The sequence below is a fragment of the uncultured Marinobacter sp. genome (assembly GCF_913055835.1).
In the GTDB taxonomy this organism is placed as follows: Bacteria; Pseudomonadota; Gammaproteobacteria; order Pseudomonadales; family Oleiphilaceae; genus Marinobacter.
The window spans coordinates 112,907-166,901 of the sequence record NZ_CAJXKQ010000005.1; the positions used below are offsets into that span (position 1 = coordinate 112,907).

The window sequence follows — 53,995 nt, forward strand, 5'->3', positions numbered from 1 at the left end:
CACGTTCGCGTCTACGCACCCAACGGCCTTTTCCAGAGCGCCCTGAACGCCCTGGGCCTTGAGAACGCCTGGCCGCACCCCGGGAACTACTGGGGATTCTCGGTCGTCGGGCTTGAAGCCCTTGCGCCCTATCAGGACAGCCGAATCGTTGTCATTTCTCCGACCCTGCCCGGGTTGTCTGACACCCTGGCCAGCAGCCCTTTCTGGACCTACCTGCCGCCGGTTCAGCGTGATCAGGTGTACCAGATTGATCCGGTCTGGCCGTTTGGCGGGGTTTTCCCAGTCAAGCGACTGGCAACGTTACTCGCTGAGGGTCTGCTGGCCGGAGGTTCAGACAATGTACGCTGAAGCGGCAAATAGCCGGATCGGTCGGCCAACCCGGCCAGCAAGGTTGCCGGTGGCGGCCGCCCTGATCTGGTGTGGTGCATTTCTCGCGAGCGCGGCGCCCTGGTTTGGTCAGCTGGACCCGGGCGCACTCATCGCCGCCTTCTGGACGTTCGAAGGCACCGACTACGCCTCGGTACTGGCCCACCACAGCTGGGCACCCCGTGTTGCCATGGCGGTTCTGATTGGCTTTGGTCTTGGCCTTGCCGGCGCGGTAACCCAACAGATTCTGGGCAACCCCCTTGCCTCACCAACAACCCTGGGCGTGGAGGCCGGCGGCCAGTTCGGGATAACGGTCGCGACCCTGTTCTTTCCAGGGCTGCGCGCGTTCAGTCCGGACCTGGTGGCGGTTGCCGGCGGCCTGCTGGCGATCGGTCTGGTGATCGCGCTCACCTGGCGCCTGGGTTTTTCACCGGTCACCGTGATATTGGCCGGCCTGGTGGTCACGTTTTTCCTGGGCGCCGTGAACATGGCGTTCCTGTTACTCAAGGGCGAGTGGCTGGGGAACCTGTTTATCTGGGGCGCGGGCTCCCTGGTCCAGAATAACTGGCAGCCGTTTATGGAACTCTGGCCCCGGGTATTATTGCTGGCCATATTCATGATCCTGCTTATGCGCCCGCTCCAGGTCATGCAACTGGGACAGACCTCTGCCCGATCCCTGGGCGCCCAGGTCGGTCTGATCCGGGTACTGGCCCTGTTCCTGGTGGTTCTGATGAGTGCCACGGTCGTCAGCCGGGTTGGTGTCGTGGCTTTTATCGGCCTTGCCGCGCCGGTGCTGGCACGATTGCTGGGTGCCCGTACACTGTCGGAGCGGCTGATCTGGAGCAGCCTACTGGGTGCGGGTCTGCTGTTACTGGCCGATACCCTCGCCCATTGGGCCTCCACCTGGGGCGACGGATCTCTGGTGCCAACCGGCACGACCACCGCCCTGATTGGCGGGCCGATTATCCTTCTGGCCCTGCAGGGCTTGAAGAATACCCATCATATGCCCGGGCAGGATGACAACCCAGCCGGTTTCCTGCCCAAAAGACGTTCCACCTTTGTGATTGGCGGAGTCATAGCCGCCCTACTTCTGGGCACCATCGCTATCTCCATGGGTTGGTCCCCGGGGCTGGACGAATGGAGCTGGACTCCGATCGCCCAGTGGCACGAGGCGTGGGTCTGGCGCGGCCCCAGATTGCTAGCGGCCATTCTTGCGGGCGTGGCCCTCGGCCTGGCAGGAACACTGATCCAGCGCATGACAGGCAACCCCATGGCCAGCCCGGAGATGCTCGGCATCAGCGGCGGCGCGGCGGTGGTTATGGTCCTGATAGTGCTGTTCGGTGCCGAAATTGGCCGGGCAGGACAGCTGGGAGCGGCTACCCTGGGTGCTGCAGCCGCTTTGGGATTGCTGATTTTGCTGGCCCGCAAGCACCGGTTTGCCGGCAACCAGCTCCTGCTTGGCGGGCTCGCCTTGTATGTCTTTATGGACGCGGGGCTTCGTCTGGTCATGGCGTCCGGTGGTACCGTCGCCTCGCAGCTTCTTAACTGGATGTACGGCTCCACCTGGCTGGTCTCGGAGGCCGAAGCTCTCGGGCTGTTGGCGCTCATCGTGCTGATTTCAGCTGGCCTGTTGGTGATTATCCGCCCACTGAGTATTCTTCCCCTGGGAGACACATCGGCCAGCTCACTGGGCTTACCGGTTACGAAAGTGCGTCTGCTTTTGCTTCTTTGGGCGGCACTGCTGACCGCTTCGGCGACGGTCGTGATCGGTCCGCTGAGTTTTGTGGGTCTGATCGCTCCTCACCTCGCCCGCGTTCTTGGCCAGCAGACCGTTGGCCGGCAGCTCCTTGTGGCTGCCCTTTCCGGGGGCCTGTTATTGGGGGTGGCCGACTACCTGTCCAGAATTGTTGTATACCCCAACCAGCTTCCGGCGGGGCTTCTGGCCGCCCTGGTCGGTGGCCTGTATTTCCTTTGGGGGCTGAGTCGCCATGGCAGAGCCTGATCGCAACCCTGTGATCGGCCGTTGGGCCAGGGAATACAGCCATCTCCTGGACCAGTCCGGGCTGGAGAGGGAATCGGTTTTGAACGAGGCGCTGCAAGCTTCTGGCGGCGTACGAACTGGTCTCTTCTCCCTGGCCCAATGCCTGGAGCAACCGTCCCTGCTACTGAATCAGATTGGTGTCGACTACCCGAATAACACCGGTCCAAGGACCGTGCGCGCGCTTGCTTCTGTGCTGCAGCAGGATCTGGCGCTCAGCGTCATTGCGCCTCTGACCCTCAGGCTCTTTCGCGACGGCCAGGCGCCTGCACCGGATGCCCACCGTATATTTCTGGGCCCGGCGGACCAGCAGACACAGGCAGCATCCCGCTGGTTTCAGGTGCCCGGTGGGGAGCAGGTTGGCGAGGAAATGTTTGTGCGGTCGACAGGGGCTCTGACAGCAAAATGGTACCCGGTTTTCCGTCGCCAGCTGGGGGTCAGTCCCGGCGCTTACTGGAGCAGTATCGGGCTGGGACTGGGAGCTCCGTTTTCAGCCGTGTGGAACCGGGTCGAACCGCAAGCGCTTTGCCAGTTGGCGCAAGGCTGGCTGGAGCAATTTCAGAACGATGCAAACCAGTTCATCGACTGGATTCCGGCGGTGTTCGGTGAGCAAACCACGGCAATCCCACAACGCAGGGGGTGTTGCCTGAAATACCTGCTGCCGGAGGGCGGCTACTGCGGCACCTGTGGCGTGCATCGCAAGGAACGACTCGCTGCACTCACGCCCCAAGAGCCGCCGACAACGCCAGGCCAATGGCAGCCAGGCCAATAAGCACACCGGCGCCTGCTGCAATTTTCAAACCTTCGATCATTTCCTGTTCGGGTGCCATTCCCTTTCCTCCCGTTTGACTAACCCACCAGGCCTCACTTTAATGCGAATAATTATTATTTGCAACGCTCGGTCACTGATCCGTAATACGGAAGGAGCCCTATACTCCTTGAAGCGGTATCGGCGCTCGGCGGAGCCCGCTTCAACTGCTACTCTGAATATTCTGATGGCACCGGTAAGAACGGAGGATCCAATGGGTATCTTCAAACAACTCGCCCTGACTTGCAGCTTATTACTGGTTGCGGTTCCCATCATGGCAAGCCAGACCTATTCCTCCGATAAAGCGGATTTCCGACTGGAAACCGTGGCGCAGGGTCTGGAACACCCCTGGAGCCTGGCGTTTCTGCCGGACGGATCCATGCTGGTGACAGAACGGGAAGGACGGCTGCGAATGATTCGGAACGGGGCCTTACTGAATGACCCCATCAGCGGAGTTCCCGAGCTTGTTGTATCCGGCCAGGGCGGGCTGCTGGATGTTCTTCTGCACCCGGACTTTCAGCAGAATCAGGTACTGTTTCTGAGCTACGCCCACCGAAACCGGGAGGGCATGACAACCCGTGTTGCTCGCGCTCGGCTGGAGAATGATCGCCTTACCGATGTTGAAGTCATCTTTGAAGCCCTGCCCCGCTCCAACACAAGTCGGCACTTTGCAGGTCGTATGGAATTCGACCAGGGCGGCAATCTCTACATCGCGGTGGGGGACCGTGGAGAAATGGACCGCGCCCAGGACAATGCTGACGATGCGGGAGGCGTTCACCGAATCACAACCGACGGTGCCCCCGCACCGGGCAACCCGTTCCTGGACACCAGCGGTGTCAACGATACCTTTTACACAACCGGCAATCGCAATATCCAGGGCATGACCATCCATCCGGAAACGGGCGAGATCTGGAGTCACGAACACGGCCCGCGGGGTGGCGACGAAATCAACATCATCCGGGCCGGAACCGATTACGGATGGCCGACAATAACCTACGGCATCGACTATTCTGGCCTGCCCATTACTGACAAAACCAAGAAGGAAGGCATGGCCCAGCCACTGCACTACTGGGACCCGTCCATTGCTCCCTCGGGCATGGCGTTTTATACCGGCGATCTGTTTCCGGAATGGCGGGGGGATCTGTTTGTCGGTGCGCTCAAGATGCGCAAACTGGTTCGCCTGCGCATCCAGGACGGGGAAGTGACGGAAGAGGAAGATCTGCTGACTGATCTCGGCGAACGGATCCGCGACGTGCGGATGGGTCCCGACGGCGCCCTTTGGTTGCTGACGGATTCGCCGAGGGGCAAGGTTTACCGGATGGTGCCGGTTCAGTGAGGATCGTTGGTTCTTTCGGTCTTTTCGAACTGTGGCAGTTCATCGGTAATGTCGAACCAGTCGGACTTTGAACCGACGAAAACATGTTGAGCCGGCCCCTTGCCCAGGGGTTCGTTGATGCAACCGACTCTGAGACGGAGAATCCCGGGAATCGCATCGACACGGCTGTAGAGCTGGCTGCCGCAACGGCTGCAGAAACCCCGGTACTTGCCGGGGCGTGATTCGAACTCGGCAATCCTGTCTTCGCCGGATACGAAACGGAACCGAACCTTTTGCACCGGCGCGCTGGCCGAAAACGCGCTGCCGTGGGCTCGCCGGCACTGGCTACAATGGCACAGGGCCACCGGGCCCAGCGGGCCATCGTATTCGAAACTGATATCGCCACACAGGCAACGACCGGTGTACATGATCCGGGCCTCACTGCTTCGGTTCACTGGTTAATTCACGCCGGATGATACCCGTGGGCTACTTGAAGAACCAGTGTGCCGGCACCACTTTAAGAACACACGATTCGCTAAGGAGGACACTATGTCATTCAGCGCACTTCCGAAAATCGGCATGGGAACGTTCCGGCTTAAGGGCAATGATGCCCGCGACGCCGTCAAGAGCGCCCTATCCCTGGGCTACCGCCATATTGATACCGCCCAGATGTACGAGAATGAAGCGGAAGTTGGCGATGGCATTACCTCCAGCGGTATTCCGCGCCGTGAGATTTTTCTGACCACCAAGATCTGGTTTGACCAGCTGCACGCCAGTGACCTGATCAACAGCCTGCACGACAGCCTCGCACGCCTGAAAACCGACCATGTGGATCTGGCGCTGATTCACTGGCCATCGCCCGGCGATGAAGTGCCCATGAAAGAATATCTTGGCGCCCTCAGAGATGCCCAACGTGAAGGCCTGGCCGAACACATAGGCATTTCCAACTTCACCTGCGCCCAGATGGATGAGGCCAAAGAGATACTGGGTGACACCCCCATTTTCACCAACCAGGTAGAAGTGCATCCGTTCCTGGCCAACCGAAAGGTTGTGGAACATGCCCAGAAACTTGGCATCACCGTGACCGGCTACATGCCCCTGGCGGTCGGCAAGGTGATGGAGAACGAGACACTGCAACGCATTGCAGGTGAGCGAAACCTGACCCCGGCCCAGGTAGCCATTGCCTGGGTTGCCTCGAGAGGCGTGGTACCTATTCCCTCCTCGACACGTCCGGCACACCAGAAGGCCAACCTGGAGGCGCTGAAAGTTCAATTGAGCGAGGAAGAAATTCGCGCCATTGATGAGCTGGACCGAAACGAGCGCATAGCTAATCCGGACTTCGCGCCGGCCTGGGACTGAGCCAGAGGCCGGCACCAGCCAGCAATAGCGTAGCTATAGGGGTGACCAGCAACCACCAGGTTTGCAGCACCCACGATATGGCTGCGCAGAACAGACTCCACAACACCAGCAGCGGCAGGTAAAACCAACGCCAGGGCCCGGGTATCAGCGCAACCACCAGCGCACCCGCCGCTGCGGTGGTGCCTGGCGCGATGCCAAACAGCGCGACTGCCTCCCACTGGCCGGAATCAGCCATTGCCAGCCAGGGCAATCCAGACACGGCAAGCAGCCAGAGAACGGCAAACTTACCAACCGGCAGCCTGCTTCCGGGAACGCGTCCTGAAAGTGCGGCGACTGCAAGCAACGCGCCCTGGGCGACAAAGGCCCAACCAAACCATGTCGCCGGCCAGTTAATAGGACCGAAATAGCCCACCAGAAACCCGTAACCACTGGTTGCCCAGGCAAGCGCCATCAGTCCGACCGCCAAACGACGGGCCCTCTCTCCCTGACTGAGAAACAGCGCAGGAATACCGAAGGCAGCAACTACCGCCAGCAACTGCCACGGCCAGAGATCCTGATTAATCCGGACAAACAGCCGCAGAAAAACCTGCGGCCCGAACATCACGAAATCCTGTAGCGAGTAGCTTAGCCAGTCTGCGCCACTCACAGAGACCTCACGTAATCGGCCATCTGCTTTCGCTGAGCTGCATCCGGGAGCCGTCCATAGAGCGCGCCCATATTCTCCTTCATGTGCTCGACCTTGCTCGTTGCCGGAATGGCACAGGTCACCGCCGGATGGGAAATGATGTACTTGAGGAAAAACTCCGCCCAGTTACTGACGCCGACATCCCCGGCCCAATCCGGCAGCGGCTCCGACTGGAAGCGGCGAAACAGCGAACCACCCTGGAACGGCCGGTTAACGATTACCCCGATGCCCCGCTCCCGGGCCAGTGGCAGCAACCGATCCTCAACCTCGCGATCCAGAACGTTATAGGTCAGTTGCACAAAATCCAGCGGCTCCCGCTCCATGATCTGTGCGAATTCCCGATGCCGGCGGCCGTGGGACGTGGTAATGCCGATATACCGAACCTCACCGTTGGCCTTCATTTCCTTCAGGGTTTCAAGATGCCCCTGCCAGCCCAGCAGATTGTGCACTTGCAACAGATCGAGCCGCTCAACACCCCAGCGCCTGCTCGAACGCGCCGCCTCCTGCCGGGTTTCTGATTCATCGCCGGTCCAGATCTTGGTGGCGGCAAAAATCCGATCGTGGGCGTTCAGAGAATTCAGCGCCTCACCCATCACGTCCGCCGCACTTCCGTACATCGGCGAACCATCCACAACCGTTCCGCCCAGATCAAAGAAGGTTTTCAAAACCCTGGTGCGCTGTTGAACCAGCTGCGTGTCGCCACCCACGTTAAAGGTGATCCATGTGCCCATACCGATTGCTGGGATGGATTCGTCCGTGCCGGGAATCCGGCGCATGATGGGTGATGAAGAGGATGCTCCCGGCGTGCTTGCAAAAAGCACCGGGGATTTAAGAGCAATCCCAGCCAGGCCGGAACTGATGAGAAACTTCCTTCGCGTGATCCGATTCGCCATATGGGCTCCCCCACTGACATAAATTTCAGTGCGAATAGCACAATGCCTAAACAGCGCGGGTGGGTCATCCCTTCGCCAGACCGTGGAGGGCCATGGATGGCCCGACCGAGCCTACATGGAAGTATTTACGGCGTGTCTGGCGAAGGGATGACCCACCCGGGCGGCAGCTACATGGCTGACAGTCTTACCAACACATCAGTTCCCGTAATGAGCATCGAGATATTTCAGAATACGGGCAGACTCGAACAGCCCTTCCCCGGTATTGGGGTCTTCAAGATAGGGCACCTGAACCCGCTTGTGCACCTGGAAAAACGCATCCCGCTTGCCACCGGGAATCGGCGTATAGGGCCCCGGCTTGATGCGCTGCTTCGCCGGCCCGATCTCACTCCAGTGCTCCTTGCCCAGGTTGTGCAAGGTATAGGGAATCTCCAGCTCACACAGCCGCTCACGCACCAAACGTGAAAACGGACTGCCCTCGAAACTCCACAGGTGCAATGGCTGCTCCGGACGCTTGCCAGGGCTCACCCGCAGCCCCCGCATGGCACTGGTTACAGAAGCCACCGAACCCAAGACCGGCTGCCAGACCCGGCCGCGATAGTAGGATGGCACCGACCGGCCGGCATACTGCCGGAACAGATACTCGATGATTTCCTCGGATTCGTACATCACCGTGCCCGTGTTCTGGTCCGCCAGCAACGGGAACTGTTGCCGACCTCCCAGTGCCTCCGCCTGGGCCCGGAAAACCGAACCACCTTTCGGGCAGGGCCGGATTTCCACATCCAGATTCAGGGCCGTCAGGGCTTCACGAACACGGCGGCAGTACGGACAGCCTTCCATATCGTAGAGCACAATGGGCTTTTCCGGCTGGGGTACGTTATTGACGACCAGGCAACCGCGCCAGGCCGTGAGCGACGACGTAGCGACCGAACCCAGCACGTGAACATTGTGAGACAGCATATTCGACATAAACAAACCTTCTGTTGGAGACCGCTCCATTATCACGCAATCTGGCGATTTTCCATTGGCTCCCGGGTGCCCATGATGTGATCAAACCAGGGCCTGGTTACGCACCAGTTGGCATTAGGGTTCGGTCCCATGTGGTGATCATAGTGCCAGGGCAGGTTTTCCCTTGCCCAATCCGGATCCAGATGTGAGCGCTTATGTACCCGGTAGTAATTCCAGGCACTGTAATAGAGCGTGCCAACAAAGAATGGTGCCACAGGCAGCAACGGAGTGACTGCTGCTGCCCCCGCAACCAGGGCAGCCACTTCCTTGGTCTGGGCGTTCCAGGTCAGGGGCGGATGACGATAATCGTGATCAAGGAAGCCATTTCGGCGCACATTGCGGTGATGATCGTGCCAGTGAAACGACCAGAAACTCGCCCGGTTTCGGCCCAGCTCATGAAGAACGTGTTTATGGAATACCCATTCCACGGCATTGGCGGTCAAAAGACCCAATGGAATACCGATCATGGTGCCCTCCTTTTGTTATTTTCGGAACACTTGGTTACACGTTATCTAGGAAACGCTCTTTTCGGTCCCGATTCCATGACCCTGATGCCGAAAAAAGCGCCCGAAAATCTGATCACAGGGTCATTGACAACCAGAAGGTTAATTTTTGCCCACCTAACTCCATGATTCACAAGGGCACTTACATCGCGTCACAAAAATTCAATACAAACAACGACACTACTGCCATTTTTTAACGTCATGTAGAGCTTTTCTGCATAGTACAAATGGCCAGGATGGGCTATTGTGGAAGTATAAGAATCCACTGGATGGTGACCATGTTAATCCCGGGTATGCGACGCTCAGGCTCTGTAAGAGCCGAAACAATGTATCCTCGACTCAGGCGGTCGGTACTGGCATCGCTTGTGGCCCTGTCTTTCACGGCTGGCCCATCCGTTGTCGCCGCAGACGACAAAGACTCGGGATTCTCCGGCACTCGCCTCTGGTCCAACCAGTTGAAGGATTACGCGCTTCAGTCTCTCCATAATGAGGATGCCATGAGCATGGCGGCCATTCCGTTGAATGGCCCCGGCATCAACCAGTACATCAATGCCGATGCCCTGATGAGCCCCGGTTCCATCATGAAACTGGTGACAACCTTTGCAGCACTGGAGGTGCTCGGCCCCAATCACCACTGGGACACCGACTTCCTGACCGACGGTGTTATGGCTGGCGACACCCTCAAAGGTAATCTCTACGTCCGCTTTGGCGGCGACCCGAAGCTCACCATCGAACGACTCTGGACAACGCTGAGTGAGCTTCGCAGCATGGGGATTACCAGAATCGAGGGCGACCTGATCCTTGATGGTTCCTACTTTCAGGTGGACGGTGGTTTTCCTGCGTTTGAAGACAACGGCGACAATCCCCACGCGCCCTTTCTGGTGGAGCCTTCCGCGTATCTGACCAACCTGAACCTGATGCACTTCCAGGTGCGCGCCGATGAGCGCGGCACCCAGGCCTGGAGCACACCCTCCCTGGGCGAAGTTGTTATCGACAATCGCGTGGTTGCCACTGCCGAAGGCCCTTGCCCTTCGCGCAGAAACTTTGAATGGGAACCTATAATTCATGAGGACCATCGGGTGACCGTTCGGGTAACCGGTGAACTTCCTCAGGGCTGCAGAAGCACCACCTACCTCTCGCTATTGCCCCATGAGCAGTACAGCGCTTCTTTGATCCGTTCATTGCTGGCTGACCTCGGAGTGGTTGTTTCCGGCGGAGACCTCAACGGCGTGACACCGGAAGATGCACGGCTGGTAATGAAAACCACCTCACCGGATCTGGTTACCATGGTGAGGGATATCAACAAGTGGAGCAGCAACGTGATGGCTCGCCAACTGCTGCTCACCATCGGTGCCGAGAACCGCCTGGATGATGAGAACGATGACCGGGTTGCCGGCATTCGGGTGATCTATGAATGGCTCGAAGACAAGGGTATTAACACCGCCGGCATGGTAATCGACAACGGTGCCGGCCTTACGAGGCACGGCCGTATTACTGCCCGCCAAGGCGCACAGATTCTTCAACACGCCTGGAACAGCGCTTACTCGGCCGATCTCATGGCTTCCATGCCCATCATCGCCATGGATGGAACCATGGCCCGCCGTCTGCGCAACACCGGGATGGATGGCGAGGGTCGCATCAAGACGGGTTATCTGGAAAATGTGAGGTCGATCGCCGGGTTCACCCGGGATTCCAATAACACCACCTGGGCCGTCGTAGGTATGGTCAATAACGATCCGGCCTGGAATGGCCAGGCTGTCTTGGACCGGATACTTTATTCGCTGCATTTCCGGCCGCCGACAGGTACGGCTATTTCGCATGCCGCTTCCGGGACTTCTGAGACCAGTATTCAATAAAAAGCCCCGGCCTTGGCCGGGGCTCATTCAAAGCTGTAACAACATGCTTTACTGAGGCTGCCCTACGAAGTCATCGAACAGAATAAGCCCCAACGCTTGTAACGCCGGATCTGCATTATCAGGATCCGCATCCCTCGCAACCACTGTGTACACGCCACCTGCATTCAGCTCAACACCTTCGGCGGTGATCGCCGGTGTGCCTGTACCTGTTGGCGCAATGTAGACGTTATAGGTGCCATCCGCGATCGGCAGATAATCTGTTACGGCTTTGAAGGGCACGTCTGCCAGAGCAGGATCAGCGTTACCGATACCGTCCTGAGTGCCCGGCACCAGATAGATATCGACATTGCCGGCCGCAGTAGACGCGTGAACGATTCTCAAAGAGGCCTGTGTCGCGATGCTGCGAACAGTATCCTCTGCAACCAGCGCTTCGATGTTCTCCAACTGACCAACCGCAAGAACGCTATAGCCTTGGCCGTTGACGAGTGGCAGTGTCTCGTCAATGACAACCTGCCCACCACTGAGAGTGGTTCCAGCGGCAGCGACCCGAACTCGGGTATCGCCGGCCGGAAGAGCAGCATAGCCGTCAAGGAAGGCGAACGGAGAAACACTGCCGAACGGGATGTCAGAGAGTGCCGCCGGACCTGTTTCGCCAACAAAGACATCCACGTTGGGTGCATTGGAAGAGGCATGCACAACGCGCACGCCAGCGTCCTGGCCCACGTCGAAGATTTCGGCAACATCGCTACCGTTCAGCACGACTAAGCTGATCGGGCTTGCATCGCCATTGGCGCCAGTATTGTCAACGGCGCCGACCAGAAGATCAGAACCTGCTGGCAAGCCGATTTGGCCACTGTCATAGACAACAGTATCGGAGCCTGCCGGGGTAACTCGAATCTGATAATCATCTGAGGCAGGAAGCTCCAAGGGCCCTACACTTTCCTTGAAGGAAAAACTAAAGGTAGCTTCGGCAGGAAGCGGATCACCAGAGGCGGTAACGTACACATCCACTGGACCAGCGGCAGCTGTCTGGGCCTCAGGCGACAAATGAACAACCCTCAGGCGCGCGCTGTTGGCATCATCACGGGCGCCATCATCAGTCAGAATCAGAGGTTCAATGGTCTCATCACCAACTTTGCCGACTGCAATCACGTCGTAGCTGGTATCGGAACGCAGCGAAACCCCATCGGCAGAAATCACTGTCACCGTCTCACCGCCCGGCAGCAAGCCATCGACAGCAATATCAGCAAGACCGGCACTGGGTGCCAGAACTGCTGCCTGTTTGTAATCCGCTCCCGGAACGACGACATTACCATTAACCCGTACATTCACCGCAGGTGCATCCGAAGAGGCATGCAGGACTCGGACACTGGTGGTTGCTGGATCATCATCGTCATCCAGCCAACACCCGGACAGCATGACACTGCCCGCCAAAACCATCGGTAAAGCGTATTTTGTATTCATTGTTACAAGTCCCCACTAATGAAGGTTGTTTACCAGGATTTAAGTGGTTCGAACCTGCACAAATTCAGTCCCTGAATCATGCGTGAAATCATTTACGGGGAGGTGGAAAGAACGGATTTGCAGTTTTTTGCATTTAAGCTTACAGGCGTACGCTTTATTCAAATCGACGCATGGTAAACGCCGTCATCCTGCCGGCGAGGGGCGCGATGAAGGTTACCAGAGGGAAGGCAACGGCCCAGGCAACCAGGAAAGCTGGCCCCCAGCGGAAATGAAATTCGCCGTCGATGCCCGTGTTGATAAAGGTGATTACCCCTGACATCAATAAAGACATAATCCCGGACATGTAAAAGCCGAAAATAAGCTGTCGTAGACGTGAAAGTCTCATTTTGCTCATGACTTCTCCTGAAAATGCTCCAGCGCTCCTCGGAGCAGCATCTGAAAGGCGCGATATGTCGTACACTGGTTTTACGTGAAGTTTAAATAGTAATGAGCTTGCAACCTTTTTTCGATAGGGCTTTTTACCAAGACAGGTGAGCCATGGATACTGCCCGATACAGGACACCCGGCTTTCTCAAACCCCTTGTTCTTATTCTGGTCCTGGCGTCTACTCTGGCGGGCTGCAGTTCGACCAAGCTGGCTTATCGATACGCAGATTGGGGCATTGTCTGGTGGGTAGAGGATTACGTGACACTCACGGCCGACCAGAAACAACAGCTCAACCAAGATATCGAGCAACTGCGGCAATGGCATTGCAGCGCCGAGCTGCCCCGCTATCAGGTCTGGCTGGATGAACTCGAGTCTGACGTATCCGACAACCCGCCCGATCAGGCTACCGTCGAATACCATCAGCAGCAGCTTTTCAGCTTCTTCCCCAGTCTTCTGGAACGGGCAACTCCGGTCGCAACAAACCTTCTCTCCAGCCTGAGCGACGAGCAGGTCCGGGAGTTGGCGGACAACATGGCCCAAAGCCAGCGGGAAATGGAGGAAGAGTTTTCGGCCGATTCCCCGGAAGCGACAGCCGAAGCTCGCGCCGAAAGAACCGCAGAGCGGGTCGAGCGTTGGCTGGGGGAGCTGAACAGCAAGCAACGTGACATCGTGCAGCAATGGTCAGCCAATCGTGGCGCCCAGACTGAAATCTGGCTCCAGGGACGCAGGAACTGGCAGCTCGCATTGCTGGAGGTATTGGAAAGAAGAAACGAACCGACATTTGAGTCGGAGCTTGAATACCTGATCATGAATTCAGATCAGGTGCGCGGCGAGGCCTATGAAGCCATGATGGCGGAGAGTCGCGTTGCCATGTCCTCCCTGATGCACGATTTGATCCTGGCGGGTGATGATACAACACTGGCCCATCTCCGGAATCGGGCCGTGGAGCTCAACAGTGACTTTGAAGCACTGACCTGTTCGCCGGCCTGAAAGCCGGAATTCATCAAAAAAGGGGTCAGATGAAGGCTTTCATCTGACCCCTGCCTACCCTCAGATTACCCTCAGACCGTCAGGTAACCACCATCGGCGTTGATGCAAGCACCAGTGGTATAACTGGAAGCATCGGACACCAGGTACAGCACGGTACCCGCCATTTCGCTCGGATCCGCCACCCGCTTCATGGGAATATGGGCCATGGCCTGCTTCTTGATGGCCTCGTTGGTGGTCAGGGCGCTGGCAAATTTGGTATCGGTCAGCCCTGGCAACAGCGCGTTCACGCGAATTTTCTGCTGGCCCAGTTCCATGGCAAAGGATTTGGTCATGGAAATCACGGCGGCCTTGGTGACCGAGTAGATACCCTGGTAGTGGCCCGGGTTCACGCCGTTCACCGACGCCACGTTCACAATGGAACCGCCGCCGCTCTTCTTCATCATTTTCGCGCCTTCGGCACACATGAAGAAATAGCCCCGGATATTCACATCTACGGTTTTGTTGAAGGCGCCCAGGTCCGTCTCTTCAACCGGGCCGAAGTAGGGATTGGCGGCAGCATTATTTACCAGGATGTCCAGCTTGCCGTGGGTCTGCTCAATGTGAGCCCAGATGCTTTCAATCTGATCCATTTCACCGATGTGGCAGGCATAGGCTTCGGCACTGCCGCCGGCATCCCGGATGCTGCTGGCCACAGCCTCGCAGCCGTCAATCTTGCGGCTGCTCACAATCACGTGGGCGCCGTACTCGGCCAGGGTCCGGGCGATGCTCTCGCCGATGCCACGGCTGGCGCCGGTAATCAGGGCAACCTTGCCAGTCAGATCAAACAGGTTGTTGCTGCTCATTCTTTCACCTCAACTCACTATCGGAATGTCACCAGGGCGGGGTCATCCGCTTCCAGGTGGCTGTAGTTATTAAAAACGGCCAGGCTGCGCCGCGGGCCGGAATACAGGACCCGCGAGACGCTGGTGTTGGCAATCACTTCATTCAGGCCTAATGCCCGTGCGTCATCCAGGCCAAGCAGATGCTGGGCAATCACGGAAATCGGTCCGCCGGAGGTCGCCACCAGCACGTCGCCACCATCGGCGTACTCGATCATCTCCTCGAAAGCCGCGAGAACACGAGCTTTGAAGTCGGGCCAGCTTTCCTCGTACTCATGGTCGTACTCGCCCGAAGCCCAGCGATGTACGGCATGCACAAAGGCCTCCTGAAACGCCTTGGCTGGCTTGGGGAATGCTTTAAGATCCCGCGCCATCACGGCGCGGTCACTCCACTCCGGACGATACCGGGCCACCACGGTTGTGTGGTCAAACTCGTTGAAGCCGGGAACCACCTGCATATCGGGCAGCTTGGATCCGTAGCCGGTAGCGATGGCTTCAACGGTTTCGCGGTGGCGCTCGAGATCGCCCCCGAAAATAGCCGCCGGCTCAACCTTGCCGGCCAGCCAGCGGCCAAGCACCCGACCCTGCTCCCAGCCGGTGGCGGAGAGTTGATCATAGTTCTCCTTGCCGAAACTGGCCTGGCCGTGACGAACCAGATAAACCGTCGCCATTACAGGGAGCTCTCCGCAATCAGTCGCTGGCAGCGCTTCTCAAGGTAATTGGCGGCGTGACCAAAGGCGGCGAAACGCTTGTCTTTGGTCTGGCCGTGGTAGTAGCGGTAATAGATCTGCTGAATAATCACCGCCAGCCGGAACAGACCGTAGATCTCGTAAAAGTCGAAGTTGTCGACCTTGAAGCCGGACTGCTCCATATAATATTCGACCACCTCCTTGCGGGTGAGCATGCCCGGCCGATGTGTAGGCTGTCGGCGCAGCATCTGGAACGGGCCTTCATCGTCGGCTTGTATCCAGTAAGCCAGACTGTTACCCAGATCCATCAACGGGTCACCGATGGTGGCCATCTCCCAGTCCAGCACGCCGATGACCTCAAACGGGTTGTCCGGGTTCAGCACCACGTTGTCGAAGCGGAAATCGTTGTGGATCACCACCTGGGCAATGTCGTCCGGCATCTTGTCGTTGAGCCAGCTCATGACTTGCTCAAAGTCACCCACATCGTCGGTGCGGGCCTTGCGGAAACGATCACTCCAGCCACCAATCTGGCGCTGAACGTAGCCCTCGCCCTTGCCCAGCTTATCCAGGCCCGCGGCTTTGGCATCCACACGGTGAAGATCGACCAGCTTGTCGATCACGTTCAGGCAAAGCTTGCGGGTATCCGCTTCACTGAGTTCAAAGTCCTTCGGAAAATCCTGGCGCAGGATGATGCCCTTTAGCCGTTCCATCACATAGAAATCACAGCCCAGAACGTCGTGGTCATCGCAGATGGCAATGATGTTGGGCACATAGGGATAGACCGGCTTGAGCGCCCGCATAACCTTCGCCTCGCGCAGCATGTCGTGGGCTGACTTGGCGATCTTGCCGAACGGCGGCCGGCGCAGAACATAAGAGCGATCACCGTAATCCACCTGGTAGGTCAGGTTGGAGGCGCCACCCGGATATTGACGAATCTCCGGCTCGCCTTGCAGATCCGGGATTGCCTGTTTCATGAACCGGTCAACGGCACCGGTGTCCAGCTCTTCACCTTCCCGGATGTCCACGGCCTGGTCTATCTGGGTCATTCAGGACTCTCCTTTTGAATCTTCAGTTTCAGACAGTTCGAGACAACGCCGTCAGGCTTTACTGCCACCCATCTTGCTCATCCAGCGCTTGCTTTCCTGATGCATCAGCCAGTCAAAGGCCTTGGGCGCATGGCGTTTGAGCATCCACATGCGGCGTTCCTTGGCGTGCGGCAGTACCCAGAAGCTCTTGTTGTTCACCGACCGGAAAATATCCTCGGCCACATCCTCGGCGGTTACCGTGGAGCGCTTCATCAGCTTGTTCACGTTCTGCTGAATGCCGGGAATGTCTGAACGCATGCTGCTGGTCAGATTGGTCTGGAAAAACGCCGGGCACACGCAGCTCACATGAATACCGGCATCCCGAAGCTCCTGGCTCAGGGTCTCGGACAGGGCGATCACGCCAGCCTTGGTAACATTGTAGCTATCCATCAACGGCGCCAGCATCAACCCGGCCATGGAAGCCACGTTTACAAACGCCCCGGAGCCCTGCTGCTTGAACTGTGGCGTGAACGCCTTGCAGCCGCGAACCACACCCAGCACGTTTATATCGAGAATCCACTCCCAATCCGCCATGGTGGTATCTTCAATGGAACCGGCAGAGGCAACGCCGGCGTTGTTCACCACCACATCAACGCCACCCCATTTCTTCACCAGATCATCGCGGACCTTTTCGAAATCGGTCAGGCGTCGAACATCGCACTCGACGTAATAGCCTTCGCCTCCGGCCGCATTAATCTCTTTCTCAACACCAACGCCCTGCTCCGGATTGATGTCGCCGATGCAGACCTTGGCGCCTTCTTTGGCGTACCGTAATGCAATCGCCCGGCCGAGACCGCTAGCTCCGCCGGTTATGAATACTCTCTGTGTCATGGTGATTCCCGTTCTGTCGTATTTTTTATCAGCGTAACTCACACGTATACGTGAGTGGGCGGGGCTGGCCTTCTGAAACTGTGCGGAGCCATGGATGGCGTAGCCAAGCGTACATGGACGTATTCACAGCGTGTTTCAGAAGGGCAGCCCCGCCCGCTCCGCCACCGAGCTATCAGTTCTTGTACTTTCGCAATTCAAGACGAGCCACCATAGCCCGATGCACCTCATCAGGCCCATCGGCCAGACGCAAGACACGAGCATAGGCGAACAATTGCGTCAGCGGGAAGTCGTCATCACTGACCCCGGCACCACCGTGAATCTGAATGGCCTGATCCACAATTGTCTGCAGCATGGACGGAATCACCGCCTTGATCATCGAGACCTCCTGAAGCGCCCCCATGATGCCCTTGGTATCCAGCGCCCAGGCGCATTTCAGAGTCAACAGCCGCGCCTGCTCAATGGCCATCCGTGCGTTGGCAATGATGTCCGGATTGCCGCCAAGCTTGGCGATCGGCTTGCCGAAGGCCTCACGGGTGGTGGCACGCTTGATCAGAATCTCCAGGGTGCGCTCCGCTGCGCCAATCGCCCGCATGCAGTGGTGCACGCGCCCCGGCCCCAGTCGGCCCTGGGCAATTTCGAACCCGCGGCCCGGGCCGGCGATGAATGCGCTATTGGGCAGCCGGACGTTGTCGAACAGCACTTCGCCATGGCCATAAGGCTCATCGTATTCGCCGAATACCGGCAGCATGCGCTCGATCTTGACGCCCGGGGTGTCCAGCGGGACCAGCACCATGGAATGACGGCGATGCTTGTGGGCGTCCGGGTCGGTCAGCCCCATGAAGATGGCAACCCTGCAATCGGGGTGCCCGATACCCGTGCTCCACCACTTGCGGCCGTTCAGAACCACTTCGTCGCCTTCGACTACGGCGGTGGCTTCCATGTTGGTGGCATCGGAAGAGGCAACCGCCGGCTCGGTCATGCAGAACGCCGAGCGGATCTCACCACTGAGCAGCCGAGGTAGCCACTCGGCTTTCTGCTCTTCCGAACCGTAGTGGATCAGCACCTCCATGTTGCCCGTATCTGGAGCGTTGCAGTTGAAGATCTCCGGCGCGATAAAGCTGCGGCCGGTTTCCTCGGCAATCAGGGCGTAATCGGAGTTGAGCAGGCCACAGCCGTATTTGTCGTCCGGAAAGAACATGTTCCAGAGGCCCTGGGCTTTCGCTTTTTCCTTCAACTCACGGATGATCGGCAGCACAACCCATCGGTTGTCCAGGGAGGCAAGCTCCTTGTGGTACTGCTCTTCAATGGGAAAAATCTCATCCTTCATGAACTGCTTCACGCGGTTGAGATAATCCTGCCCTTTCTCGGAAATATTGAAATCCATCGCCGTATCCTCGCAGACGGGTGCACGATCGCATGCACGGAATAATCACGTTGGAACCAGTTTAGGGATCACTTAACTATTACGCGACTGAATTATTCTTATCGTTTATTATTAGCCAAACTTATTCCAAACTCCTGAAGAATGGATCCCGCTCATGGCCCTCAATCGACTGGACTTGAACCTGCTGCACGTCTTCGACACCATCTACCGGGAGGGGAGCCTGACCCGTGCAGCCAGGGCACTGCACCTGACCCAGCCGGCCGTCAGTCATTCACTGTCCAGGCTGAGGGATCATTTTGATGACCCGCTGTTTACCCGCCAGGGCAATCAGATGGTGCCAACCCCCCTGGCACGGCGGTTCCTGGAATCCATGCGGCCAGGCCTTACACAGATCCAGGGGGCCGTAAACCAGTTCCATGCCTTTGATCCAGCGACTCAGCGCAAAACCTATTCGCTCGGATTACGCGACATCCTGGAATCCACTTTCCTGCCCCGCCTGATGAAACGCCTGGATGCCTATCCGGAACTGGAGATTGTCAGCCAGCGGATCGCACGGCGGGACATGGAGACGCAACTGGCAGCAGGCAAACTGGATTTTGCAGTGGATGTGCTGTTGCCGGTCAGCAACCAGACCTCCCATGAACTACTGCGGCGTGACCGCCTGGTGGTGTTGGCCCGAAAGGATCACCGGCTGACAGAGGCGGCTCTGGACATGGAAGGATACCTGTCCGCAAAGCACGTACTGGTGTCGTCACGGAGCGAAGGTCCCGGAATCGAGGATTTTGAGCTATCAAGGCTGGGAGTACAGCGCAACATCCGGCTAAGGTGCCAGCATTACTACGCCGCTTGCCGAGTGGTGGAGGAAACCGATCTTCTACTGACCATGCCGGAGGCCTATGCCCGCATTATTGCCGAGCGGGCCAACATCCGGATCATGGACCCGCCGGCGGACCTGCCTTCCATAGACGTGCACCTTTATTGGCACAAGGCCTATGAGAGAGAGCCGGCACTGATCTGGTTCCGTCAGCAATTGAAGGCGATCAGTTGAGGGTCAGTAAGCCCCAACAAGCATCAGAAAACCGAAAAACCCGATAGCCGTAAGGCCCAGGGAGGCCAAAACAATGCCGAGCCCCCACCAGACGGCGGCGCCATCGGATATGTCCACACCATGGCCCCGGAGGGTTCGGTAGAAGGCCCAGGGGCCCAGGACAAACGCACCGACTACCGCGAAAACCAGCCCGACGCTGATACCGGCGAAGGTCCAGGTAGCCAGAACCATGGCGCGGTCTTTGACCTGATCGGTCACGCCATGGTGCTCGAGAAATTTCTTACAGAAAAACCAGATCAGGGCGAACAGGATGATGACAAAAACCAGCCCGCCCACAATGGTAATCATTCGGTATAGCAAGATGTCGTTCCTGTCAGTTCAAAGGCGGTTTATGCCGGGAACTCTGGCTCCGGAAGGCATTCAAAGCCCGGTTTGGCAAACAGGTAGCCCTGGTAAAAATTGATTCCCTGGGAGCGCAACCAGAAGTACTCCTCTTTGGTTTCAACGCCCTCCGCGATGATGTCGCCGCCAAGTTGCTTCATCATGGTGATGATCCCCGCCACCACTGCCTGCTTGTTTGGTTCTTCATGTACATTACGAACCAGCGCCATATCCAGTTTAAGCAGATTTGGCGGACTCGCCATCATGATGTTATAGCGCGAAAAGCCAGCGCCAAAGTCATCAATGGCGGTGCTGAACCCCATCTCCTTGTACGCCTCGATAATGGACACAAGATGATCGACAGAGGTGGAATTCAGCGCCTCATCTTCGGTCAGCTCGAAGATGATCTTGCGGGTATCGAATTCGTAGGTCTTGGCCGCCGCAAGGGTGGTACGAATACAGTACTCCGCCCGGTAAACAGCATTGGGCATGAAGTTGATGCTAAGCATGGACTCCATTTTCAGTCGAGCGGCAAGCTTGACAGCCTTGACCCTGCAAACCTGATCGAATGCATAGCGATTCCGCTCATTCACCTTAGAGAGAACACTCATTGCTCCCTCGCCCCCGGTGCCCCTTACCAGCGCTTCGTAGGCGAAAACGGATTTGTTAAGAACGTCGACAATGGGCTGGAATGCAAAGGTAAAGGAGAAATCCAACCCTTCGCCACAAGCACACTGCTCACAATGGGACTCATCAAACAATACTGCGGGTTGGCTCACTTCAACTCCTGACTGCACTACTGGCGGTGTTGCTTTGTTTATAAGACATATTTTTTATCCAATATAGCTGCGAACCCCTCCCTGGTAAAACCACTTTATAGTTAAAGCATGTCAAACGGTGGCATCCCCGGTTTACATGACTAAACTGGAGTTTGTCGTTTATACGTGTCTGTCCACAAAAGGAGTTTTCCTGATGGCCCAATCTACCCGTATCGCTGTAACCCCGGGCGACGGCATAGGCCCCGAAGTGGTGGCCGAAGCTGTGCGCTGCCTGGAAACCCTGCGCGCCAAACACGGCCTGGACCTTGAGTGGACACGATTCCCCTGGCCCTCCCACGCCTGGCATGAGGAGCATGGAGAATCCATGCCGGCGGATGCCCTGGCGCAATTACAGAAATACGATGCCATTCTGTTGGGCGCCCTGGGCGACCCGGGCCCCATGGACGATCCGGACCGCTATCTGCTGCCAGACAGCATTTCGTTGGCGCCACTGTTGGACATGCGCAAGGGGTTCGACCAGTGGGTCTGCGAGCGTCCGGCCCGGCTACTCCCTGGTGCCCGCCAGTACCTGGCCGATGAGCGCGCGAAAGACATCGACATGCTGGTGATTCGGGAAAATTCCGAGGGTGAGTACGTCAGCCAGGGCGGTCGGTTGCGCAAGGGCACGCCGGACGAAGTCGCCACCCAGATGGAGGTGTTCACTCGCAAGGCCACCGACCGGATCATCCGTTACGGGTTTGAGCAAGCCAGACACCGCGCGGCAGACCGGGTAAAGGAAGGCCGGACGCGGACATTCCGGACACTGGATGGCCGGACCTGCGAAAGCCAGGTTTGCCTGGTCACCAAGCGCAATGCCTTGCGCTACTGGGGCGACATGTACACCGAGGCTTTTGAAGAGATCAGCAAGGAGTACCCGGATGTGGCCACGCACCATGAGTTGGTGGACGCGGCCTGCATGAAGTTCGTGCAGAGCCCCTGGGCCTTTGATGTGGTGGTAGCCAGCAACCTGCAAGGCGACATTCTGACGGACCTGGCCGCCGTGCTGTCAGGGGGCATGGGGGTTGCGCCTTCCTGCAACCTGAACCCCACCGACCCGGACATGCCGTCCATGTTCGAACCCACCCACGGCAGCGCTCCGGATATTGCCGGACAGGGCCTGGCGGACCCCACAGCCATGCTCTTCACCGCGGCCCGCATGCTCGAATGGCTGGGGCGCAAAGACCCTGCGATTGCTGCCGCCGGCAAGGAACTGTTTGATGCAGTGGCTGCAGATCTTGCCGAAAATTCCGGTAGCCGGCGAGGCACCCACGAAATCGGCTCTGCGATCTGCAGGAGGCTGTCTCAATAAATCCGGGTTACTGGTCGGCCATGACGAACTCAAGCCGGCCAGGCGCCACCCTCACATCCACGGGCATCATGCCGAACATACGCTGGGCGAAGTCGGTTTCGTCCAGCCGGTAAACCGGCATGGTCTCCAGCATCTGGGCCACAAGCCGCATCACCGTATCGGTTACCGGCTTGAGATCCCCTTTCAAGAAGGGGGAATCAATACTGCTTTCCAGAAGCTGCAACCGTCTTATAAAAATGGCCTTCTCTGAGCTGTCGTATACCGGAGCTCCCTCGACCTTCAATGCGATATCCACGGGCAGCTTAGCCATTAATGCATTCAGGGCCACCTGGCCCCGCACGTCAATCACTGCCACGTCCCGGCCATCAGGCCCCAGGGTAATGTCAGCGTCGTCGAGACTCAGGCTCAGCGGTGAACCGCTATTCAACTGGTTACGATCAAATTCACTCACTACATCCTGAAGGTGCCTCTCCAGCTCACCTTCGGAAATCGAATAGGGTGACAGGCTGGCACAGCCGCTGGCGAGCACCAGCATCAGGACCATGAGCACCCGGAAGATGTACAGCGGCGCTTTATTCATTTTCAGCCCGGGCCTCTACTTGAGGCGTCAGATTGTCGTCAAAAACCACATGTAACAGGATGGGCCTGCAGCAAACCTGGCAATCCTCGACATACTCCTGTTCCCGCACTGACGGGTCGACGCTGATATCCAGCGTCTCCCAGCAGTACGGGCACTGAATCAATACCGAGTCCAGGGCTGACATGGCATCACCTCAGAACTGTTGTTTGGCCATCCACGGGATAACGCGATCAAACGCCTCTTCGAGCTTCTCGCAGGTGGTGGAAAAACTGATCCTGACGGCATTGGTACAGCCTTCGCCGAAGGCATCACCGGGCACCATGCAGACGCCCGTTTCTTTCAGCATCCGCAGGGCCAGATCCGAGCCATCCACATGAGGCGGAAGGTCTGGAAACGCAAAAAACGCACCGCCCGGCTTATAGCCGGTCATGTAGGGGGTCTGGTCAACCAGCTCGACCACCTTGTCGCGACGTTCGCGATATATATCAACCATATCGCGAACGCATTGCTGATCGCCCGTGAGCGCGGCCACACCGGCAAACTGGGACGGCGTGTTGGCCACCGACGTGGTGAACATGTGGTAGCGCCGCAGCGATTTGATAGCCGCCTGACTGGAGATCACCCAGCCTACCCGCAGCCCTGCCATGCTGTAGGTTTTGGAAAAGCTGCTGATGCACATGATGTTGTCCAGGTCCATCGAGCAGTTCAGTACGCTGGCAAAGTCGTCATCATCGAAGATCAGGTGATCGTAGACTTCGTCCGCATACACCTGGATGCCCCGGTAGGCGCACTCCTCAAGGATGGTTTCAACGGTGCTGCGCGGGTAAACCGCCCCGGTCGGGTTGTTGGGGTTGTTCAGGATCAGCGCAAAGGTGCGAGGCCCCATGGCCCGGATCACTTCATCCGGATCCAGCTGGTGATTGTTTTCCGCCCGGGTCTGGACGAATTTCACCTCACCGCCATTCATTCGGATCAGGGGCGCATAGAGCAGGAACGACGGATCCGTCACGATAAACTGCCGACCCGGTGCAGAGGTGGCGGAAATCGCCAGGTACATAGCCTCTGTGGCGCCACTGGTAATCAAGATGTTGTCGCGGGTCAGTTTCCGGTTGTACCGCTTGCCGTAGTAATCGCGCAGGGCCACCAGCAATTCCGGCAGCCCGGCATCCATGGTGTAGCCGGTCTGCCCGGCGTTGAGCGCATCAATGTAGGCATCAATCACGTGCTTGGGAGTCGGCAGATCCGGCTGACCGATGGAAAGATGAATAACATCCTTCATGGTGGCCGCCATATTCACCATGCGCCGGATGCCAGGCACCGGGATGGCCTGCATGGCAGGGTTCCAACTGGCCTTGGTCTTGCGGTACTTCACACGACGCGGTTTGGTCTGGCCAGTCTCTTTGTTGGCGGCTTCTGCCATAAACACCTCCTGCAAACGGGGCAAATAGAATCCACTCCTGCAGGTTAGTCAGTATGTAAGGCCTCTACAAGACAAAACGTGATAAAGATGATGTAGGTGAAAGTACCGCCATCACCGCCGTCAGAGCAAAATCTCTTGCCCGGCAAGTTGACCCGACAGTACCTGCCTACCAGACTGTAAATACCCGCATGGGCGATCATCAGTTACACACTCATTCATCAAAGAAGGCGGAGGCTCAATGACTCAGCACAGCAAACCTGTTGTTACCGTTCTCACCGCACCGGGCGAGCAGGAACCGCCGGGAATGGACGCAGTCAGGGCCCGCGCCGACGTGCGCTTCGCCTGTGACGAGCCGACCCTTCGCGACACCCTGCCCGGCACCGACATCATGATGGTGACGGACTTTCGCACGGAGGCCCTGGCGGCCGCCTGGCACACGGCAGACAAGCTGAAATGGATCCACGCCACCAGTGCCGGCGTGGATGCGCTGATGTTCCCCGATCTGATCAAGGACGATGTCACCGTCACCAATGCCCGCGGCATTTTCGACCGCACCATTGCCGAGTACGTGCTCTGCACCATCCTGATGTTCGCCAAGGATTTCCCGAACTCCATCCGGTTGCAGATGAGGCACCAGTGGAAACATCGGGATACCGAGCGGGCTGAGGGCAAGCAGGTGCTGGTTGTCGGAGCCGGCTCCATCGGCCGCCAGATTGGTCGCCTGGTGGGCGCTGCGGGATTGAAGGCACATGGCATTGCCCGCAAACCGAGAAAAGAGGATCCGGATTTCGTCGCCGTGCACGGCAATGACGACCTTTACGAGCAGCTGGGGCATGCCGACTTCGTGGTAATTGCAGCACCCCTGACACCCCAGACCGAGGGCCTGTTTGACGAGAAAGCCTTCAAGGCCATGAAAAAGTCCGCCCGACTGATCAACATTGGCCGCGGCCCGATCGTCAAAACCGATGATCTGATAACAGCCCTGAAAAGTGGCGAAATCGCCGGCGCCGGCCTCGATGTCTTCGAAGAGGAACCCCTGGCAGAAGATCATCCGCTGTGGGACATGGAGAACGTCACCATGACCGCCCATATGGCCGGCGACTTCATCGGCTGGAAACGGGCCCTGACCGACCAGTTCCTGGAGAACTTCGACCGCTGGCACAAAGGCGAGGAACTGTTCAACCTGGTGGACAAGGAACTGGGGTACGCCGGGAGCAAGTAAGAGCGCTCATTCGAGCTCCGGAGCGAGCGTCGGGACGGGTTTCCAAAACGCGCTGTGAATACCTCCCTGTACGCTCGGCTCCGCCCCTGCCTCCTCCGGGATAACGTCAACCGTAGGTCGGATTAGCCAAAGGCGTAATCCGACAACGCTTCTCTAAACACGACCACTGGCAGAAAACCGCCTCTGCAAAGGCAACAAATCGAACACCCTTTCCGGGTTATTCGGGTCCACCAGCTCCGTCGGTGACTTGTAAACCCGAGGCGTACTGTACAGCAACTTCAGAGCAGTACCATGCGGCATGGCCACATACCGCTCGCCATAATTTTCCTCCAGCCACTCCCGCACCCGCGGCGCCATGTTGTGCCCCATTTTAGGAAAGAAATGGTGCTCCACGTGATGACTGAACCGGAAATGCAGTCGGTCCAGCAGCGGGTGGCTGCGCAGGCTCATGGAGTTATCCAGCGGGTTGTTGGTCGCCGTCTGCGGCCGCAGGAAATGATTGGTGAGGATATAACCCTGCCCCAGAGCGTTGGCGGCCATAAATGGAATTAACACCGTAAACACCGCCAGCGGTCCCGACACGACTGCCAGCACCGTCCACGCCGCCACACAGGCGAAAGATTGGCGAATGGCCTTGCGTCGATCAAACCCTTTGAACTGCTTTCGCCGCTTGGCCTGGAACCAGAGCACCAACTGGGCGTGAAAAGTGAAGGAATAAGTCAGAAACAGGTAGCTGTACCAGCTCCCTGAACCGGGCGCCAGCTTGGTGAACTTCTTCTGCTTCGGGTCCGCCTTGTAGCGACGAAGGGTTCCAAAACTGTCCGGGTCCACATCGCCAGCATTGGTATTGCCGTGATGAACCACATTATGCCAACGGCGCCAGAACTCAGGCGGCACGATCAAAGGCCCAAACCCCAGCCAACCAAAAAAGTTCTGCCAACGCCGGCTCATCCCCAGCGCCCCATGCAACACCTCATGGGCCAACAACGCCTGGCACCCGATAGTATGCCCCACCAGCAGACCAAGCCCCAGATTGGCATACCAGGGCAGCCCCGCCAGCAGAATGGCGGCAATGCCTCCCCAGATAATCAACTGCAACGGCAGAAACCAGACGACCCTCCAGGTTTGCGGCCTGAAAGTATCCGCCGGCAGTTCCTTTTTCATTCTATCCCTGAGCTCCCGCTCGTCTGGCTTGCCAAAACCGGTCTGGCCCAGAGAGTCGGGGTGTACGGCAGCGTTCATTTTTCACCTTTGGTTAATCAATTAAATCCAGTCAGGAAAATATATCTCAGAGTACAACTGTGCGCTGAATTTAACTGACAAAAACTACTATGGCAATGCCTGCAATAGGAAACATAGAGAGAGATGACAAAAACTGGAACACTCGTACCGCGTTTATCAAGGAGGCAAGTCGTTCTGAGAATTTGGAGTGCCGGATGGATAGGGCCTCCACAGGATGTCTTTGGCCATGGATGGCCAAAGCCAAGCGCACAGGGATGTGCTCGTAGCGGTCCTGTGGAGGCCCTATCCATTCGGCACCGCGCCCAAGGAAGAAGACTGGGAAACCAACAGAAATACCAGAAACAAAAACGGGAGCCCGAAGGCTCCCGCTAACTATTCACTAAAACCAGTAAAACCAGATCAACTACCAGACAACGACTGATCCGAAGGATCGATCTCCATCTGCTGAATCGCAATCACCGCCTGGGTCCGATTCCGAACCCCAAGCTTCCGGAACACCGCCGTAATATGCGCTTTGATGGTCGCCTCGGAAACATCCAGATCATACGCGATCTGCTTGTTCAGAAGCCCCTCGGCCAACATACCCAGCACCCGGAACTGTTGCGGAGTCAGCGACGCCAGCTTTTCAGAGAAATCGGTGGCATCTGAATGCATGCGCTCGATCTTGTCCGCCACACCCTCGGGCAACCAGACATCCCCTTCCAGGACAGCCTGAATCGCCTCGGTAATGGTCGGCAACGGCGCCGACTTCGGAATGAAGCCTGACGCGCCGTAGTCGATCGAGCGACGCATCACCTGCAATTCCTCGGATCCTGACACAACCACCACCGGCAGCCCCGGGTACTGCCCGCGCATAAACACGAGCCCCGAGAAGCCGTGGGCACCCGGCATATTGAGATCCAGCAGAACCAGATCCGCATCCGGGTGCGACTCTACCGCCGCCTGCAGCGCCTTGATGCTGTCGACTTCCACCGTCTCGGCATCGGGCACCGCCTGACTGACCGCCTGCTTCAATGCTGCGCGAAACAGCGGGTGATCATCAGCGACGATAATTGTTTGTGCCATTCAACAGATTCCTTACAGGTACGTGGCCTGGTAACACACAGGCGTTACTGGTTCGCACGACCGCTGATCAGGTCATCGACTACACCAGGATCTGCCAGCGTAGACGTATCACCCAACTGGTCGTGCTCGTTAGAGGCAATCTTACGCAAAATCCGGCGCATAATCTTGCCAGAACGGGTTTTGGGCAGTCCAGGCGCCCACTGGATCACATCCGGGGAGGCAATCGGACCGATCTCCTTGCGCACCCACTGCACCAGTTCCTTCTTCAGCTCGTCAGAGGGCTCCTCGCCATGAACCAGGGTAACGTAGACATAGATGCCCTGCCCCTTGATTTCATGGGGATAGCCAACAACAGCCGCTTCGGCGACTTTATCATGGGCAACGAGCGCGCTCTCCACTTCCGCGGTACCCAGACGGTGACCGGACACGTTCAGGACGTCATCCACGCGGCCGGTGATCCAATAGTAGCCGTCCTCATCACGACGGGCGCCGTCACCGGTGAAGTACATGCCTTTGTAAGTGCTGAAATAGGTCTGGGCGAAGCGCTCATGATCACCATAGATTGTGCGCATCTGGCCAGGCCAGCTATCCAGGATAACCAGGTTACCCTCAGTCTTGCCTTCGAGGATATTGCCGTCGTTATCCACCAGTGCCGGCTGGACACCAAAGAACGGAACGGTTGCGGAGCCCGGCTTCAGATCAATAGCGCCCGGCAGCGGAGAGATGAGGATGCCGCCGGTCTCGGTCTGCCACCAGGTGTCCACGATGGGGCACTTGCTGTTGCCGATAACCCGGTGGTACCACTCCCAGGCTTCCGGGTTGATGGGTTCGCCCACGGAGCCCAGCAGCTTCAGGCTTTCACGGGTGGTGCCGTTCATGCAGGACTCGCCTTCCGCCATCAGGGCACGGATTGCGGTCGGAGCGGTGTACAGGATATTCACCTTGTGCTTGTCGACCACCTGCCCCATGCGGGAGCTGTCCGGGTAGTTCGGCACGCCCTCGAACAGAACGGTTACGGCACCGTTGGCGAGCGGACCATACAGGATGTAACTGTGGCCGGTGACCCAGCCAAAGTCCGCAGTACACCAGTAAACATCGCCATCGTGGTAATCAAAGACGTACTCGTGGGTCATGGACGTATAGACCATGTAACCGCCGGTAGTGTGGAGAACCCCTTTCGGCGCGCCGGTGGAACCAGAGGTATACAGCATGAACAGCGGATCCTCCGCATTCATGGGCTCCGGCGGACAGTCTGAAGACGCCGACTTCATCAGGTCCTCATAACGCTCGTCACGGGCATCATTCCAGGGCACCTCGGAATTGCCGGTGCGGGTAACAACCACGACTTTCTCGACATGGGCAGCGTCTTCGTTTTTCAGCGCTGCATCCACGTTCTTTTTCAACGGAATCTTGCGGCCACCACGGACACCTTCATCCGCGGTGACCACAAAGCGGGACTTGCCGTTCACAATCCGCGCACCCAGGGCTTCCGGAGAGAAACCACCGAAAACAACAGAGTGAATCGCGCCGATACGGGCACAGGCCAGCATGGCGACGGCGGTCTCTACAATCATCGGCATGTAGATAGTAACAACATCACCCTTTTTAACGCCCAGCCCTTTCAGGACGTTGGCGAACTTGCTGGTCTCCTCGTGCAGTTCGCGATAGGTCACATTGCGTGAATCGGCAGGATCATCACCTTCAAAGATAATGGCTGTCTGGTCGCCGCGCTTTTCCAGATGACGGTCCAGGCAGTTGGCAGAGGCGTTCAGCTGGCCATCTTCGAACCACTTGATGGACAGGTTGTTGTAATCGTAGCTCGTGTTTTTCACCTTGGTGTAGGGCTTGATCCACTCAAGGCGCTTGCCGTGCTCACCCCAGAAGGTATCCGGGTCTTCAACTGACTGACGATACATTTTTTCATACTGTTCCCGGTTCAGAAGGGCCTGTTTGGCCACTTCCGGGCTTACCGGATATACCTGTTTATCAGTCATTGTGCTCCCCCTTTAGTCAGAGTCTGTTGTCATTGTCGGTTTTGGAATTCAGACGTTGAGGCCTCTCCGGCCCTGTAGACGGATAGTGGTAGTTCACCATGCTAGCCACTACACAATGAATTAGACTAACGTCCTAATCCGCCTGAACTTTTAGCCCAAAAAGGTCGATAACCCGCAAGAAAACAACGGTAAATTGCGTCGAACGAGAAGCTTTCTAAAGGATAGTTGGATTGGAGCCGATGGCAAACCGGGAAAGGAAACGGTCGGGCAGGAAGAAGCCCGGTCGTTGCGACCGGGCTCCGGGTTCATGCTGCCTTTTTGCGGGCCTTGGCTGAGCGCAAGCTGTAAACCTTACGCTCCTTGAGCGCATAACGGTTGAGCCCCGCCAGGTGGATCTTGCAAAGGTAGACGGACCAGTCAATCTGGCGTGCATCCACCGGGAACAGAACCTTGTCCAGCTCGCCCATTCTCGCCGCCAGGGCAAGCAGGTCGTCGTTCCGGAAGATGTAGTCAGGCGCGGTGTAGAAACCAAAGATGGTGGCCAACGAACGCGTAGTGTCCAGATTACGGAGCACTTTTAATTCCCGGTTTTGGCCCAGCATGCGCAGAACCTTGCCGGTGATGCTCAGGGGAATGCGCACACCGCCCACAACAGCATCGAACAGCCGGCGATTGACTGCAATAAAGGGTTTGGTCGGCTGCCGATAGAAAAGCTGATCATATTCAGCGAAGTTGGCTTTGGATTCCGCCATCAGGTGATCAATGAACTGACCCAGGGAAACCGGGTTTGAACTGCCGCTGCAGCACTGGTAAATCCGGTGACGGGGAGCATCGGCAACGGCTTCGGCAGCCGCCAGGATGATGGCGTTGGCCACCAGATCCACGGGGATAACGTCGATAACACCCGCGCGCTTGCCCGGGAATAGCGTGACTTTCTCACGGGCGTAGGCAAGGATGATGGCGTCTGCCACCTTTACACCCTCAATCCAACCGGGCGCCGGTTCCTCGAGTGCACTTTCAATGATCGATGGGCGCACGATTGTAAGAGCGCGTCCGGACAGAGCCTTGAGCAAAAGTTGCTCACCCAGCCACTTGGTAAAGGTGTAGGTATCACTCCAGCCGTAGTGATTGGCTTCACGGATGCCAAGATCCACCAGCTTCTTTTCAAGTATTTTCCCGGAGTAGCGCGAGCGTACATCTGCAATCTTGTCTTCCAGCAGCCGAATCAGCTCCTCGATCTCATAATAGCCTTCCGTGCTGCGGGGAATGGATTCGCCCGCCGGCTTGATCACGGTTTCTGTGATCTGGCCGGAATTCATGCCATTTACGTAGCAGGTGGACACCTGAAGAACCGCCAGGGACTTGTTCTGTCGGGCAAGCTCGGCCACGTTTTCAAGACACTGGGTATTTATTGCAAGCGCTTTATCCAGCTCTTCCCGGAAGTTCACACTGGCGGCGGAATTGATCACCACATCAATACCACCAGCCAGCTTGCGAAAACGGTCTTCGGACAGACCAAACAGTGGCTCGGTGACCTCCCCGGTCACACAATGCACACGCTCCTCGATGAAGATTTCAAACGCCTCGTTGTCTTCCTGACGCAGCCGGTCAAAGACGGATGAAGTGGCGATCTCGTCAAAAAAACGCTCCCGAGCATTGGGATGGCGTTTGTTACCGCGGATCAGCAGGTGAATGCCGCCGATATCAGGAACGGCGCGAATAAGCTTTTCCAGAACCACCTTGCCGAGAAACCCGGTGGTACCAGTAATCAGAACATGCTTGCCCCGGAGCCGTTCAAGTACTTTTGACGATGCCTCGGGATTCAACTGCTGTGTTGCCATGGGAGAACTCCTTCTCATTTAACTTTGCTGTCGGCGCACACCTGCCAACTAACGGAGAATTTGCGAATCAGGTACAACAGATCCACTGCATATTGCGGGCCACGATTCAGATTTATGCTTAATCCTTGCACAACTTTGGTGACAGAGCGGTGACATACAGCAAAGTTACGCTACAAAAAGTGCTAATAAAATGACGGAAAAGAGGGTAGGTTTTTCTGCCTATCAGGAGCGACCCTGGTCATTGCCCGAGAGAGACCGCAGAAGCTGATCCAGGGAGATATCCGCAGGCTGCTCCTTCAACACCCGCACCAGGCGATCCTGCTCGCCAAAACTGATACGGTCGTAAAAAGGCTCGCGGAGCACTCGATGGGCCGACTCGGGAGACTCCGGTTCCTGCGCGCGAGGCGAAATCTGGTCCGCCAACTCACGAAGATGGATGGCCAGATGATTCTTTCGTTCCGGGCTGAGGTTCTCCCAGTGGAAGGCCCCCAATCCGGTCTGGATAATCTCGATGGCATCACTGTCCAGCGTGCTCCCCAGCAGTGCAAAAAGCCGGGTGAATGCCTCATAACGCAGCAGCGGATCCACCGGCGCCTGACTGAACACGGCCTCAATTTCACCGACGGCCTTCAGGCATCGTTCTTTCAGGGCCGGCGTTTCACTCTCGGCCTGGGGCTCAATCCGCGGTTCTGTTTTGCCCGCCCCTTCAGGCGGGCTCACGGATTCTCTCTTGGACACCTTGTGCCAGTAGGCTGCAATTCCTGCCTTGCGTCTGGGTAACTGGGACAGCCGCACATCCAGCATGTCGGCAAGGGTATGGAACTGCCGGCACGAAGGGTCCGACACGGGCAGCAGCGCAACGGGTTTCTGGTTGAGGACTGATTGGCGCAGGGTCTCGTCCCGCCATATTCCGCCCATGTAATGGAGCGAGATTCCCAGGTGGCGCTGGGCGGCGGCATCCAGACGCTGGAACACCGACCGTGCCTGGCTGGCACCCTGGGCCATATTCACCAGAATGCTGGGAATCCGGTTGTAGCCTCTGCGCCGAAGAACCTTGATCAGCGAAAAGGCGTCAGTCAGGGAGGCCGGATCTGGGGTCACCACCATACAAGCCAGCTCCGTTGCCGCAATCATATGCAGCCCGGACGCCTGCAAACCGGCAGCGGTGTCCGTTATGACGTAGTCGTAACGGTTTTCCAAATTATACAGCGCCCGCAATATACGGAGGCTTTCAGTCGGCCCCATGTCCATGCATTCCTGGACGCCGGAGGCCCCTGGCACAATGTGCAGGCCGTAATCGGTCTCAAGGAGGATATCCTCCAGGCGGCACTCTCCGGCCATGACATTGGCGAGGGTTTTTCTCGGATAAAGGCCCACCATGATGCTGACATTGGCCAGATCGGTGTCGCCATCCAGCAATAAAACCCGGTTATCCTGTCTCGCCAGTGTTAGCGCAAGATTCAGGGCGACCGAAGTCTTACCTACCCCACCCTTGCCGCCGGTAATGGCGATGGTTCGAGGTTGGTTCGGATTGTGCTTAACAGGTTCTCTGGCGTTCATCACCGGTAATCTAGGTCCCTGATTTTTCGGTTTCGGATAGTTTAACCTGTAAAAATTCTACACATATCACGAATCAGATAATATATTGCTTAAAAAAAGAGCAATAAGTATTTAATAACGACGGATTATTGTCTAAGCTCTTTTCGGACAATAAGAATGAACGCTCCGTCAGATACTGACTTTTTCGTCGCACGGCAGGTAAGCCTATGCACATTGCGCCTGATTTACAGCTACCGAGCCTCCCGGAAGTGACCTTGCGGGCGCTTGATGCATGCCATCAGGACGAGAGCTACCGAAAGATCAGCGAAATTGTTTCTGCCGATACCGCATTGGTAGCCCGCATACTGGCACTTGCCAATTCCGCCCTGTACGGGCCCTCTACCCCGATCCGATCCGTTGACCAGGCACTGCTTAGACTCGGCACCCGCCGTTTTCACACGTTGGTTCTGACCGCAGCCCTGCGACAGCTACTGTTCGAACTGGGCGGGGACGAATGGCAACAGCTCAGAGACTTCTGGCGCCACTCGCTCACGACCGCCCTGACCGCCCGGGCCCTGGCAACGCTTACCCGCTACCCGGAGCCAGACGAAGCCTTCATGCTGGGCATGCTTCACAACATCGGTGAACTGATCGCTATTAAAACGCCTGCCACCGAGGCGAAGCAACACTATCTTGATCACCAGTCGGACATTGCCGCCGAACTCGTGGCGTCCTGGGGGCTCGGGCCCATGGCGGCCGATGCCATGCGCTATCAGCAGGCATTGCCCTCTGAACTAAGGGATGCCGGGCACCTGGTAAAGCTGATCAGCCTCGCTACCCGGCTCGCTCTGTCTGACGCCGCCGGTATTGCGGCTGCAGGCACAGTCTTCGGACTGAACGAAGAGCTGACCCGCGAAATCAACCGCCGTATCGGACATGAAGTCTCGGGCATGGCTGCGTCTATGGGAATCCCACTGGATGAGGATTACTGTGGCGAAAGCGCCTCCAGGCAGCTCAAACAGACGATTTTGCGACAGGCCATGGCGAACCAGGCTATCAACCTTGCCGATCTGACCGGTGAAACCGAGGATATTCTCGCCGAAACAGTCAACAGTCTTACCCTGATCACGGGCCTGCCCGCGCTTTGCTTTGGTCACACAGGAGACAACCTTGTGCTCCTGTCCGGCACCATTGGCGACATCCCCGAGCTGGCAGTAACCGCCAAGCCGGGCGGCAGCGTTCTCACGGAAGCGTTCATTTCCGGGCTACCGGTCAGCCTTGGCGAACGCTCACCCACGGTGCTGGACCGCCAGCTGCTGTCGCTGCTGCACACACCATCGCTGCTGGCCGTGCCGGTCAAGGGTGGCGACAATTGCCCTGGTGTGTTTGCCCTTGGCACCGACAGTGATCATCTGCCAACAACACTTGAACTGGCGGATATCTTTACCCACCAGTTGTCCTCCGTACTGACAAACCGGACACCGGCTGCCGCGAACGCAGAGTCCGGAGCGGACGGACTGGATCAGGAAATTGCCCGCGACCGGCTTCGCAAACAGGTGCACGAGGTCAGCAACCCGCTCACCATTATCAGACAGTACATTTACCAGCTACGCGGCAGGCTCGAAGATGTCGAAGTTCAGCAGGAGCTGGACGTGATCCGCGATGAGCTGGATCGGGCCGGCAACCTTTTGCTGCAGATGAGCCATACTGATACCCGGGAGCAAGGTAACGACGGCGTCGACCTCAATGCCGAACTGGAAAGTCTGGCGCGTATCCTCGAAGATAGCTTGTTCAGCTCCGAGAACCGCAGCCTGAAGTTATCGCTGTGCAGCGAACCAACACGGGTTATGGCTGGCACCACCAGAATTCGCCAGGTTGTTATCAACCTGGTTCGAAATGCTGCGGAAAGCCTTCCGGATGATGGCGGCACAGTTGAAATACATACATCTTCCCCAGTGTGGCAGAATCATCGCACCTGGGTGGAGTTGGAAATAAAAGACACAGGCAGAGGAATACCCGGTGAGATCAGGGACGCCCTGTTCTCACCGGTCAAAACCACAAAAGGAGAAGGCCACAGCGGTTTGGGCCTGAGCATTGTGAAGCAGCTAGTCGATGACATGGAGGGCATCATAGCTTGTCGGACGGGGCAGGAGGGCACCACCTTCAGGATTTTGCTCCCGGCGGCCAGCCATAAAAAGAACGAGACCGACTGACGCAGAAACGACGGACACAGACCGATGGCACCTGAACAAACTGATCAGCCTTTCAGTCACGGGTTAACGGCACGGATACTGGTAGCGGACGACGAACCCCGCCTGCTGAATACGCTCGCTTCGCTGTTGCGCAGCCGGGGTTACCAGGTGGCGGAAGCCCACGGTGGTCAAAAGGCCTGTGACCTGATTGACCATGAGACGTTCGATCTGGCGCTGCTGGATCTCAGGATGCCGGAAGTCAGCGGCTTCGACGTTATGGCCCATCTTGCCAACAGCCAACCGGATTGCGGAGTGATTGTCGTCAGCGGCGAGAGCTCCTTCAGTGCCGTGAGCCGAGCCTTGCGGCGGGGTGCTCTGGACTACATCCGCAAACCCTTTGACCCTGAAGAACTGCTGGCCACGGTCGAGAGCGTTATCGGGAAGAAATCTCTTCTTGAAGCCCACGAACACATCCAGATGCGGCTTGAGAAATCCGAGGCCCTGCACCGATACATCGTTAACAGTTCGCCGGATATCGTGTTCATGCTCGATCACGATGGCCACTTCTGCTTCGTAAACAGCAAGGTCGAGAGCCTGCTCGGATACCAGCCCGCGGAACTCTGTGGGCAGCATTTCCGACATATCCTCGACGACCGGGACGTGACCCGCGGAACCCTGGCCCTGAAGGGCCCCAACATCACCGCGGACAACCCCAGAACCCTGGAGGTTCGCCTGAAAACGCGCGGCAGCCGCCGGGCAACCCGACATTTCGAGATCACTGCCTTTCCAATCGACCCGCAAACCTGGCCCCATTCCGGATCCACCCAGGGCGGCGGAAATGGCAATGGCGCGCGCTATTACGGCACCGCCCGGGATGTCACCGAGCGAAAGGAGGCCGAGGCGTTCATCAATTTCCAGGCCTATCACGACCTGCTGACCCGCCTTCCAAACCGGGCACTTTTCAAGGACCGCCTTGAGCTTGCAATCACCCACGCGAAACGCGGCGGCCAGAAACTCGCAGTGATGTTCCTGGATCTGGACCGCTTCAAGGTCATCAACGACACCCTCGGCCACGCCATGGGAGATCGTCTTCTGCAGGCAGTCACCCACCGCCTTGAAAAATGTCTGCGTAAGGGCGACACACTGTCGCGGTTCGGTGGCGACGAATTTACCCTGTTGCTGCCCTCCATACACAATCACGACGATGCCAGACAGATCGCCAAGAAACTGATTGATGCGCTCAGGGCGCCTTTTCAGCTGGGTGATCACGAGGTGTTCGTTGGTGTGAGCATTGGCATAGCCATCTTCCCGGAAGCCGGCGAAACCATGGACCAGCTCATCCAGAATGCCGACATTGCCATGTACCACGTCAAAGGCAAGGGCAAGGACGGTTACCGCTTCTACTCCGACAGCATGAGCATCGATACCGCCAACCGGCTCAACCTGGAGCGGGACCTGCGCCTCGCTCTGGAACGGGACGAGTTGAGGGTTTTCTACCAACCCCAGGTGTGCTCCACAACCAACCGGGTGGTCGGCCTTGAGGCCCTGGTAAGGTGGCAGCACCCCGAACGCGGACTGCTCTACCCCAGGGACTTTCTGCCTCTGGCAGAAGAAACCAAACTGATCGGCCAGCTCAGCGAACGGGTTCTTAATCAGGCCTGCGAGGATGTTGGCCAATGGATCCGGGCCGGTCATGCCGACCTCCGGCTGGCAGTCAACCTGTCACCCATCCAGGTCGAGCACCCGCGGTTCGTGGAAACCCTCATGCAGCAGGTAAAGGCCCACAACTTCCCGGCCGGCAACCTGGAAATCGAAATCACTGAAAACGTGATCATGAACGATCTTGAGCAGATCTCCCAGAAACTCCGTGAACTGGCTGCTCTGGGTGTACGGATAGCAATAGACGATTTTGGCACCGGTTATTCCTCCCTGAATTACCTGCACCGCCTGCCCATCCATACCCTCAAGGTTGACCAGTCTTTCGTGAAAGCCATCCGCAGCGGCGAAGACGGCGCGTGTATCGTGAATGCCATCGTCGCCATGGCTCACGGGCTGAAGCTGGAGATTGTTGCCGAAGGCGTGGAAACCGACGAGCAACTGGAATACCTTCGAGGCCTGGGCTGCCATCAGGTTCAGGGCTTTTTCTATGGACCTGCCAGGCCTGCCGCCGAAATTTCCAGAACCCTGGGCACTACAAGAGCCAAAGCCGCATCATTCTGATAGACGATTATTTATTGTCTGACACTCCGATATAAAACCGCGATCTGGTTTGCAAAGTATTGCGATACGTTACTTTATGTATCCGGAAATGCGCATTACTGCACATATTTCTCCCACCCTGTTCTCTAAGCTCGAATCCATAGGCGCTGATCACCGGAATGTCCGACATTCTCGGACCAATAACGACAAAAACGGTGACGGCATCCAAGGAACAAGAACAGGCAGCAGTCATCATGCGCGACAAGTACAAGTACATTGGTCCCGTCTACGATTTTCTGAGCAACCTCTACAGCGGCAAAAACATTCACCGCTGCAAAACAGCGATGCTGGACGTTGAGACCGTCCAGCCAGGGGACAGGATACTGTTCGCCGGGGTTGGCCACGGCCGGGATGCCATTCGGGCTGCCGAACTTGGCGCCGATGTGACTGTAGTCGACCTGTCCGAAACCATGTTGCGAAAGTTTGCCGAGGCCCAGGAAAAAGAAGCGCCACACCTGACCATCCGCCGTATCCACAGCGATATCATGAAGGTGGATGAGTTCGAGCAGTACGATATGGTCGTAGCCAATTTCTTCCTCAATGTATTTGATGAAGACATGATGGTCCGGGTCCTTGAGCACCTGATACGTCTGGGCAAGGCCGACGCCCGGGTGGTTGTTGGTGACTTTTCCTACCCGACAGGCAACCTGCTTTCCCGAATGTTCAAGAAACTCTACTGGTACATGGCGGTCTTCATTTTCTGGCTGTTCGCCAACAACGCCTTCCACAAAATCTATAACTACCCCGAGCACATGCAGCGGCTGGGCCTTCAGGTCACCGACAAGAAGCACTTCAAGCTTCTGAACATGAACTGCTACTGGTCCATCCTCGGACGCAAGCAGGCCTGAACACCTTCGCTAAAGAGTCACCCAACAAAAACAAACAGGGAGCAGCAGCATGTCGGATCAGATCCTCGCACTGGACAGGGTTGGCACACTGGAAAGTGGCTCGTTAACGTTTACCGAGCGGGTAGGATTCCTGAAAAAGTACGGGACCCACTCCCAGTCGTTTTCGACGCTCCAACCGGGCATGCAGTATTTCGATGTGCCAGGCATGGGCTATATCGCCTACATGCGCAAGTGGGGTGCGACCTTTGTGCTCTCTGATCCGGTCTGTGCCCCGGAAGACTTTGGCAGCCTCTTGGAGAGCTTCCACCAGAAATTTCCCAATGCCAGCTACATACAGGTATCCAAGTCTGTGGTCGACTTCCTCCACCTGCGCTTTGGCCTCTACGGCACCCAGTTTGGCAGCGAATCCCGCATCGATCTGAGCACATGGTCCCTGAGCGGAAAGAAGAAGCAGATTCTCAGAACCGCCCTGAATCAGGCAGAGAAAAGCGGCATTACCGTGAAGGAACGTTTCAGCGACGACCACACCCGCGAAATCTCGGAAGCCTGGATCCGAACCCGGAAATGCAAAAGCAATGAAATCCGCTTTCTGATCCGCCCCATGGAAATGGACTATCGCGAAAACGAACGGCACTTCTACGCCTACCAGGACGGCAAAGCCGTCGGGTTCATCTACTTCGACCCGATCTATCGCAACAACGAGATCATCAGCTATGTGCCCAACATTTCCCGGGCCAATGCCGATTTCCGCCAGGGCATTTTCTATACCCTCATGGCTCATGCGATGGAGGTATTCAAGGCCGAGGGCGTGCCCTATCTGGATCTGGGCCTGATTCCCCTGTCACTGGATTCGGCCACGGAGCATCAGGAAAGCAGGCTGCTCAAACGTCTGCTGCATGGGGTCTATGAGAAGGGTAATTTCCTGTACAACTTCAAGGGCCTGGAGTTCACCAAGTCACGTTTCCGGGGCGAGAACTTCAAGACCTATTGCTGCCACAAACGGTCGATTCCGGCGTTGGAGTTCCTGGCCATGTTCAAACTGACCCGGTTGCTGTAGCGCCAGAGGCGTCATCGGGCCAGCCTTCTTTGAGCAGCCTTGGCGCCAATCCGAGCCCGGTCATGAAAGTTATGATTCCCCGGGGGGCCGAACCTGAAAACAAAGCTGCGACGACGGGTTGCCCCCCTCCTCCGCAAACCTGGCCTGTTGCCAAGGCAAGTTGCTCCGACTGATCCAGGAGCCAGGCCACCCGTCGGGCAATAGCCTCCCCCGAGTCAACCCAGAAACGAACCGAAGGCAAACTCTGCATCAGGCTCTTGAGAATAAGCGGATAATGGGTGCACCCGAGCACCACCGTGTCCACATCGGCATCTCGAAATGGCTTCATTGCCGCTTGCAGTTCTGCAAATGGAACCTCAGTCCCCGAAACCAGATCCTCGGCCCAGCGAACCAGCCCCGGGTGACCGATTCGCTCAACCCTGCAGTCACCGGCGAATTCTTCGACCAGCCTGTCCAGATAGGGTCTGCGAACCGTTGCCGGCGTTGCCAGGAGCCCTATCCGTCGGTTCATTGTTTTCGCTGCCGCCGGCTTGATGGCGGGAACCACCCCTACAACCGGCACTCTGGTCATAGCCCTTAAATGCGGCAGAACCACGGTGCTGGCCGTATTGCAGGCTACGACGATCACGTCCGACGGGTACAGTTCAAGGGCCCTGGCAATCAGGGTGCAACAGCGATCAATCACGACTGTTTCGGATTTGTCCCCATAGGGGAAGCCCGCGTTGTCCGCGAGGTAAACGATCTCGAGCCCGGAAAGATGCTCGTGAATGCAGGCGGCGACGCTCAGCCCGCCGACGCCAGAGTCGAACACCAGAACCCTGGGAGGCGCCTGCCCACTCAAAGCGGAATGCCTCCCCGGGAGATCTCGTTTTCCATGGCCCGGATCAGCCGGCCCGAAATCGTGGTTTCCGGCGGCACCGGAGGCGTATCTCCGGGCAGGAACCAGTCGGCATCAGCAAGCTCGTCTTCCTGGAGAACCAGCTCGCCCCCTGCGTAATCGGCAAAGAAACCAACCATCAGCTGATGGGGGAAAGGCCAGGGTTGCGAGGCATGGTAGCGGATGTTGGTGACATCCAGCCCGGTCTCTTCCTTGACCTCCCGATGCACAGCGCCTTCGAGGCTCTCGCCCGGCTCAACAAACCCGGCTATAAGGCTGTAGAAGTGCCGTTTGACCCGAGAGGACTTAGCGAGCAGAAGCCGATCATCCCGGCGTATGACGACAATCACGCAGGGCGCCAACCTCGGGTACCAGGGAATACCACAGGGTTCGCACCATTTGGCCCGCTCCCGGGGGTGGAAGTCGGTCTGCCTACCACAGCGACCGCAAAAACGGTGGTCGCGCCACCACTGCCAGACCTGAAACCCGGTACTGAGCATATCCGCCGGCGCATCGTCCAGCATCAACAGAGCATCCCGCAAGGGAACGGCCTCATGACCACCAATGTCGGCGTCCGGTAATTCGGTAACGAACAGGTCACCTCCGTCGTAACTGCCCAAAGATACTGACTCGGGCAACCCGCTCCGGAAAAAGCTGCTGTCGAAATCATGCAGCCAGCCTTGAACGGGCTTTACCACGCTTGCTCCCGACAAGGCGAGGATCAGGTCGCCTTTTTTCGGCCGCCCGGTCTTCCAGCCAGGTATCCACTGAGTCATTCGACCACCATTCGATGCGTCAAGGGGTGATTAAGAGATCAGCCTGAAATGTACCACATTGCTGCACCGGCCAAGAATGAAAGCTCGACTTTCCGCCCTGTACTCAACCAAGTAAACTTGGCACCTGTTTCTTCAACGGAGTTGCACTTTATGCGTCTTTACCAGGGCATTCGCAGCCTGATCCTGACCCTTTTCCGCAAGATACTGTTCATCTGGGTCCGGACTGATGTCAGCGGCAACAGCGTTGACGCCCTCGCCCTGGATCCTGACAAACCGGTTTGCTACGTGCTGCAATACAGCTCCCTTTCCAGCCGCCTGGTTTTAGAGCAGGAAGTTATCCGGGCAGGCCTGCCCGGCGCCACCGAAGCACTGCCAGTGAAGAATGGTCCATCCCACTCCTTCTTTTTCCTCTACCGCCGGATTGGTGGTTTTTTCCGGGGTCGCCAGGCCCCCGCGCCCACGAACGAATTCCAGGCACTGGTGCGCTATGGTCTGGAACACCCGGACCAGGATGTCCAGATTGTGCCCGTATCCTTGTTCTGGGGCCGCTCCCCCGACAAGGAAAAATCCCTGGTCAAACTGCTGCTGTCTGACACCTGGTCCATTGCCGGCCGACTGCAGAAGTTCCTGATCATCATGGTTCACGGCCGCAATACCTACGTACAGTTCAACCAGCCGCTTTCGCTGAAGCAGGTTATCGACGAATACCGGCACAGCGAAGAGCGCGCCAACCGGAAGCTGGCAAGAATCCTGAGAACCCACTTCCGCAGGGTCCGCCAGGCGGTGTTGGGACCAGACCTTTCTCATCGTCGGACGCTGGTTGCCGGCCTTGTTCGCACCCAGGCAGTCAAGGAAGCCATTCGGGAAACCGCAGCGAAAGATGACATCCCGCCGGAGAAAGTTCGCGCCAAAGCCTATAAATACGCGGACGAAATCGCCGCGAGCATGTCCATCGTCACCATCCGGTTCCTCGAAGTGGTGTTGTCATGGCTGTGGAACCGGATCTACAACGGTATTGCCATTAACAATATCCGGGTCGTGAAAGAGGTCGCGCAGGACAACGCAGTGGTTTATGTACCTTGCCACAGGTCACACATCGATTACCTTCTGCTGTCCTATGTACTTTACAAGAATGGGCTGATGCCGCCGCATATCGCGGCAGGAATTAACCTCAACATGCCCATTGTTGGCCCCATCCTGCGCCGTGGCGGGGCGTTCTTCATGCGCCGCAGCTTCAAGGACAACCCCCTCTACGCCACGGTTTTCAATGAATACATGCACGTGATGTTCTCCCGGGGCTATTCCGTTGAGTATTTCGTTGAGGGCGGGCGGAGCCGTACGGGACGCATGCTGCAGCCCCGGCCGGGCATGCTGGCAATGACCGTTCGCAGCTTCCTGCGCGACCACCGTAAACCCATTGTGTTTGTGCCGGTCTATATCGGCTACGAAAAAGTCATGGAGGGTCGCTCCTACCTGGGCGAACTTCGTGGCAAGAAAAAGGAGAAAGAGAGCGTATTCGGCCTCGCCAAAACCGTTCGCAAACTCAGCAACTCCTTTGGCCGAGTGGCCGTGAACTTTGGTGAAGCCATTCATCTGTCCGAAGTTCTCGATGATGTTAACAGCAGCTGGCGAGACGAGGCCTACGACGCTGAATACCGTCCCCGGTGGCTTAACAACGCGGTATCCGAACTGTCATTCAGGGTGGCATCCAACATCAATGCCTCGGTCGCCGTTAACCCGATTGGCATGACCGCAACGGTTCTGCTGGGCACCGACCGACTGGCGATGGATGAGGGCCAATTAATCCGCCTGATGGATCAATACGCCGCACTGCTCAAGGCTTTCCCCTATGCCGAAACGGTCACCCTGCCTGAGGGCTCCGGCAAGGACTGGGTTGCCTATTGCGAAGGCATGGGACTGGTGACGCGCCAGCCGCAGAAACTGGGCGACATCATCGCTCTGGAAGGCAGCAACGCAATCCTGATGACCTACTACCGGAACAACATCCAGCACCTGTTCGCGCTGCCTTCACTGATTGCCAGCCTGTTTGAGAACAAGGATTCTCTGGGACGGGAAAAGATCGTTTTCCTGGCCAGCGTGGCCTACCCCTACCTGCAATCCGAGTTGTTCCTGAAGTATCAGCCGGACGAAGCCAAAAATGTAATCAATCAGTGGATTGATGTGCTCATTGATCAGGGCCTGCTGAAGCAGCTGGATGATGACCGGATTGGTCGGCCGGAGGAAGGCACAGAGTCGATGCTGAGGCTCAGGGTACTGTCCCGGTTTATTATCCAGACGGTAGAGCGCTACCACATTGCCCTGGGCATTCTCCGTAAGTACGGGTCAGGAAAGATCAGCGCCGCCGAACTGGAAGAGCAGAGTGCACTGCTGGCCGAACGCATGTCCATCCTGTTCGGTCTCAACGCACCGGAGTTCTTCGACAAGAGCCTGTTCCGGAACTTCATTGCCAATATGCAGAACAATGGCGTTATCACCACCGACGATAACGGCTTGCTGTGCTACGGCGAAGGGCTGGATGAGGTGGCGGATGATGCCCGCCTGGTGCTGAGCGTCGAGAAGCGACAGGCGATCCAGCAGGTCACGATGATGGGCGCCTGACGACGCTCATCGGGATGGCAGCGCCCGGATGGAATAAACATCATAGCGGCTGCTCTTGCCTTCTACCCGAGTGGTCGGCTCCGGCCCCTCAATCGCCGGCGCTTTGCGGGGCCGCTTGACCACAACCCGATAACGGGCACGCTCAAGTGCGCAAGCCAGAAGCGCCCCGGAATCCTCGTCGTCCCCCACGATGGTGCGAAAAACCTGCATTTCCTTTTTCACCAGGGCCGATTTGTCCCTGTGCGGAAACATCGGGTCCAGGTAGACAATATCGGCAGCCTCGGAATCGGCTTGCGCTAGCCAGTCAATACTGCTGCCTTCCAGCAATCGCATGCGCTCGACAATGGCTGCACAATCCACGTTCAGGGCAGCCCGTGCGAGGCCGTCCGCCAGCAGGGCATGGATCACCGGATTGCGTTCAAACAGAGTGACTCGGCAGCCAAGACTGGCAAGAACAAAGGCATCCTGGCCCAGCCCTGCGGTCGCATCCACCACATGCAGCGAGGCACGGGTTTTCTGCAGGCCGACCGCTTTGGCCACCAGCTGGCCTGCACCACCGCCATGTTCTCGACGGTAACCCATCTTGCCGGTCACAAATTCCGCACGCACGGGTCCGGGTGCACCCTTGCCAGTTACCTGCAGGCCAAGGCCCTGCTCATCAAGAAATAGTAAAATCGGGAAATCCCGGACATCTCTGGGGCGAACAACACCCAGGTTGTCCAGCCCAAGCGATTCGGTCAGGGCTTCGGCCTGGGCTCGATCACCCAGCGCGCTGCGGGCAATGGCGACGGTGCGGCAAAGGTCTGACGGTTCGGGCGAAGAGGAGTCAGGCATCAGACCAGAATGTCGATTCCGGCCAGACTGCCATCACCACCGGTTTCCTGACCGGCGGCGGCTACGGAGGCAAATGTGGACAGGGCCCTGGCGGCTGGCAATGACACCTCGTCTGCACGGAAACGCTCCAAGCGGACGTCTTCAGCGGCACGACGGGCCTCAACCCGCCGCTCAAGGCTTTCAGTCGCATTACGATCACTGACGATGCCCTGACGGCCGTCGGCAAGGTCACGGCGGGCGGCGTCGGGCGTTTTTTCCGGCGTTGACGCAGGCGCACGGGCCGCATCACTGCGCTCCCGGACGGGGCTGTTGTTGCCGGTCTGGAAATTGAAATTGTTACCCGGATTAATACCGCCAATCATGTTCAGATACCGCTGGCCGGACGACAGGAAAACGTGAGTTGGAAGTATGGAAGATTATCGTCAGGAAAAAAAGACAGGTGATCACTTTTTACCCAGAAGCACTTGCATTCAGAGCTGCTTGCCCGCGTTAAAACAGGCACTTATCGCGATCAGCGGCCAGGCAGCTTTTTCCAGGCAACTTCATCCCTGATATAGACCGGCTGAGCCTGCTCCGCCGGGACTGCCTTGCCCTGCTCGAAAGCGATTACCGCCAGGCGTGCAACCCAGGCAGCACGGAGTAACAGGGTCTCGTCGACGGGCTCAATACGCTCCGAAACATCCACGGGCATGGCGGAGCGATATTGCCAGCCAGGCCCTGCTCCGCACCAGCGTTCAGGGCCTGCCGGCAGTGTAACTGCGTCAGGTGGACAGACCTGTTCCGGAGCCAGCGCCACCGGCAGTCCGGCCCGGGCAGCAAAACAGCCCCAATAGACCTCGCCCATGCGGGCATCAAAGGCTACCGCGATACCGGTTTCCTCGTGAGGATCCAGAGCATCCATGGCACCCAGGGCAACAGCCTGCAGTGAAGACACCGGCACCACCGGGATATCCAGCCCCCAGGCAAGCCCCTGCACAACACCGGTAGCGATCCTGAGACCGGTAAAAGAGCCCGGTCCACAGGCGAATGCCAGGGCGTCCAGCTCGGCCGGTGCCAGGTTTTTCTCTGCCAGCAGCTCGCGCACCATTGGCATCAGCAGCCGGGTGTGGCCTCTGGGGGCAAGCTCGAAGCGTTCGGAGATCTCGCCATCAACAAGAAGGGCTGCCGAGCAGCCCTCTGATGACGTATCCAGTGCCAACAGTTTCACCGGTGTGAAAACCTCGGGTCAGGATGCCAATGATTTACTTGAGTTCAGACAGGATCTGGTCGCGAATGCTGTCCAGGCTGCCAACGCCTTCCACGCGCACATATTTCGGTGCAGCTTCCGGCTCTTTCGACGCCCAGTCCTGGTAGTAGCCAACCAGCGGAGCAGTCTGGTCGTGATAGATCTTCAGACGCTTGCGAACCGTCTCTTCCTTGTCGTCCTCACGCTGAACCAGCGGCTCGCCGGTTTCATCATCCTTGCCCTCTACTTTGGGCGGATCGTATTTCACGTGATAGATTCGGCCGCTGCCTTCATGTACCCGGCGGCCGGACAGACGACTGACGATCTCCTCGTCATCTACCGCGATTTCAACCACGTAGTCGATGACAATCCCCTGGTCTTTCAGGGCCTCGGCCTGGGGAATGGTCCGGGGGAAGCCATCCAGCAGGAAACCGTTCTTGCAGTCCGGTTGCTGGATGCGCTCTTCGATCAGCGCAATGATAATGTCGTCAGACACCAGCCCGCCAGTGGCCATGACTTCCTTGACCTGTTTGCCCAGCTCGGACTCCGCTTTCACCGCCGCCCGCAGCATGTCACCGGTGGAAATCTGGGGAATATCAAACCGCTCGGTAATGAACTGGGCCTGAGTTCCCTTGCCTGCGCCCGGTGCGCCTAACATGATGATTCGCATAACGCTGTGCTCCCGTTTTAGTCATTATCATTTGAAAAGCTGTGGCAAAAGCCTCTGCCTTTGCGACAGCCTCTCCTGCACGGAACAGGTGTCAGCCGGAAACGGCGAAGGCGCATTATACGAAGTCAGCCACGTCAGAGAAAGTCGACCTCCGTATCATGCACCGGAAGTGCGCATTTCCCAGCGAATAACGACAGGGTGTCAGGATGACAGGGAGCTTGCCAGTGCGTCCAGATCCGGAGCCACGCGATCCAGCTCTGTATTCAGTTCTTCCAGAACCTCCGGCCGCAACCCCAGGCCCTCCAGCAAAGCCGGCACGTCGTCAGGGTTGAACTCATCCCCGATACCACGATCCTTCAGCAGGGCATTGGCCAGTTGAACCATCAGGACATAATTCTCATGCTCGCCGTGGTAAGCGGACTGCTGATGAACACCCGCCGCCTTGACCACAGGATCCGGCAGTTGCCACAAACGGTGCAAGATACCACCAATGGCGCCATGGCCCACCGACAGGATCTCCTGACCATTACCCTGCCCGAACACCTGCTGTTCGAGAGAGTGCATGCTGGCTTCGGGATTGGCCTCGCGAAGCTCATTGAGTTCATCAAATTCGGCCGGGAAAAGATGCCCGACCAGCAACAGGCCGAAGTTGTGCAAAAGCCCGCACAGGTAACCCAGCCCTTTCTCGGCGCCGCATCGGGGCGCAATGATCTGGCACAGGAAGGCACAATACAGAGAATGGCGCCAGAAATTGTCCATACCCAGCATGCCCTGGCGGGGCACTTCAAAGGCGCGAACGGAGGCGATACCCAGGGCGATGTGAGCAACGCGATCAAAGCCCAGAACACGGGTGACCGCCTCCTGGACCGAATTGATCTGACCGGGATAATTGAACAGTGCAGACCGGGCATAGCGCATGATCTGGGCGGTCAGGCTCGGGTCAAACTCAATCAGCTCTGCCAGTTCCCGTGCGGTGGCATCGGTATTGGCGGTTAGCCGCAGTATGCGCAGGGCAAGCGCCGGCATGGGTGGCAAACGGTAGAGTTTCTGGAGTTTGTCGGCTACTTCCTCGAGCGTTAGTGCCTCGCGATTGCCATTGCCCGGCCCCCGGATGACCAGGTGTCCCTCCCTGGCGCCTGCCAGCGCCAAGCGGAGCGCTCGACCGTCCATCCTGATCAGAGAATGATCGGTACCGCTGGAGAACACGGCCTGATCCGCCTGAACCACATCCTCATCCACGATCACGGGCAGTTCATAGGCCTGCCCGATAGGTGGCGTGAAACCGGGATCGCAATCCCCGAACAGACGCATGGTCTGGCGTGCGGTCAACGGCTGCAGGCGCCGACCGGTCAGTTGGTGGACGGCATCCGGATCCAGGGAACTGTCGAACTTGTGCACTGCCATCACGACGCCGGTAATATCAATCAACAGGGTAGCCTGGATAAAGACATCCTGAGACAGGCCCGACGCCATGACTGCCGCATCCAGGCTGGTCACCTGATCTATCGGCAACTCCTGGTAGCTGATGCCCTTGCGGGCGAGAAAACGTTCCAATCGTGCAGCCAGAGCCACAGCTTACTCCCTTTTTCTTCGTCGGCGGCCAGTTCCCCGGCCTTTTCCCGTCGCTATTGTTTAGTAGCAGGATCAACCGGTATTGCGCATGCCTGCTGCAATACCTGCCATGGTGACTTTCAGGGCCCGTTCTACCAGCTCCGGCACCTCGCCCTTGCCCTCACTTTGGCGATCCCGCCGAAGCAGTTCCGCCTGCAGGTAATGCAGTGGATCCGTGTAGGGGTTGCGGACTCGCATAGAGTGCGCGAACACGGGCTCCGCCTCAAGCAGTTCGGTTTGCTCCTTGAGTTCCAGAAGCCGCTCAATACATCCCTGGAGGCGGGTTCTCAGGCTCTCGCCAAGGGCTTTAAGCCGGTCATCGTCCAGTAGGGTCTGCTCATAATAGCTGGCAATGCGCAGATCCGCCTTGGCCAACACCATCTCCAGCATATCCACATAGGTGCGGAAGAACGGCCAGCCCTGCATCATTTCCCTCAAAACCGGCAGCCGGTCATCCCGGGCTGCCTCCTCAAGCGCAACATCACTGCCAAGCCAGCTCGGCAGCATCAGCCGCATCTGTGTCCAGGCGAATATCCAGGGTATGGCCCGCAGGCTTTCCACGCCACCGGTGGCCTTGCGTCGTGCCGGCCGGCTGCCCAGAGCCAGTTTACCCAGGGCCTGCTCGGGTGTGACCTGGCGGAAGTAGGGCACGAAATCCGGATTCTCACGAACCACATCACGGTAGGCTTTCAGGGACCGCTCGGTGAGCCAGTCCATGGTCTCCCGCCAGCTGTCCTCCGGTTTGGGTGGCGGCGCCAGGGTCGCTTCAATGACGGCAGTGGTGTAGAGCGTCAGGCTCTGAACCGCCAGCCTCGGCAAACCGAACTTGAACCGGATCATTTCCCCCTGCTCGGTGATCCGGAAACTGCCGTTCACCGAGCCCGGCGGCTGGGACAGAATCGCCCGGTTGGCAGGTCCACCGCCCCGGCCAACGGTTCCGCCCCGGCCGTGGAACAGGGTCAGATGGACACCGTACTGGCGGGCAACCTGGGTGAGTTTTTCCTGGGCCTGGTACTGGGCCCAGGCTGCCATCAGCTGGCCGGCATCCTTGGAGGAATCCGAGTAGCCGATCATCACTTCCTGACGGCCCTGGCAATACTCCCGGTACCATTCAACCTCATACAGAGCCGACATGCTGTCCGGCGCGCCACGCAGGTCATCCAGGGTTTCAAAGAGGGGTACAACCCGCATCGGAAACTTCATCCCCGATTCGCGCAGCAGAAGAATCACGCTCAACACATCGGAGGGCTTGCTGGCCATGGAAATGACATAGGAACCGAGAGCTTCCGGGGTTTGCTGCGCCACTACTTCGCAGGTCGCCAGCACCTCCGCAACGGCTTCAGACGGCTCCCAATTGCGGGGGACCAGAGGGCGTCGGCCCTGAAGCTCCTGAACCAGGAACGCCTGACGCTCCTTTTCGGACCAGGACAGATAATCCCCCAAGCCTAGATAGTCGACCATTTCGGCTACGGCCTCAGCGTGTCGGCTCGCTTCCTGGCGGATGTCCAGCCGGATCAGCGGCAGGCCGAAGGTATGTGCCCGCCGGATGGTATCCAGCAAGGGGCCATTGGCAATCTCCTCAAGACCACACTCAACCAGGGATCGATAGCAGAGCTCCAGGGGGCCGGTGAAATCCTCGTTCTCGAACAGGATCCCGCTGGCGTCCGCGGTTTCGCCATTGACACTCGCCTCGGCCCAGTCGCGGGTCTTGATCAGCCGCTCGCGGAGTTCAGCGAGAACATGGCGATAAGGCTCCCGGGAATCTCCGACGACGGCCTTGAGTTCGTCGCTGGCCTGACACATGGACAGTTCCGCCCGTAACGCCTGAATATCCCTAAGATAGAGGTCCGCTGCCATCCAGCGGCCGAGCAGGAAGACGCGGCGGGTGACCTTGTGGGTAACATTCGGATTGCCATCGCGATCACCGCCCATCCAGGACGCAATCCGGATGGGTGACACCTGCAGGGGCAGGCCTTTCCCCGTCGCATCCTCAAGGGAGGTATCCAGACTCCTCAGAAACTGTGGCAACGCCTGCCACAGACTGTTCTCGATCACCGCAAAGCCCCACTTGGCCTCATCCACTGCGGTCGGTCGCTCATGGCGAATCTCGTCCGTGTGCCAGGCCTCCGTCACCAACTGGGACAGGCGGTTAACGATCTCCTCCCGCTCTGCAGGCATCAGGTCGTCATGATCCAACCGGGCCAGGCAATCCGACATTTCGTCGTATTTCATGATCAGGGTGCGCCGGGCCACTTCGGTGGGGTGAGCGGTGAGTACGAACTCGATGCGCAGGTCTGCGACCCGCTGATGCAGTTCTTCCGGTGTAACATTGCCCTGCTTGAGTCGCTCAAACACCTCACCGAGAGATTCCACCATCAGGTCAGACTGGTGCCCTCGCTTGCGACGGATACCATGGTATTGCTCGGCCAGGTTGGCCAGGTTCAGGAATTGGTTAAACGCCCGGGTTACCGGAAGCAGTTCGTCATCGCTCAGCTTGCCCAGCAGATTGACCAGCCGCTGGCCGGAACCACTTTCCTGGCGGCGATCCGCCTTGGCCGCCGCACGGATTTCCTCGATAAGCTCATAGCAATCCTGTCCGGGATACCGCCGTATGCTCTGGCCAAGCAGTTCGCCCAGCATTCGTACGTTTTCTCGGAGTTCGGGATGTAGCTCAGTCACATTGACGTCCTTTTGAATTGACGGAGGCGAAGTAAACTTACGATACTAAGGAACAGTCGAGAAAGTCTATTGGCGATTCAAGCCTGTAGCTGCAAGGAGTTATCATGAAGGTCACTGATTTGCCCAAACACTGGGAACAGCAAAAAGAGCCCGTGGAGCGCACGCACGATTACAATCTGCGCCTGCCGCTGGAAGATGCAGCACGCGTGGCAGCACTGGCGGAGCTTTACCCGGATCGCAGCGAGAGCGACATTCTGAACGATATGATTGGCGCAGCGCTGGACGATCTCGTCCGCCAGAGCCCGCTAAAGGACAAGCTGGAAGGGAAAGACAAGTAAGAAACGAGGGGCAGCGTTTGCTGCCCTTTCGTCAGGCCACAGATTCCAGCTGGCGAGCCTTGAGACGCTGGATGTGCTTCTGGCTCAGACTGACGAATTTCGGGGTGAGACCCTGGTCCTCATAGATCTCGAAGCCGTCCTCGTCATACGCCACCACCTTGGTGCCCTGGACATACGGAAAGCTGGTCTCCATTTCATCCAGTGCTGCAGAAATCAGATCCCGCATCAGATCCTGAGGTGACTTCATAGGATAAAGCGCTGCAAGCTTTTCGAGGCGCTTGTGATGCTGGTCAGACAACGCCATGAAATAGGCGTCTCGGGTAAGCCGACCACGTGCATGCTTGTCCCAGTAGTTGACCAGATCTTTGATTTTCATGGTGCCTTCACTCCTGCATCTTATTGATGGCGCACGGCGCACGAAAACTGTGCGTCCGTTTCCGGAAGTGTAGACGAAGCCGTCGGTCCGGGGGCGAGAAAATTGGTAACGGATTGTACTTACCGATCCGCCCTGCTCAGTTCTCTATTCCTCCCCGCTCCACGCCTTTGACCGCCTGCCAGACGGCATCCAGCGCCTCCAGTGATTCTTCGTCCATGTCGCGGCCCTCACGCTCAAGCACTTTTTCAATGGCCCGGAAGCGGGCATCAAACTTGTGGTTGGTCCGATTGAGGGCCTGCTCGGGATTAACCTTCATGAACCGTGCCAGGTTCACACAGACGAACAGGAGATCGCCCAGCTCATCTTCAACGGCATCGGGATCGCCGGCGCCCGTCTGTGCTGCTTCCCAGGCCTCCTTGAGCTCGTCAATTTCCTCATGGAGCTTGTCGAACACGGGGGCGATATCCGGCCAGTCAAAGCCATAGCGCGCCGCCCGCTTCTGGAGCTTTTCGGCCCGTGCCATGGCCGGCAGGGTACGGGCGATACCATCAAGCCGGCTTTCCGGTGCGCCGGCATCCGGTGCCGGCTTCAGTGCCCGCTCCTCGGCCTTGATGCGCTCCCAGCTTTCCTTTATCCAGGCCTCATCCGGCCGGTTATCCGGATCGATTCGACTGTCCAGGGTCCCTTCCGGAAAAACGTGGGGGTGCCTGCGCACCAGTTTTCGCACCAGATGATCGACCACGCCATCAAAGTCGAAGTGGCCGTCTTCCCGTCCGATCTGGGCATAGAAGATCACCTGGAACAGCAGATCTCCAAGTTCATCTTTCAGGTGCGGGTAATCCTCACGTTCGATGGCATCGGCAACTTCGTAGGCTTCCTCCAGGGTGTGCGGCACGATGGTCTTGTAAGACTGCTTGGTATCCCAGGGGCAGCCCGTCTCCGGATCCCGGAGCCTGGCCATCAGGGTTTTCAGATCCTCGATGGTATAGCTCATCCGCGTTTTCGCCTTACGTCAATGATATTGGGCAGGTTGCGAATCTGCGCCAGCAACCGCGCCAGCTGCTCCAGGCTGGAAATCTCCACCGTCACCGTCATGGTGGCCGTGTTCTCGTCCTTGTTGCTGAGAGTATTGAGGGACAGCACGTCACTCTTGGAAGCCGACAGCACCTGGGTGATATCCCTCAGTAGTCCGGACCGGTCATAGGCCTCGATCTCGATATCAACCGGATAGACCGCCGCCGGCCGGCCACCCCAGCTCACCTCAATGATCCGGTTGGGCTCGAACTCACGCAGGTTCAGGAACGTCAGGCAGTCCTGACGATGCACAGTAACGCCCCGGCCAACGGTGATGTAGCCACCAATCGCGTCACCCGGTAGCGGCTTGCAACATTTCGCCACCTGGGTCTTGAGCTTGCCAACGCCCAGGATCTGGATATCCGATTCGGTATCGTAGGGCTTGCGGCGCTGAGTGCTGAGCTTCAGATCCAGCTGTTCAGACTTGGGCTCCAGCATCTGCTGGGCCACGTTGGCGACATGCGTGGGGCGAAGGTCGCCGGCACCCGTGGCGGCGAACATGTCCTCCGCACTGTGATAATTGACCTTTTTGGCCAGCTCACCAAGATCCACGTCGTAAAGGGACAGGCGTTTGAACTCGTCCTCGAGGATGGCACGGCCATCCACGATATTGCGGTCTCGGTCCTGTTGCTTGAACCAGTGTGTCACCTTGGCCCTTGCCCGGGAGGTCTGTATGTAACCCAGACTCGGGTTCAGCCAGTCGCGGCTGGGGGCCGGATTGTTGGAGGTCAGAATGAACACCTGGTCGCCGGTTTTCAGCGGATAGGTCAGCGGCACGATGCGGCTGTTCACCCTGGCGCCGCGGCAGGCATGACCGATCTCGGTATGCACGCGATAGGCAAAATCCACCGGCGTGGCGCCCTGGGGCAGATCCACAACATGGCCCTCGGGTGTGAAAACATACACGCGGTCTGAGGCCACATCGGATTTCAGGTGGTCGGCCAGCCCGGACAGATCGCCCAGTTCTTCCTGCCACTCCAGCACCTGGCGCAGCCAGTTGATCTTGGCATCGTAACCCGTGGACTTGTTGCCCTTGTCCATCCCCTTGTACAGCCAGTGGGCACAGACGCCCAGCTCTGCCTCTTCATGCATCTTGTGGGTACGGATCTGCACTTCCATGACCTTGCCCTCAGGCCCGATCACCGCTGTGTGCAACGACTGGTAACCGTTTTCCTTGGGGTTGGCTATGTAGTCGTCGAACTCGTTGGGTATATGGCGCCATAACGTGTGGACGATGCCCAGGGCGGCGTAACAGTCGCGCACTTCCGGGACCAGAATGCGCACAGCGCGGACATCATAGACCTGGGAGAAATCGATACCCTTGCGCCGCATTTTCCGCCAGATGCTGTAGATGTGTTTGGCCCGGCCGGACAGTTCACCCTCAATGCCATAAGCTTTCAGCTCGGTCTGCAGGGTTTCAATGACCCGCTTGATGTAGCTGTCGCGGTCCAGGCGTTTTTCGTCCAGAAGTTTGGCAATCTTTTTGTAGGCGGACTCATGCAGGTAGCGGAAGGACAGGTCCTCCA

General features: G+C 57.8%; 49 protein-coding genes (1 of these 49 only partly in view). 16 read left to right on the plus strand and 33 right to left on the minus strand.

Features of this window, described 5'->3' with window-relative positions; genetic code table 11:
* From QZ534_RS05015 to QZ534_RS05030, 4 genes are all read left to right on the plus strand, one after another.
* Positions 1-348: the end of an ABC transporter substrate-binding protein gene (locus QZ534_RS05015; protein ID WP_296932072.1), read on the plus strand. Its footprint begins 588 nt before the window's first position; 348 of the gene's 936 nt are visible here — the last part of the coding sequence; its start codon lies beyond the left edge, outside the window; its stop codon occupies positions 346-348.
* Positions 338-2,368 (plus strand): Fe(3+)-hydroxamate ABC transporter permease FhuB, encoded by a 2,031-nt coding sequence (gene fhuB, locus QZ534_RS05020; protein ID WP_296932075.1) that lies wholly within the window; start codon positions 338-340, stop codon positions 2,366-2,368. Before QZ534_RS05015 ends, fhuB begins: the two co-directional genes overlap by 11 nt.
* A complete protein-coding gene (locus QZ534_RS05025; RefSeq protein WP_296932078.1) occupies positions 2,355-3,176 on the plus strand; it encodes a (2Fe-2S)-binding protein in 822 nt (273 codons plus the stop codon). The genes fhuB and QZ534_RS05025 overlap by 14 nt, the downstream gene beginning before the upstream one ends.
* 250 nt (positions 3,177-3,426) lie before the next feature.
* Positions 3,427-4,548 carry a PQQ-dependent sugar dehydrogenase gene (locus tag QZ534_RS05030; RefSeq protein ID WP_296932081.1) on the plus strand — a complete coding sequence of 374 codons (1,122 nt, stop codon included), beginning with the start codon at positions 3,427-3,429 and terminating at the stop codon, positions 4,546-4,548.
* Here the strand turns inward: QZ534_RS05030 and QZ534_RS05035 are convergent.
* Positions 4,542-4,955 carry a GFA family protein gene (locus QZ534_RS05035; protein ID WP_296932200.1) on the minus strand — a complete coding sequence of 138 codons (414 nt, stop codon included), beginning with the start codon at positions 4,953-4,955 and terminating at the stop codon, positions 4,542-4,544. The genes QZ534_RS05030 and QZ534_RS05035 overlap by 7 nt on opposite strands.
* A gap of 121 nt (positions 4,956-5,076) precedes the next feature.
* On the opposite strand from QZ534_RS05035, the gene dkgB reads away from it, so the two are divergent.
* Entirely contained in the window at positions 5,077-5,886 is an 810-nt protein-coding gene (gene dkgB, locus QZ534_RS05040; RefSeq protein WP_296932082.1) for a 2,5-didehydrogluconate reductase DkgB, read from the plus strand.
* Here the strand turns inward: dkgB and QZ534_RS05045 are convergent.
* The 4 genes from QZ534_RS05045 to QZ534_RS05060 form a co-directional block, all read right to left on the minus strand.
* Positions 5,855-6,532 (minus strand): hypothetical protein, encoded by a 678-nt coding sequence (locus QZ534_RS05045; protein WP_296932085.1) that lies wholly within the window; start codon positions 6,530-6,532, stop codon positions 5,855-5,857. The two genes, dkgB and QZ534_RS05045, sit on opposite strands and share 32 nt — an antisense overlap.
* Complete coding sequence (locus QZ534_RS05050; protein WP_296932088.1) at positions 6,529-7,464, minus strand: aldo/keto reductase; 936 nt, start codon at positions 7,462-7,464, stop codon at positions 6,529-6,531. The genes QZ534_RS05045 and QZ534_RS05050 overlap by 4 nt, the downstream gene beginning before the upstream one ends.
* A 195-nt stretch (positions 7,465-7,659) precedes the next feature.
* Positions 7,660-8,430, minus strand: coding sequence for a glutathione S-transferase N-terminal domain-containing protein (locus QZ534_RS05055; protein ID WP_296932091.1), 771 nt, complete (start codon positions 8,428-8,430; stop codon positions 7,660-7,662).
* A 32-nt stretch (positions 8,431-8,462) separates the two neighbouring features.
* A complete protein-coding gene (locus tag QZ534_RS05060) occupies positions 8,463-8,936 on the minus strand; it encodes a hypothetical protein (RefSeq protein ID WP_296932094.1) in 474 nt (157 codons plus the stop codon).
* A 362-nt stretch (positions 8,937-9,298) separates the two neighbouring features.
* Between QZ534_RS05060 and dacB the strand changes: the two genes are divergently transcribed.
* Positions 9,299-10,828 (plus strand): D-alanyl-D-alanine carboxypeptidase/D-alanyl-D-alanine-endopeptidase, encoded by a 1,530-nt coding sequence (dacB, locus tag QZ534_RS05065; protein WP_296932097.1) that lies wholly within the window; start codon positions 9,299-9,301, stop codon positions 10,826-10,828.
* A gap of 48 nt (positions 10,829-10,876) precedes the next feature.
* Here the strand turns inward: dacB and QZ534_RS05070 are convergent, their stop codons facing one another.
* Positions 10,877-12,292 (minus strand): DUF4397 domain-containing protein, encoded by a 1,416-nt coding sequence (locus tag QZ534_RS05070; protein WP_296932100.1) that lies wholly within the window; start codon positions 12,290-12,292, stop codon positions 10,877-10,879.
* A gap of 154 nt (positions 12,293-12,446) precedes the next feature.
* A complete protein-coding gene (locus tag QZ534_RS05075; protein ID WP_296932103.1) occupies positions 12,447-12,686 on the minus strand; it encodes a DUF2798 domain-containing protein in 240 nt (79 codons plus the stop codon).
* Positions 12,687-12,829: 143 nt separating this feature from the next.
* Here QZ534_RS05075 and QZ534_RS05080 point away from each other — a divergent pair, with 143 nt between their 5' ends.
* Complete coding sequence (locus tag QZ534_RS05080; RefSeq protein ID WP_296932105.1) at positions 12,830-13,708, plus strand: DUF6279 family lipoprotein; 879 nt, start codon at positions 12,830-12,832, stop codon at positions 13,706-13,708.
* 71 nt (positions 13,709-13,779) lie between these two features.
* Here the strand turns inward: QZ534_RS05080 and QZ534_RS05085 are convergent, their stop codons facing one another.
* The 5 genes from QZ534_RS05085 to QZ534_RS05105 all read right to left on the minus strand — a co-directional run bounded on the left by QZ534_RS05085 (position 13,780) and on the right by QZ534_RS05105 (position 18,575).
* On the minus strand, positions 13,780-14,550 hold the full coding sequence (locus QZ534_RS05085) for an SDR family oxidoreductase (RefSeq protein WP_296932108.1): 771 nt from the start codon (positions 14,548-14,550) through the stop codon (positions 13,780-13,782).
* A gap of 17 nt (positions 14,551-14,567) precedes the next feature.
* Positions 14,568-15,257 carry a histidine phosphatase family protein gene (locus QZ534_RS05090; RefSeq protein ID WP_296932111.1) on the minus strand — a complete coding sequence of 230 codons (690 nt, stop codon included), beginning with the start codon at positions 15,255-15,257 and terminating at the stop codon, positions 14,568-14,570.
* Positions 15,257-16,321: a phosphotransferase family protein gene (locus QZ534_RS05095; RefSeq protein WP_296932113.1), complete on the minus strand. Its 1,065-nt coding sequence runs from the start codon at positions 16,319-16,321 to the stop codon at positions 15,257-15,259. The genes QZ534_RS05090 and QZ534_RS05095 overlap by 1 nt, the downstream gene beginning before the upstream one ends.
* Before the next feature lie 51 nt (positions 16,322-16,372).
* A complete protein-coding gene (locus QZ534_RS05100) occupies positions 16,373-17,191 on the minus strand; it encodes an SDR family oxidoreductase (protein WP_136629629.1) in 819 nt (272 codons plus the stop codon).
* A gap of 172 nt (positions 17,192-17,363) precedes the next feature.
* A complete protein-coding gene (locus QZ534_RS05105) occupies positions 17,364-18,575 on the minus strand; it encodes an acyl-CoA dehydrogenase family protein (RefSeq protein WP_296932117.1) in 1,212 nt (403 codons plus the stop codon).
* Positions 18,576-18,729: 154 nt separating this feature from the next.
* Here QZ534_RS05105 and QZ534_RS05110 point away from each other — a divergent pair, with 154 nt between their 5' ends.
* Positions 18,730-19,623 carry a LysR family transcriptional regulator gene (locus tag QZ534_RS05110; RefSeq protein WP_296932120.1) on the plus strand — a complete coding sequence of 298 codons (894 nt, stop codon included), beginning with the start codon at positions 18,730-18,732 and terminating at the stop codon, positions 19,621-19,623.
* A 3-nt stretch (positions 19,624-19,626) separates the two neighbouring features.
* Here QZ534_RS05110 and QZ534_RS05115 read toward each other — a convergent pair whose 3' ends face one another.
* Together QZ534_RS05115 and QZ534_RS05120 are read right to left on the minus strand one after the other, a co-directional pair.
* A complete protein-coding gene (locus QZ534_RS05115; RefSeq protein WP_296932123.1) occupies positions 19,627-19,983 on the minus strand; it encodes a hypothetical protein in 357 nt (118 codons plus the stop codon).
* A 29-nt stretch (positions 19,984-20,012) separates the two neighbouring features.
* Complete coding sequence (locus QZ534_RS05120) at positions 20,013-20,783, minus strand: EAL domain-containing protein (protein WP_296932125.1); 771 nt, start codon at positions 20,781-20,783, stop codon at positions 20,013-20,015.
* 193 nt (positions 20,784-20,976) lie between these two features.
* On the opposite strand from QZ534_RS05120, the gene QZ534_RS05125 reads away from it, so the two are divergent.
* On the plus strand, positions 20,977-22,131 hold the full coding sequence (locus QZ534_RS05125; protein ID WP_296932128.1) for an isocitrate/isopropylmalate dehydrogenase family protein: 1,155 nt from the start codon (positions 20,977-20,979) through the stop codon (positions 22,129-22,131).
* A gap of 7 nt (positions 22,132-22,138) precedes the next feature.
* Here the strand turns inward: QZ534_RS05125 and QZ534_RS05130 are convergent, their stop codons facing one another.
* The 3 genes from QZ534_RS05130 to QZ534_RS05140 are packed head-to-tail and all read right to left on the minus strand — an operon-like array spanning position 22,139 to position 24,131.
* Positions 22,139-22,711 carry a DUF1439 domain-containing protein gene (locus tag QZ534_RS05130; protein ID WP_296932131.1) on the minus strand — a complete coding sequence of 191 codons (573 nt, stop codon included), beginning with the start codon at positions 22,709-22,711 and terminating at the stop codon, positions 22,139-22,141.
* A complete protein-coding gene (locus QZ534_RS05135; protein WP_296932134.1) occupies positions 22,704-22,895 on the minus strand; it encodes a CPXCG motif-containing cysteine-rich protein in 192 nt (63 codons plus the stop codon). Before QZ534_RS05135 ends, QZ534_RS05130 begins: the two co-directional genes overlap by 8 nt.
* Positions 22,896-22,904: 9 nt before the next feature.
* Complete coding sequence (locus QZ534_RS05140) at positions 22,905-24,131, minus strand: pyridoxal phosphate-dependent aminotransferase (RefSeq protein ID WP_064227150.1); 1,227 nt, start codon at positions 24,129-24,131, stop codon at positions 22,905-22,907.
* 238 nt (positions 24,132-24,369) lie between these two features.
* Between QZ534_RS05140 and QZ534_RS05145 the strand changes: the two genes are divergently transcribed.
* A complete protein-coding gene (locus QZ534_RS05145; protein WP_296932137.1) occupies positions 24,370-25,353 on the plus strand; it encodes a D-2-hydroxyacid dehydrogenase in 984 nt (327 codons plus the stop codon).
* Between the two features lie 153 nt (positions 25,354-25,506).
* On the opposite strand, the gene QZ534_RS05150 is transcribed toward QZ534_RS05145, so the two are convergent.
* The 5 genes from QZ534_RS05150 to QZ534_RS05170 form a co-directional block, all read right to left on the minus strand.
* Complete coding sequence (locus QZ534_RS05150) at positions 25,507-26,595, minus strand: acyl-CoA desaturase (protein WP_296932139.1); 1,089 nt, start codon at positions 26,593-26,595, stop codon at positions 25,507-25,509.
* Between the two features lie 399 nt (positions 26,596-26,994).
* Positions 26,995-27,660 (minus strand): response regulator transcription factor, encoded by a 666-nt coding sequence (locus tag QZ534_RS05155; RefSeq protein WP_064227147.1) that lies wholly within the window; start codon positions 27,658-27,660, stop codon positions 26,995-26,997.
* 44 nt (positions 27,661-27,704) lie between these two features.
* Positions 27,705-29,654, minus strand: a complete 1,950-nt coding sequence (gene acs / locus QZ534_RS05160) for an acetate--CoA ligase (RefSeq protein WP_296932143.1) — start codon at positions 29,652-29,654, stop codon at positions 27,705-27,707.
* A gap of 305 nt (positions 29,655-29,959) precedes the next feature.
* On the minus strand, positions 29,960-31,495 hold the full coding sequence (locus tag QZ534_RS05165; RefSeq protein ID WP_296932146.1) for a fatty acyl-CoA reductase: 1,536 nt from the start codon (positions 31,493-31,495) through the stop codon (positions 29,960-29,962).
* 222 nt (positions 31,496-31,717) lie between these two features.
* The gene (locus QZ534_RS05170) at positions 31,718-33,055 is read right to left on the minus strand and encodes an AAA family ATPase (RefSeq protein WP_296932148.1); all 1,338 of its coding nucleotides are present in this window, start codon (positions 33,053-33,055) and stop codon (positions 31,718-31,720) included.
* Between the two features lie 206 nt (positions 33,056-33,261).
* Between QZ534_RS05170 and QZ534_RS05175 the strand changes: the two genes are divergently transcribed.
* From QZ534_RS05175 to QZ534_RS05190, 4 genes are all read left to right on the plus strand, one after another.
* Positions 33,262-35,247: an HDOD domain-containing protein gene (locus QZ534_RS05175; protein ID WP_296932150.1), complete on the plus strand. Its 1,986-nt coding sequence runs from the start codon at positions 33,262-33,264 to the stop codon at positions 35,245-35,247.
* Positions 35,248-35,271: 24 nt separating this feature from the next.
* A complete protein-coding gene (locus QZ534_RS05180) occupies positions 35,272-37,446 on the plus strand; it encodes an EAL domain-containing protein (RefSeq protein WP_296932153.1) in 2,175 nt (724 codons plus the stop codon).
* A gap of 233 nt (positions 37,447-37,679) precedes the next feature.
* The gene (locus tag QZ534_RS05185) at positions 37,680-38,333 is read left to right on the plus strand and encodes a class I SAM-dependent methyltransferase (protein ID WP_222466493.1); all 654 of its coding nucleotides are present in this window, start codon (positions 37,680-37,682) and stop codon (positions 38,331-38,333) included.
* 49 nt (positions 38,334-38,382) lie between these two features.
* Positions 38,383-39,390, plus strand: a complete 1,008-nt coding sequence (locus QZ534_RS05190) for a DUF2156 domain-containing protein (protein WP_296932159.1) — start codon at positions 38,383-38,385, stop codon at positions 39,388-39,390.
* Here QZ534_RS05190 and murI read toward each other — a convergent pair.
* Positions 39,368-40,231, minus strand: coding sequence for a glutamate racemase (gene murI / locus QZ534_RS05195; RefSeq protein ID WP_296932161.1), 864 nt, complete (start codon positions 40,229-40,231; stop codon positions 39,368-39,370). The genes QZ534_RS05190 and murI overlap by 23 nt on opposite strands.
* Positions 40,228-41,043 (minus strand): NAD(+) diphosphatase, encoded by an 816-nt coding sequence (nudC, locus tag QZ534_RS05200; RefSeq protein ID WP_296932163.1) that lies wholly within the window; start codon positions 41,041-41,043, stop codon positions 40,228-40,230. Before nudC ends, murI begins: the two co-directional genes overlap by 4 nt.
* A 150-nt stretch (positions 41,044-41,193) precedes the next feature.
* On the opposite strand from nudC, the gene plsB reads away from it, so the two are divergent.
* The gene (gene plsB, locus QZ534_RS05205) at positions 41,194-43,662 is read left to right on the plus strand and encodes a glycerol-3-phosphate 1-O-acyltransferase PlsB (RefSeq protein WP_296932165.1); all 2,469 of its coding nucleotides are present in this window, start codon (positions 41,194-41,196) and stop codon (positions 43,660-43,662) included.
* Between the two features lie 6 nt (positions 43,663-43,668).
* Here plsB and QZ534_RS05210 read toward each other — a convergent pair whose 3' ends face one another.
* The 6 genes from QZ534_RS05210 to ppc form a co-directional block, all read right to left on the minus strand.
* Entirely contained in the window at positions 43,669-44,496 is an 828-nt protein-coding gene (locus QZ534_RS05210) for a class I SAM-dependent methyltransferase (RefSeq protein ID WP_296932168.1), read from the minus strand.
* Complete coding sequence (locus QZ534_RS05215) at positions 44,496-44,858, minus strand: UDP pyrophosphate phosphatase (protein WP_296932171.1); 363 nt, start codon at positions 44,856-44,858, stop codon at positions 44,496-44,498. The genes QZ534_RS05210 and QZ534_RS05215 overlap by 1 nt, the downstream gene beginning before the upstream one ends.
* 149 nt (positions 44,859-45,007) lie before the next feature.
* Entirely contained in the window at positions 45,008-45,703 is a 696-nt protein-coding gene (gene tsaB, locus QZ534_RS05220) for a tRNA (adenosine(37)-N6)-threonylcarbamoyltransferase complex dimerization subunit type 1 TsaB (RefSeq protein WP_296932174.1), read from the minus strand.
* A 34-nt stretch (positions 45,704-45,737) separates the two neighbouring features.
* Positions 45,738-46,391, minus strand: a complete 654-nt coding sequence (gene adk, locus QZ534_RS05225) for an adenylate kinase (protein ID WP_296932176.1) — start codon at positions 46,389-46,391, stop codon at positions 45,738-45,740.
* 201 nt (positions 46,392-46,592) lie between these two features.
* Complete coding sequence (locus tag QZ534_RS05230) at positions 46,593-47,963, minus strand: HDOD domain-containing protein (RefSeq protein ID WP_296932179.1); 1,371 nt, start codon at positions 47,961-47,963, stop codon at positions 46,593-46,595.
* A 72-nt stretch (positions 47,964-48,035) separates the two neighbouring features.
* On the minus strand, positions 48,036-50,681 hold the full coding sequence (gene ppc, locus QZ534_RS05235; RefSeq protein ID WP_296932183.1) for a phosphoenolpyruvate carboxylase: 2,646 nt from the start codon (positions 50,679-50,681) through the stop codon (positions 48,036-48,038).
* Between the two features lie 104 nt (positions 50,682-50,785).
* On the opposite strand from ppc, the gene QZ534_RS05240 reads away from it, so the two are divergent.
* Positions 50,786-51,019 carry a hypothetical protein gene (locus QZ534_RS05240; protein WP_008176161.1) on the plus strand — a complete coding sequence of 78 codons (234 nt, stop codon included), beginning with the start codon at positions 50,786-50,788 and terminating at the stop codon, positions 51,017-51,019.
* Positions 51,020-51,050: 31 nt separating this feature from the next.
* Here the strand turns inward: QZ534_RS05240 and QZ534_RS05245 are convergent, their stop codons facing one another.
* From QZ534_RS05245 to QZ534_RS05255, 3 genes are all read right to left on the minus strand, one after another.
* Entirely contained in the window at positions 51,051-51,395 is a 345-nt protein-coding gene (locus QZ534_RS05245) for a hypothetical protein (protein WP_008176163.1), read from the minus strand.
* Between the two features lie 136 nt (positions 51,396-51,531).
* The gene (gene mazG / locus QZ534_RS05250; RefSeq protein WP_296932186.1) at positions 51,532-52,389 is read right to left on the minus strand and encodes a nucleoside triphosphate pyrophosphohydrolase; all 858 of its coding nucleotides are present in this window, start codon (positions 52,387-52,389) and stop codon (positions 51,532-51,534) included.
* Positions 52,386-53,995: bifunctional (p)ppGpp synthetase/guanosine-3',5'-bis(diphosphate) 3'-pyrophosphohydrolase (locus tag QZ534_RS05255; RefSeq protein WP_296932188.1), on the minus strand; the 1,610-nt coding region annotated here is incomplete at its 5' end. The genes QZ534_RS05255 and mazG, both read right to left, overlap by 4 nt.

Excerpts from the sequence above, each read along its gene's own strand:
- fhuB (WP_296932075.1), top strand. The coding sequence starts at position 338 with ATGTACGCTGAAGCGGCAAATAGCCGGATCGGTCGGCCAACCCGGCCA.
- QZ534_RS05025 (WP_296932078.1), top strand. The coding sequence starts at position 2,355 with ATGGCAGAGCCTGATCGCAACCCTGTGATCGGCCGTTGGGCCAGGGAA.
- QZ534_RS05030 (WP_296932081.1), top strand. The coding sequence starts at position 3,427 with ATGGGTATCTTCAAACAACTCGCCCTGACTTGCAGCTTATTACTGGTT.
- QZ534_RS05035 (WP_296932200.1), bottom strand. The coding sequence starts at position 4,955 with ATGTACACCGGTCGTTGCCTGTGTGGCGATATCAGTTTCGAATACGAT.
- dkgB (WP_296932082.1), top strand. The coding sequence starts at position 5,077 with ATGTCATTCAGCGCACTTCCGAAAATCGGCATGGGAACGTTCCGGCTT.
- QZ534_RS05050 (WP_296932088.1), bottom strand. The coding sequence starts at position 7,464 with ATGGCGAATCGGATCACGCGAAGGAAGTTTCTCATCAGTTCCGGCCTG.
- QZ534_RS05055 (WP_296932091.1), bottom strand. The coding sequence starts at position 8,430 with ATGTCGAATATGCTGTCTCACAATGTTCACGTGCTGGGTTCGGTCGCT.
- QZ534_RS05060 (WP_296932094.1), bottom strand. The coding sequence starts at position 8,936 with ATGATCGGTATTCCATTGGGTCTTTTGACCGCCAATGCCGTGGAATGG.
- dacB (WP_296932097.1), top strand. The coding sequence starts at position 9,299 with ATGTATCCTCGACTCAGGCGGTCGGTACTGGCATCGCTTGTGGCCCTG.
- QZ534_RS05070 (WP_296932100.1), bottom strand. The coding sequence starts at position 12,292 with ATGAATACAAAATACGCTTTACCGATGGTTTTGGCGGGCAGTGTCATG.
- QZ534_RS05075 (WP_296932103.1), bottom strand. The coding sequence starts at position 12,686 with ATGAGCAAAATGAGACTTTCACGTCTACGACAGCTTATTTTCGGCTTT.
- QZ534_RS05080 (WP_296932105.1), top strand. The coding sequence starts at position 12,830 with ATGGATACTGCCCGATACAGGACACCCGGCTTTCTCAAACCCCTTGTT.
- QZ534_RS05085 (WP_296932108.1), bottom strand. The coding sequence starts at position 14,550 with ATGAGCAGCAACAACCTGTTTGATCTGACTGGCAAGGTTGCCCTGATT.
- QZ534_RS05090 (WP_296932111.1), bottom strand. The coding sequence starts at position 15,257 with ATGGCGACGGTTTATCTGGTTCGTCACGGCCAGGCCAGTTTCGGCAAG.
- QZ534_RS05095 (WP_296932113.1), bottom strand. The coding sequence starts at position 16,321 with ATGACCCAGATAGACCAGGCCGTGGACATCCGGGAAGGTGAAGAGCTG.
- QZ534_RS05100 (WP_136629629.1), bottom strand. The coding sequence starts at position 17,191 with ATGACACAGAGAGTATTCATAACCGGCGGAGCTAGCGGTCTCGGCCGG.
- QZ534_RS05105 (WP_296932117.1), bottom strand. The coding sequence starts at position 18,575 with ATGGATTTCAATATTTCCGAGAAAGGGCAGGATTATCTCAACCGCGTG.
- QZ534_RS05110 (WP_296932120.1), top strand. The coding sequence starts at position 18,730 with ATGGCCCTCAATCGACTGGACTTGAACCTGCTGCACGTCTTCGACACC.
- QZ534_RS05125 (WP_296932128.1), top strand. The coding sequence starts at position 20,977 with ATGGCCCAATCTACCCGTATCGCTGTAACCCCGGGCGACGGCATAGGC.
- QZ534_RS05130 (WP_296932131.1), bottom strand. The coding sequence starts at position 22,711 with ATGAATAAAGCGCCGCTGTACATCTTCCGGGTGCTCATGGTCCTGATG.
- QZ534_RS05135 (WP_296932134.1), bottom strand. The coding sequence starts at position 22,895 with ATGTCAGCCCTGGACTCGGTATTGATTCAGTGCCCGTACTGCTGGGAG.
- QZ534_RS05140 (WP_064227150.1), bottom strand. The coding sequence starts at position 24,131 with ATGGCAGAAGCCGCCAACAAAGAGACTGGCCAGACCAAACCGCGTCGT.
- QZ534_RS05145 (WP_296932137.1), top strand. The coding sequence starts at position 24,370 with ATGACTCAGCACAGCAAACCTGTTGTTACCGTTCTCACCGCACCGGGC.
- QZ534_RS05150 (WP_296932139.1), bottom strand. The coding sequence starts at position 26,595 with ATGAACGCTGCCGTACACCCCGACTCTCTGGGCCAGACCGGTTTTGGC.
- QZ534_RS05155 (WP_064227147.1), bottom strand. The coding sequence starts at position 27,660 with ATGGCACAAACAATTATCGTCGCTGATGATCACCCGCTGTTTCGCGCA.
- acs (WP_296932143.1), bottom strand. The coding sequence starts at position 29,654 with ATGACTGATAAACAGGTATATCCGGTAAGCCCGGAAGTGGCCAAACAG.
- QZ534_RS05165 (WP_296932146.1), bottom strand. The coding sequence starts at position 31,495 with ATGGCAACACAGCAGTTGAATCCCGAGGCATCGTCAAAAGTACTTGAA.
- QZ534_RS05170 (WP_296932148.1), bottom strand. The coding sequence starts at position 33,055 with ATGAACGCCAGAGAACCTGTTAAGCACAATCCGAACCAACCTCGAACC.
- QZ534_RS05175 (WP_296932150.1), top strand. The coding sequence starts at position 33,262 with ATGCACATTGCGCCTGATTTACAGCTACCGAGCCTCCCGGAAGTGACC.
- QZ534_RS05180 (WP_296932153.1), top strand. The coding sequence starts at position 35,272 with ATGGCACCTGAACAAACTGATCAGCCTTTCAGTCACGGGTTAACGGCA.
- QZ534_RS05185 (WP_222466493.1), top strand. The coding sequence starts at position 37,680 with ATGCGCGACAAGTACAAGTACATTGGTCCCGTCTACGATTTTCTGAGC.
- QZ534_RS05190 (WP_296932159.1), top strand. The coding sequence starts at position 38,383 with ATGTCGGATCAGATCCTCGCACTGGACAGGGTTGGCACACTGGAAAGT.
- nudC (WP_296932163.1), bottom strand. The coding sequence starts at position 41,043 with ATGACTCAGTGGATACCTGGCTGGAAGACCGGGCGGCCGAAAAAAGGC.
- plsB (WP_296932165.1), top strand. The coding sequence starts at position 41,194 with ATGCGTCTTTACCAGGGCATTCGCAGCCTGATCCTGACCCTTTTCCGC.
- QZ534_RS05210 (WP_296932168.1), bottom strand. The coding sequence starts at position 44,496 with ATGCCTGACTCCTCTTCGCCCGAACCGTCAGACCTTTGCCGCACCGTC.
- QZ534_RS05215 (WP_296932171.1), bottom strand. The coding sequence starts at position 44,858 with ATGATTGGCGGTATTAATCCGGGTAACAATTTCAATTTCCAGACCGGC.
- adk (WP_296932176.1), bottom strand. The coding sequence starts at position 46,391 with ATGCGAATCATCATGTTAGGCGCACCGGGCGCAGGCAAGGGAACTCAG.
- QZ534_RS05240 (WP_008176161.1), top strand. The coding sequence starts at position 50,786 with ATGAAGGTCACTGATTTGCCCAAACACTGGGAACAGCAAAAAGAGCCC.
- QZ534_RS05245 (WP_008176163.1), bottom strand. The coding sequence starts at position 51,395 with ATGAAAATCAAAGATCTGGTCAACTACTGGGACAAGCATGCACGTGGT.
- mazG (WP_296932186.1), bottom strand. The coding sequence starts at position 52,389 with ATGAGCTATACCATCGAGGATCTGAAAACCCTGATGGCCAGGCTCCGG.